Annotated in this window: 44 protein-coding genes and 1 pseudogene (1 of these 45 cut by a window edge); all 45 read left to right on the top strand. The window is 43.1% G+C overall.

The window, feature by feature from the left end; genetic code table 11:
• Positions 1-877 (top strand): annotated as a pseudogene (locus tag ABE504_RS26370) (hypothetical protein); the annotation flags it as partial.
• Positions 878-1,184: 307 nt separating this feature from the next.
• On the top strand, positions 1,185-4,400 hold the full coding sequence (locus tag ABE504_RS26365; RefSeq protein WP_430094654.1) for an S-layer homology domain-containing protein: 3,216 nt from the start codon (positions 1,185-1,187) through the stop codon (positions 4,398-4,400).
• A 91-nt stretch (positions 4,401-4,491) separates the two neighbouring features.
• A complete protein-coding gene (locus ABE504_RS26360; protein WP_430094652.1) occupies positions 4,492-5,040 on the top strand; it encodes a hypothetical protein in 549 nt (182 codons plus the stop codon).
• A 273-nt stretch (positions 5,041-5,313) separates the two neighbouring features.
• Positions 5,314-5,583 (top strand): alpha/beta-type small acid-soluble spore protein, encoded by a 270-nt coding sequence (locus ABE504_RS26355; RefSeq protein WP_126142961.1) that lies wholly within the window; start codon positions 5,314-5,316, stop codon positions 5,581-5,583.
• A 346-nt stretch (positions 5,584-5,929) separates the two neighbouring features.
• Positions 5,930-7,141, top strand: coding sequence for a methionine adenosyltransferase (gene metK / locus ABE504_RS26350; protein ID WP_126142962.1), 1,212 nt, complete (start codon positions 5,930-5,932; stop codon positions 7,139-7,141).
• Between the two features lie 188 nt (positions 7,142-7,329).
• Positions 7,330-7,692, top strand: a complete 363-nt coding sequence (locus tag ABE504_RS26345; protein ID WP_430094649.1) for a hypothetical protein — start codon at positions 7,330-7,332, stop codon at positions 7,690-7,692.
• 226 nt (positions 7,693-7,918) lie between these two features.
• Positions 7,919-10,522 (top strand): stalk domain-containing protein, encoded by a 2,604-nt coding sequence (locus ABE504_RS26340; protein WP_430094647.1) that lies wholly within the window; start codon positions 7,919-7,921, stop codon positions 10,520-10,522.
• Positions 10,523-10,619: 97 nt separating this feature from the next.
• Positions 10,620-11,801 (top strand): sensor histidine kinase, encoded by a 1,182-nt coding sequence (locus ABE504_RS26335; RefSeq protein WP_430094645.1) that lies wholly within the window; start codon positions 10,620-10,622, stop codon positions 11,799-11,801.
• On the top strand, positions 11,785-12,510 hold the full coding sequence (locus ABE504_RS26330; protein WP_126142966.1) for a response regulator: 726 nt from the start codon (positions 11,785-11,787) through the stop codon (positions 12,508-12,510). The genes ABE504_RS26335 and ABE504_RS26330 overlap by 17 nt, the downstream gene beginning before the upstream one ends.
• A gap of 86 nt (positions 12,511-12,596) precedes the next feature.
• Positions 12,597-12,989 (top strand): hypothetical protein, encoded by a 393-nt coding sequence (locus tag ABE504_RS26325; RefSeq protein ID WP_430094643.1) that lies wholly within the window; start codon positions 12,597-12,599, stop codon positions 12,987-12,989.
• A 54-nt stretch (positions 12,990-13,043) separates the two neighbouring features.
• The gene (locus ABE504_RS26320) at positions 13,044-14,903 is read left to right on the top strand and encodes a DEAD/DEAH box helicase (protein WP_430094642.1); all 1,860 of its coding nucleotides are present in this window, start codon (positions 13,044-13,046) and stop codon (positions 14,901-14,903) included.
• 239 nt (positions 14,904-15,142) lie between these two features.
• A complete protein-coding gene (locus tag ABE504_RS26315) occupies positions 15,143-15,646 on the top strand; it encodes a ComF family protein (protein ID WP_430094640.1) in 504 nt (167 codons plus the stop codon).
• Between the two features lie 111 nt (positions 15,647-15,757).
• Positions 15,758-16,180 (top strand): TIGR03826 family flagellar region protein, encoded by a 423-nt coding sequence (locus tag ABE504_RS26310; protein WP_430094638.1) that lies wholly within the window; start codon positions 15,758-15,760, stop codon positions 16,178-16,180.
• Between the two features lie 113 nt (positions 16,181-16,293).
• On the top strand, positions 16,294-16,566 hold the full coding sequence (gene flgM, locus ABE504_RS26305; RefSeq protein WP_430094636.1) for a flagellar biosynthesis anti-sigma factor FlgM: 273 nt from the start codon (positions 16,294-16,296) through the stop codon (positions 16,564-16,566).
• Positions 16,567-16,607: 41 nt separating this feature from the next.
• Entirely contained in the window at positions 16,608-17,105 is a 498-nt protein-coding gene (locus tag ABE504_RS26300; protein WP_430094634.1) for a flagellar protein FlgN, read from the top strand.
• A gap of 31 nt (positions 17,106-17,136) precedes the next feature.
• Positions 17,137-18,588 carry a flagellar hook-associated protein FlgK gene (flgK, locus tag ABE504_RS26295; protein ID WP_430094632.1) on the top strand — a complete coding sequence of 484 codons (1,452 nt, stop codon included), beginning with the start codon at positions 17,137-17,139 and terminating at the stop codon, positions 18,586-18,588.
• Between the two features lie 33 nt (positions 18,589-18,621).
• Positions 18,622-19,521, top strand: a complete 900-nt coding sequence (gene flgL / locus ABE504_RS26290; protein WP_430094630.1) for a flagellar hook-associated protein FlgL — start codon at positions 18,622-18,624, stop codon at positions 19,519-19,521.
• A gap of 21 nt (positions 19,522-19,542) precedes the next feature.
• Positions 19,543-20,112, top strand: coding sequence for a DUF6470 family protein (locus tag ABE504_RS26285; protein ID WP_430094628.1), 570 nt, complete (start codon positions 19,543-19,545; stop codon positions 20,110-20,112).
• A 74-nt stretch (positions 20,113-20,186) separates the two neighbouring features.
• Positions 20,187-20,642 carry a flagellar assembly protein FliW gene (gene fliW / locus ABE504_RS26280; protein WP_430094626.1) on the top strand — a complete coding sequence of 152 codons (456 nt, stop codon included), beginning with the start codon at positions 20,187-20,189 and terminating at the stop codon, positions 20,640-20,642.
• A 4-nt stretch (positions 20,643-20,646) separates the two neighbouring features.
• Positions 20,647-20,877 (top strand): carbon storage regulator CsrA, encoded by a 231-nt coding sequence (csrA, locus tag ABE504_RS26275; RefSeq protein ID WP_430094624.1) that lies wholly within the window; start codon positions 20,647-20,649, stop codon positions 20,875-20,877.
• Between the two features lie 169 nt (positions 20,878-21,046).
• Positions 21,047-22,657, top strand: coding sequence for a flagellin (locus tag ABE504_RS26270; protein WP_430094622.1), 1,611 nt, complete (start codon positions 21,047-21,049; stop codon positions 22,655-22,657).
• Between the two features lie 137 nt (positions 22,658-22,794).
• On the top strand, positions 22,795-23,208 hold the full coding sequence (locus ABE504_RS26265) for a hypothetical protein (RefSeq protein WP_430094620.1): 414 nt from the start codon (positions 22,795-22,797) through the stop codon (positions 23,206-23,208).
• Positions 23,195-25,063, top strand: a complete 1,869-nt coding sequence (locus ABE504_RS26260) for a motility associated factor glycosyltransferase family protein (RefSeq protein WP_430094618.1) — start codon at positions 23,195-23,197, stop codon at positions 25,061-25,063. The genes ABE504_RS26265 and ABE504_RS26260 overlap by 14 nt, the downstream gene beginning before the upstream one ends.
• Positions 25,064-25,082: 19 nt before the next feature.
• A complete protein-coding gene (locus ABE504_RS26255; RefSeq protein WP_430094616.1) occupies positions 25,083-26,075 on the top strand; it encodes a UDP-N-acetylglucosamine 4,6-dehydratase family protein in 993 nt (330 codons plus the stop codon).
• 185 nt (positions 26,076-26,260) lie between these two features.
• Positions 26,261-27,259 (top strand): NAD-dependent 4,6-dehydratase LegB, encoded by a 999-nt coding sequence (locus tag ABE504_RS26250; protein ID WP_430094614.1) that lies wholly within the window; start codon positions 26,261-26,263, stop codon positions 27,257-27,259.
• Positions 27,256-28,410 carry a LegC family aminotransferase gene (locus tag ABE504_RS26245; RefSeq protein WP_430094612.1) on the top strand — a complete coding sequence of 385 codons (1,155 nt, stop codon included), beginning with the start codon at positions 27,256-27,258 and terminating at the stop codon, positions 28,408-28,410. The genes ABE504_RS26250 and ABE504_RS26245 overlap by 4 nt, the downstream gene beginning before the upstream one ends.
• Positions 28,411-28,422: 12 nt before the next feature.
• Positions 28,423-29,046, top strand: coding sequence for an acetyltransferase (locus ABE504_RS26240; RefSeq protein WP_430094610.1), 624 nt, complete (start codon positions 28,423-28,425; stop codon positions 29,044-29,046).
• A 7-nt stretch (positions 29,047-29,053) separates the two neighbouring features.
• On the top strand, positions 29,054-29,941 hold the full coding sequence (locus ABE504_RS26235) for a hypothetical protein (RefSeq protein WP_430094608.1): 888 nt from the start codon (positions 29,054-29,056) through the stop codon (positions 29,939-29,941).
• Positions 29,925-30,977, top strand: a complete 1,053-nt coding sequence (locus ABE504_RS26230; RefSeq protein ID WP_430094606.1) for an N-acetylneuraminate synthase family protein — start codon at positions 29,925-29,927, stop codon at positions 30,975-30,977. Before ABE504_RS26235 ends, ABE504_RS26230 begins: the two co-directional genes overlap by 17 nt.
• Before the next feature lie 31 nt (positions 30,978-31,008).
• Positions 31,009-31,818 (top strand): cytidylyltransferase domain-containing protein, encoded by an 810-nt coding sequence (locus tag ABE504_RS26225; RefSeq protein ID WP_430094604.1) that lies wholly within the window; start codon positions 31,009-31,011, stop codon positions 31,816-31,818.
• 40 nt (positions 31,819-31,858) lie between these two features.
• A complete protein-coding gene (locus ABE504_RS26220; protein WP_430094602.1) occupies positions 31,859-32,908 on the top strand; it encodes a nucleotidyltransferase family protein in 1,050 nt (349 codons plus the stop codon).
• A gap of 31 nt (positions 32,909-32,939) precedes the next feature.
• Positions 32,940-34,421 (top strand): hypothetical protein, encoded by a 1,482-nt coding sequence (locus ABE504_RS26215; RefSeq protein WP_430094600.1) that lies wholly within the window; start codon positions 32,940-32,942, stop codon positions 34,419-34,421.
• Complete coding sequence (locus ABE504_RS26210) at positions 34,411-35,073, top strand: acyltransferase (protein WP_430094598.1); 663 nt, start codon at positions 34,411-34,413, stop codon at positions 35,071-35,073. The genes ABE504_RS26215 and ABE504_RS26210 overlap by 11 nt, the downstream gene beginning before the upstream one ends.
• Positions 35,074-35,179: 106 nt before the next feature.
• The gene (locus tag ABE504_RS26205; RefSeq protein ID WP_430094596.1) at positions 35,180-35,824 is read left to right on the top strand and encodes a class I SAM-dependent methyltransferase; all 645 of its coding nucleotides are present in this window, start codon (positions 35,180-35,182) and stop codon (positions 35,822-35,824) included.
• A gap of 3 nt (positions 35,825-35,827) precedes the next feature.
• On the top strand, positions 35,828-36,760 hold the full coding sequence (locus tag ABE504_RS26200; protein ID WP_430094594.1) for an NAD-dependent epimerase/dehydratase family protein: 933 nt from the start codon (positions 35,828-35,830) through the stop codon (positions 36,758-36,760).
• Positions 36,757-37,929, top strand: a complete 1,173-nt coding sequence (locus tag ABE504_RS26195) for a glycosyltransferase family 4 protein (RefSeq protein WP_430094592.1) — start codon at positions 36,757-36,759, stop codon at positions 37,927-37,929. The genes ABE504_RS26200 and ABE504_RS26195 overlap by 4 nt, the downstream gene beginning before the upstream one ends.
• Positions 37,930-37,965: 36 nt before the next feature.
• Entirely contained in the window at positions 37,966-39,003 is a 1,038-nt protein-coding gene (gene gmd / locus ABE504_RS26190; protein ID WP_430094590.1) for a GDP-mannose 4,6-dehydratase, read from the top strand.
• A 19-nt stretch (positions 39,004-39,022) separates the two neighbouring features.
• Positions 39,023-39,961 carry a GDP-L-fucose synthase family protein gene (locus tag ABE504_RS26185; RefSeq protein ID WP_430094588.1) on the top strand — a complete coding sequence of 313 codons (939 nt, stop codon included), beginning with the start codon at positions 39,023-39,025 and terminating at the stop codon, positions 39,959-39,961.
• Positions 39,962-39,972: 11 nt separating this feature from the next.
• Entirely contained in the window at positions 39,973-41,058 is a 1,086-nt protein-coding gene (locus ABE504_RS26180; RefSeq protein WP_430094586.1) for a glycosyltransferase, read from the top strand.
• A gap of 16 nt (positions 41,059-41,074) precedes the next feature.
• Positions 41,075-42,178 (top strand): glycosyltransferase, encoded by a 1,104-nt coding sequence (locus tag ABE504_RS26175; protein ID WP_430094584.1) that lies wholly within the window; start codon positions 41,075-41,077, stop codon positions 42,176-42,178.
• A 49-nt stretch (positions 42,179-42,227) separates the two neighbouring features.
• Positions 42,228-43,520: a sugar phosphate nucleotidyltransferase gene (locus tag ABE504_RS26170; RefSeq protein ID WP_430094582.1), complete on the top strand. Its 1,293-nt coding sequence runs from the start codon at positions 42,228-42,230 to the stop codon at positions 43,518-43,520.
• Positions 43,521-43,536: 16 nt separating this feature from the next.
• On the top strand, positions 43,537-43,773 hold the full coding sequence (locus ABE504_RS26165) for an acyl carrier protein (protein WP_430094580.1): 237 nt from the start codon (positions 43,537-43,539) through the stop codon (positions 43,771-43,773).
• Positions 43,774-44,517: an SDR family oxidoreductase gene (locus tag ABE504_RS26160; RefSeq protein WP_430094578.1), complete on the top strand. Its 744-nt coding sequence runs from the start codon at positions 43,774-43,776 to the stop codon at positions 44,515-44,517.
• 145 nt (positions 44,518-44,662) lie between these two features.
• A complete protein-coding gene (locus tag ABE504_RS26155; RefSeq protein WP_430094576.1) occupies positions 44,663-46,048 on the top strand; it encodes an AMP-binding protein in 1,386 nt (461 codons plus the stop codon).
• On the top strand, positions 46,045-47,118 hold the 5' portion of the coding sequence (locus ABE504_RS26150; RefSeq protein ID WP_430094575.1) for an acyl-protein synthetase. 15 nt of this gene lie beyond the right edge of the window; 1,074 of the gene's 1,089 nt are visible here — the first part of the coding sequence; its start codon is at positions 46,045-46,047; its stop codon lies beyond the right edge, outside the window. Before ABE504_RS26155 ends, ABE504_RS26150 begins: the two co-directional genes overlap by 4 nt.

Genomic DNA, 47,118 nt, shown 5'->3' with positions numbered 1-47,118 from the left:
AATTACGGTAAACACAGCTGGTGCGGCTGCAGGAACTAGCTTGGATATGAAATTTGAACTGCGTAAGAGCGAAGCTACCCACACAGGTGCAGTAGCAGGTACCGTAGTAGATCAAAGCGTAGCGAGCCTTGCGAGAAAAGTAACCATCATTACCGAAGATGAAGCAAAAAACTTGACTTACAGCCTGAACACTGTAGGCAACCTCTTCAATACGCGTGACGATGCAACTTACGCTGCAACTGACGCAACAGAAAGCGACGCGGCAACAAGCAAACTTGCGAAAGAACTGATCGTAAGCGCGAAAGATGCTGCAGGCAATGCGGTGGCTGTTCCAAAAACAATTACATCCGTAACATCTGATGTTTATACCGTAGCGCAAGTTAAAGAAGACGGTGCAGATCCAGAAGCAACAGGCTATGTCATTGGTAACAAAGTAGGTACAGCGAACGTGACTGTGTACTTCGTAGCAGCAAATGGTGAAACGAAGAGTGTAAGCGGGCAAGTAAATGTTACAAATGAGGCGAACCGCGTAGAAACAATTGCAGCCGGTTCTACAACAAAAACATTTACAACGGCGCAAGCAAACAACGAAAACATCTTCTACCTGATGAACAAAGTAACGGTAACGAACCAATACGGAAACACATTCAAAAGTGAAGGATCTACAAAAGATTCCTCGACGAAAGATGTTTTGGCAGCGTATGATAACTACCTGCAAGTGCGTTACACAATTACAAATGTGACAGATGGCTTGACAGTAACATTAAAAGCTGACAACACCGTGTCCGTATCCGGAACAGGTTCCTTTGTAGCAACAGCCATTGCACCAAATGGCAAATCTGTATCCACAACAGTTGTGGTGACAGCAACTCCATAATTACTTCTCACCTAGAGGCCCGCAAGGGCCTCTTTTTTATATGAAAAAAACTTTTTTAAGACGGTCGCAACTTTTCTTGAAAATATGCGTTTAATACTTTGAAAACAAAAAACACAGGTTTTTTTCCTTTATTGGCTTGTAAATAAGAAAAAAAACTTTACGATGTAATTCGACCAATGTATAATGTGAATTGGTGTAAGTCTAGAATCTATTTCAGTTTACTAGAGTTTCTTTGCAGTCGAACTAGCTGACTGTTATGAACTTAGTTATATAATGCTCTAACTCTGGAAAGGGGGTGAACCAAACAATGAGGAAATCGAGCTCAAATATTGTTCAATTCAACCTAAATCAGAAGAAAGATATTCAAGGAGGAGAAAAAAAGGTTATGAAGAAAAGTTTATCCGTAGTTTTGACTACAGCAATGGCATTATCCATGTTTTCTTCCGTAGCATTCGGTAAAACATCCGCTGACTTCACAGATCTGAAAGATCTTGATGCAGCTACAAAAGCAAAATTTGACGCAATGATCTCCGCTGGCATTTTTGACGGCGTAAGCGACACAACATTCGGTTTGAAAGACGAAATGAACCGTGCACAATTTGCAAAAGTTGCAGCGCTTCTTCTTGATCTGAAAGCTGACGCTACAACTTCCAGCTTCTCCGACGTAAAAGCAGATGACGCAGCTAACGGCTACGCACTTCCTTACATCGAAGCTCTGAAAACTGCTGGTGTAACTGACGGTTACGGCGAAGGCACTTACAACCCAGCTGGTAAAGTAACTAAAGAACAACTTGCTACGTTCTTGGTTCGCGTTCTGGGCAAAGATGCTGATGGCAAAGCGAAAACTGGTAACGACAGCACAGTTTCTGACTGGGCTCAAGGTTACGTAGCACTTGCGCTTGAACTAAAACTTCTTGCTAATGGCGAAGACGGTAAATTCGGTGGCCAAGCAAATGCAACTCGCGACCTTCTGTTAACTGGTGCTTATGAAGCAAAACAACAATACGTAGCTCCTGGCAAAGTATCCGTTACTGAAGCAAAAGCAACAGGCGCTAAATCAGTAAAAGTTACTTTCAGCAAACCAGTTGACAAAACTAAAGCGGTTGTTGCTTTGACAAAAGGGACTGCTGCTGTAACAACAACTGCAGCTTGGGCTGAAGATGCTAAGTCTGTAGTGCTTACACTGACTGATTCCAAAGTTGCTGAAGGTGAATACACAGCGACAGTTTCTGGATTGGATGCTGATACTGTAGACAAAACATCTGCAAAATTTACTGGTGAAAACGAAAAACTTACTAAAATCGAGTTCGTTACTGCTGGTGACACAATTGCGAAATCTGACAAGGCTCGTGTACAAGTTCAACCAACTAACCAATACGGTGAAGCCGCTACCTTCTCTGCAGGTAACTACACAGTGTATGCTACAACTCCAAGTACTGCGACACTTTCCAAAACAGAAGATGGCAAATTGTTTGTTATCTTGGACACAAATTACGATGGCGTAGTTCCTAACAATAGCCAAGTATCCATTAATATCTATGACAACGATCAGCACATTTCTGCAACAAAAGTATTCAAAGTTGGTGACGTTCCTTACGTAACTAAAGTAGAGCTTGGTGATGTATCTTACAGAAACGGCAAATCCGCTCTTTCTCTAAATGGTGAAAAAGCAGTAATTGCCTTGACACAATATGACCAATACGGCGGCGTTATTACGAAAGAAACAGGCTCTGCAATTGTTCCTACTGTTTTCGTAACTCCATACAGTGACGCTTTAGGCAGTACGCCTGCAGTAGTTGTTGATGAGAACAATGACAATGTTGATGATGTTGTTGTAACATTGGCAGCAAATGTTGAGAAGTCCGAAGAGTACACAGTTACTGTATTCGGTGGCGGTTCTCAATCCTCTGTCAAAATTAAAGCAGAAGCTTCTAAAGTAGCTACAAAAGTTGAGCTAGTTCAACCATCCACAACAATCGCTTACGGCGACAACGATAAGTATGTTGAATTGGTGGCTTACGATGAAGCTGGCAATAAATTGTCTGCTGACGATATCGTAGACAATGCGAAAGCGGGAAGATTCAAAATTACTGCTTCCAGTAACTTGATTCTTGGTGCAGGTAAAGATGTTCCTAATGCCATGTTAGTTCATTCAACTGATGCTTCCCAAGATTACAAAATCGTTCAAGCTGGGCCGAATAAAGGTAAAATTCATATTTCGAAAGTTATAGCTAAAGGTCAAGGAAATCTCTTTGTTGCGGTCTATGGCATTGGCGTGAACAGCAATGCTCAATTGAACATTCCGCTTGCAGATGTTCGTTATCCAGATAGCATTAGAGTAGCTACAGAAGCTAAAACTAAAGCAGTAGCGGGAGCTACGACTAAACCTAAATTCCAAGTGTTTGACCAATACGGAGAAAAAATGACTGCGTTCTCTACGGTTCAAGACACTGATGGCGACTATACAAACGATGCTAATATCAATATCGTACAAAATAGTCAAACAGTAACATACGATGTGTACACTAATATTACTAAAACAGATGGATCAGCATTTACAGTGACCGTTGACGGAGTTACTGTTCATGACAAAGATGTCCTTCAACTTGGTGCATTCAGCGACAAAGAAGTTGTAATTAATACAGCAGGTACAACTGCGAGTCAAAATATCGATTTGAAATTCGAGCTTCGTAAAACCAAAGCATCGGCAACAGGTGATGTGAAAACTGCTACTCTAGCAGCTGGTGAACTGATTGATCAAAGCGTTGCATCTATTGCAAGAAAAGTAACGATTGTAACTGCTGACGAAGCTAAGAACCTGACTTATAGCTTGAATGCAATTGGTGATCTGTTCAATACTCGTGACGATGCAACTTATGTTGATACGGATGCACAAGAAAGCAATGTTAATACAAGTGAACTGTCGAAAGAGTTGGTTGTATCCGCTAAAACTGCAGGTGGTATTGATGTGGCATTGCCAAAAACGATCACTTCTGTAACTTCAGATATTTATAACGTTGCACAAGTTGATATCACTGGCGCAGAACCATCTGCTACTGCTTATGTAATTGGCGACAAAGTAGGTACAGCAAATGTAACTGTTTACTTCAAAGCAGCTGATGGAACAGCGAAATATGTTGCTGGTCAAGTGAATGTGAAGAATGAAGCTAATCGCGTAGAGTCGATTGTTGCCGCTAATACAACAACTACACTTACTACTTCAGCTGCTGATCAAGAAAATGTTTATGAATTGATGGGTAAAGTTACTGTTAAGAACCAATACGGTAACGATTTTGTCAGCGACGGTTCTAAAACTGCTGGTAATGATGTCATCAAAAATTACGACAAGTACCTGCAAATCCGTTACACATTATCTGAAATTAATGGTGTGACTGCATCGCTTGATCCTGCTACCAATAAAGTTAGTGTTAGTGGTACTGGTTCCTTTGTAATAACTGCAACTGCTCCAAATGGTAAGACTGCTATGACGACAGTGGTAGTAAAAGCTAATCCAACTCCATAATAATTATATTGAAAGATAAGACCCTCCGGGGTCTTTTCTTTTTTTACAAACTAGCTTAGTATAGGCTTAAAAAGAGAAGAAGGTGACATTAATGAATAAGCAAAAAACAAAACTTGTACTTATAAGCACAATCGTCCTTTTATTTGCGGCGCAGACCTCCCAAGCCGAAGCCCCAACTGCGGGCTCTTCGAGTGATCCCGTGATCACGAAGAGCTATTTTGATCAGAACACCTTAAGCGAAGCAAAGGTGAAGGAGATTGTTGCCTCCGCGATCGCGGCCAATTCTGGCAATGGCCAGAATGGCAGTGGGAGCAACGGAGGCTCAGTTGCAACGCCAGCGGCGAATATGAAGGTTGTCCAGTTGAAAATTGGACAAACTCTGTACGCCGGCGCCGGCGCGGAATTTATCGTGCGAACGGGCAAGGTCCTCGCCGTGAGCAAAGACGGAAATGGCATCCCGGATGTGACGGGAGGCAAGGATTTGCCAGCGGGAACGGAAGTTGCGCTGAATCATCTTTTGATTTTCCCGACGGAAGGCCGCGGGATCCAGGTTTCGACGAAAAATGATGCCGAAGTTTATGTCATGGTACGTGGCGGATATCTTGTGCTCAATGCAGACGGCAGCACAGCCGAAAAGTAATTCTACGAGGGTAAGCCAAAGGCTTGCCCTTTTTTGTTTTCGAGATGGCTCTGACATCGGTAAATTGGATCGTCCCAAAAGTAGGGGAGGCCAATTCTTTTATTTATTTTCGACCGCGAACTCGTTCATTTCGAACTCTCCAATATTTTACCCTTACAGCCAACTTCTTATTCGGTTTGAGGCGCGGAATCCAGCCATACTAAAGCCATACCCCAATAAGCTTAGGCGCTAGAGGGGACCAATCTCTAACAAAACCTAAGGAGGCGTTTCATTATGGCGAGAAACAGTAAAGTGGTTCCGGAATCCAAAAAGGCTTTGGATGTGCTGAAGTATGAAATCGCTGCTGAACTTGGCTTGCCTGTAGGAAAGCAAATGTCCTTAAATGCCGATACGGAGTTTGCGACAGAACTGGGCGCGATTCCTTCCTCCTCTGTGAAAGAGGACTACTGGGGGCACATTTCCTCTAGAGACACGGGAGCGGTGGGCGGACGCATCACGGCGCGGCTCATTCAGAGAGCGGAAGAAACGCTGTTTAGTCTGTAGTGAACTTATTTTGTTTTTTCATTTTATAAAAGTCCAATGAACAAAAAATGATCGAAAGCTTAAAGTTTCCTTAAAGTATGCAATTAGGTATTTAAATTGACTTTCCTATATAAATGTAGTAAGATAACGAATTGAAGGTCTAACTTTCGTGTAACCTTTCTCAGGACGGGAAAGGTTCATTTTTTTTACGGAATTCGTTGTTCTTTCCAGCGCTTGCGCGCAAAAAGAGGGATTCCGTTTGGCGTGAAAAGCTGCCGCTAAAGCCGGGCCCATTTTTCATATAGAGGCATCGATTAAAAGCTTTTCAAACATACTAAGAAATATAGAATGTAGGAGGATGAAGAGAATGGCGCATGTAAGCGGTCGTCGTTTATTTACATCCGAATCCGTAACAGAAGGTCATCCGGATAAGATTTGTGACCAAATTTCTGACTCGGTATTGGATGCGTTTTTGGCTAACGATCCAAATGCTCGTGTAGCATGTGAGGTTTCGGTAGCAACTGGTTTGGTTTTGGTAATTGGTGAGATCACGTCGAAGTCTGAGTATGTGGATATCCAGGCTATCGCAAGACAAACAATTAAAGACATCGGGTACACTCGCGCAAAATTTGGTTTTGACTCCCAAACCTGTGCAGTGCTCGTTTCCCTAAATGAACAATCTCCTGACATTGCACAAGGCGTTGACAGAGCGCTTGAAGCAAGAGAAGGTTCCATGTCGGATGCTGAAATTGAAGCAATCGGCGCGGGTGACCAAGGGTTGATGTTTGGTTTTGCTGTTAATGAAACACCTGAACTTATGCCGCTTCCTATTTCGATTTCCCACCAACTGGCTCGTCGCTTGACTGAAGTTCGCAAGAACGGTACGCTCCCATACTTGCGTCCAGATGGTAAAACACAAGTGACTGTTGAATACGTAGATGACAAACCGGTTCGCGTTGATGCGATCGTTGTGTCCACACAGCACGATGAGAATGTGACTTTGGAGCAAATCCAAAAAGACATTAAAGAGCATGTTATCGCGCCTATCGTTCCTGCAAACCTGTTGGACGAGAAAACAAACTACTTCATTAACCCAACTGGCCGTTTCGTTATCGGTGGACCACAAGGGGATGCTGGTTTGACTGGCCGTAAAATCATCGTTGACACTTACGGTGGCTACGCACGTCACGGTGGCGGCGCGTTCTCCGGTAAGGATCCGACAAAGGTTGACCGTTCCGGCGCATATGCTGCGCGTTACGTTGCCAAAAACATCGTAGCAGCTGGCCTTGCTGACAAATGTGAAGTTCAATTGGCTTACGCAATCGGCGTAGCACGTCCCGTGTCTATCGCCGTTGATACATTTGGCACAGGTAAAATCAGCGAAGAGAAGCTGGTAGAGCTGGTTCAAAGTAACTTTGACCTTCGCCCAGCGGGCATCATCAAAGAGCTTGACCTTCGTCGTCCGATTTACCGTCAAACAGCTGCTTACGGTCACTTCGGCCGTAACGATCTGAACGTTCCTTGGGAGCGCACAGACAAAGCAGAAACACTTAAAGCACAAGCACAAGCTTTGGTATAAAAGCTGGCAGGTAGGAAACCGCCCGATTTGGGCGGTTTTTTGTCGTATTTTATGACAAATTGTGACGAGAACGGTGCATTAAATTTGCATAAAAAATGGGAAAATGCGATATTTTTGTCGTATAATATATTTGTGCCGCAGGCTGTGTTAAGATAGAATTATCACTTTGAGAACGGGAGTGAATTATTATGGATCATGAGTTGAAGGAAGTATTGTCGGCCATTTTTCAGAAGCTTGAAAGCATTGACAAAAGATTGGATGCAATGGACGCAAGGTTCGACGGTATTGATGCGAGACTGGATGCAATGGACGCAAGATTCGATGGCATTGACAAGAGGCTGGACGGCATCGACGCTCGGCTTGACGCTATGGATGCACGCTTCGACAGAATTGAACTCGAGCAGTCCCAAATGAAACAAGCGATCATGGAAACGAATGAAGCGGTGAAGCGCATTGAGAAGAATCAAGAGCAGCAACAGCATTTGATTGAACTTTTATCATATCGTTCCATTGAGCAAGAAGCAAAGTTGAAGCGAGTTAGCAGTTTATAAGCCTCGATTATAAATATAATCCAATGTATCTCAAGCAGAGAGCAAACCCGCGGGCGGAGGCGAGGCATGCTCTTTTTATTTTGGCATAAAACTGGGCGCTCTTTGAAATATAAATACAACGCGACAAATTTCGTAACTTTTTCCATAGTTTCAGAGTCTATATAAATATCATAAAAGGATAGATACTAGACCTAGTAAGGAAAAGGAAGAGGAGTGGAGATCCAGCATGAGGTTACAGAAGCAAGTAGGCGTCGCAGCATTGGCATGCCTTCTATCGTGGCAGTTGATTGCCGGTACGACGGTATCTGCCGCGGGCACGAAATTGACGCTGAGTTCACAAGAAATCATTACATCCGGCGCGATAATGAAAAATTATATTTGGACGACCACCCGCAGCAGCAAAGAGGTTTCCGTAAATGCGAATGTGATTGAGGTGGATTTGACGAACCCGAATGTGAAAATCGATGCGATGGCCGGGACGAACAATCAATTCACGAAAAATCAGAGCGTGTTGGGCATGGTGAGGGATACCGGGGCTGTTGCCGGTGTAAATGGTGACTTCTTCAATACGCAGGCGGAGGGCGTGCCAGAAGGGGCTCAAATTACGAATGGCCAAGTCATGGCGACGCCGGCGAAGATTTCGGGGCTGTATTCTTTTGCCATCACGAAAGATAATAAGCCGATCATCGACATTTTGGATTTTCAGGGGAAAGTAACTGCGAAAGATGGCACGTCGTTTGAGCTTGGTGGAGTGAACAAGACTTTCTACTGGGACGATAACAACGTTCCGCTCATCGCTGATGGGTTATTCTTGTACACAAGCGCCTGGGCGATGACACAAAGGGCGGTTGATGGGACGCATGTGCCGACGGAAGCGCTCATTGAGAACGATATTGTCAAGGAAATTGCTGTGGACACGAATGTGAAAAAGGTCGCTCCCGTGAACGGTTATATTTTACGCGGGTCAGGGCTCGCTCGGGATTTTATCGTGAATCATCTCAAAGTCGGCGATAAAATTACGACAAAATACGATATGATTCCGCATGACCTATCCAAAACGTATGATTGGAAAAACTTTAAAATGCTGATCGGCGGCTCGACGCTGCTGGTAGATGACGGGAAGCCAAGTTATTTTACACGAGACATTAATGACTTCAGCGGCTACAGCCCGCGATCTCGGACGGCGGTTGGGTATTCGAAGGATTTGAAGAAAGCATACATTATTACATCTGATCGCAGCAGCGGCAGTGCGGGAATGACACTTCCGGAGCTCCAGCAGTTCATGGTCGATGCCGGCGTATGGCGGGGAATGGTCCTGGATGGCGGCGGCTCAACGCAAATGGTTTCAAGATCGCTGGGAGATATGGACCCGAAGCTTGTAAATCAGACGGAGAACGGCAACCAGCGTGCTGTAGCAAATGGTTTAGGCGTATACTCGACAGCGCCGAAAGGGAATTTGAAAGGACTTATCCTCAAAGGCCAGTCTTTACTTTTTATGAATGAATCCAGCACTTATCAATTTAAGGCTTATGATGATTATTACAATCCGATTTCCGTTTCAAGCGTGACACCGCAATGGGGAAGTACAGGAAATATCGGCGTTTTTAAAGATAATGTCTTTACGCCAACCATGGTAGGGAAAACGCAGATCACAGCAAAATCCGGCAGTGGTTCGGCATCGATGGATGTCGAGGTTGTAGGGCGGGATCAGATTACGTCGATGGCGTTTAGTTCGGGGTCTTTTTCGGTGACAGAGGGCGGAGACTTTAAACTGCCGATTACGGTGAAAACACGAAGCGGAGCCACACGAGAACTGCCTGCGTCGTCTGCGACATGGGAGTTAAGCGGAGTGAAGGGAACGATTAAAGACGGTGTGCTGCATGTCGATAGCGCCGCGGGGGCGAAGGCAGCCCAAGTTATTGCGAAATACGACGGGTACAGCACGATGGTTACACTGCCGGTTGGTCAGGAGAAGGCTTGGTACGACCTGGATAACTACGCGGTTATGACAACATCCGACAAGTACCCTGCTGAAGTGGGCGTCTCAGTGAATATTGTGACATCCTCCGGAAGCAAAAATCTTGAACTCAGCTATGACTTCACCAAGGGAACCGGAACGAAAGCTGCTTATGCAAAGTTCAATGATAAATATGGCGCGCCGATTGAAGGCGAACCCCAATTCATAACGGCAAAAGTGTTCGGTGATGGCAGTTTTAACTGGGTGAGAGCGGAGATTATCGATGCTAATGGCAAAAGTAATCTCGTAAGCTTTACGGAGAATATGAACTGGACGGGCTGGCGGAAGGTCACCGCGGACATCTCGAACTTGAAATATCCGCTTACGATCAAGAGTGTCTATGTCGCCAATCCATTGAACGGTCAGGATGAAAGAGCGCCCAAGGGGAAAATTAATATTGATGATATTTCCTTTATTTATAAAGGTCAGCTTCCAGCGCTGCCAAATAATAAAGTTCAATTAACGGTGAACAAGAAGCAAGCGACATTGAATGCCAAGCCCATGACATTGGAGCAAGCACCGACGATCGTGAAGGATAATACGCTGGTCCCGATTCGTTTTGTAACAGAAGCTTTGGGCGGTACGGTAAAATGGGACGATAAAGAGCGCAAAGTAACCGTGGTTCGCGGAGATAAGCTGATCGATCTGTGGATTGATAATGCGGATCTGATTGTGAACGGTCAGCGGGTTACCGCGGAAGTGGCCCCGGCCATTATGAACAACGTGACAATGGTCCCACTGCGCCTGGTTTCTGAGAAATTAGGGTTTAAAGTAGGTTGGGATCCCCAAAATTATGGGATAACGATTGAATAAATAGTACTAGAAGTACACGGCAAAGTCGAAAAATTATGCTACAATATGGGGTAGACTACTACTTATTAACTGGATTCACTAAAGGAGATTGTGTCATTTGCAACCGGACGCTATCGATCGTGTCATAAAAAACGCCATTAACGTCATGGAGAGCAGCAAGTATCAGTTGTTTGAGATCGCTGAAGCCTCACGTTTGGAAAAAGAATCGCTTGCGCGTGAGCTGGAAGAAATTAAACAAGAAACGAGCCTCACCATTGAACTCGTCGACAAACTGGAGAAAGAGTATAAGCGATCTCGCATCCGCCTTACGGAAGTCAGCCGTGACTTTAATAAGTACCGCGAGGAAGATATTAAAGTTGCCTACGAAGCGGCGATTGCTTATCAACTACAGCTTACTGTTGCGCGGGAGAAGGAGAACAACCTTAAGACGCGCCGCCATGATCTGCAAGTCCGCATGAAAAATGTGGACAAGCAGGTTGAGCGCGCGGAAACGATTGTTTCGCAGATGAATGTGGCGTTGGAGTATTTATCCGGTGATTTAAATCAAGTGACTCGCATTATTGAATCCGCCAAAAATAGACAACTGATGGGTCTGAAAATTATTTTGGCCCAGGAAGAAGAGCGCAAACGAATTGCCCGTGAAATCCATGATGGTATGGCACAGACACTCGCAAACGTCGTGCTTCGCACTGAAATTGTACAGCGTATGTTGGTGAAAGAAGACTTTGCATCCGTTAAGGACGAATTGGCGGATCTTAAAGGGCAGGTCAGAGGGGGGCTTGAGGAGGTCCGAAAGATCATCTTCAATCTCCGCCCGATGGCGCTCGATGATTTGGGAATTGTGCCTACGCTGCGCAAGTATGTGCAGGATTTTGAGGACAAATATCGGATTGCGACGCAATTCAATCTGGTTGGAAAAGAGACGCGCATTCCGTCCGGTCTTGAAATTGCGATTTTCCGACTCGTGCAAGAAGCTTTATCCAATGTCTACAAGCATGCAAAAGCAACTTTCCTTTCTGTTGAACTTACGCTGGAACCTGACCAAGTTCAAATCTATGTTGCAGACAATGGGGTTGGTTTCGATGTGCCGCAGACAGAGCAAAGAATAGCAAAAGGGAACAACTTCGGTTTACTGGGCATGCGTGAACGTGTTGAATTGTTGGAAGGAACGATGGTTTTAGAGTCGGAGAAAGGTTCAGGCACAAAAATCACGATGCTCATCCCAATCGGCGGCGTGGAAGAGAACAAGGAGGAAAATGAGAATGGACAACACGGCTAGTCATAAACGCAATGTACAAATTGTGATTGCAGACGATCACCAGCTTTTTCGCGAAGGTGTTAAGCGCATCATCAATATGGAAGACGACATGGAAGTTATCGGTGAATGCGGCGACGGTATCCAGGTGATTGAACTGTGCAATCAAATTGCACCCGACATTGTGCTGATGGACATTAATATGCCGCTGGAGAACGGCGTAGTGGCTACGGAGCGTCTTAAACTGATTTTCCCGGAGATTAAGGTGATCATCCTGTCGATCCATGACGATGAGAGCTATGTGTTCGAGACGCTGCGCAAAGGGGCTTCCGGCTACTTGCTGAAAGACATGGAAGCGGAGTCGTTGATCAACGCGATCCGTTCGGTGGTCTCAGGCCATGCGTACATTCACCCCAAGGTAACGGGTAAGCTTATTAATCAACTGCGCCGGATGACGTATTTGGACGATGCTGGGGTTGTGGGCAATGGCCAAGGCGTCAAGGACAACGGTCTGAAATACATACATAACACGAACAGTCCTCTGACCAAACGTGAGGCGGAAGTGCTCCGGTTGATGGCTGAAGGCAAAAGCAATAAGCTGATCGGCGAATTCCTCTACATTAGTGAGAAAACGGTGAAAAATCACGTGTCCTCCATTTTGCAGAAGATGGAAGTGGACGACCGCACACAAGCGGTTATTATTGCGATCAAAAATGGATGGGTAACACTTTAGCTTCGCCTGCCTGGCTTGTACCTATCTAACAGAAGGAACCCCCCTTTGCGCTGCCGCATACACTGCAGGTAAGGGAGGGACCTGCGATGTGGATAGGATTGCTCGGCATTATCGGCTGTTATGGCATTAGCATTGCCTTGATTCATCTGTTGTTTGGTGTTCGGAACAAACGGGATCAGAAACCGACGAACGTTGTACTCGTGACGAAAAACAATCAGAATCAGATTGAGTGGGTGATCCGTTCAATGTTTTTCTTCTCGCGTATAAAGGGGAAGCAAGTGAAGGCGACAATCATTGATGAAGGGTCTTCCGATGAAACGCGGGAGATTATTGAACGCTTGTCGCAGACGCATGCTTTGGAGTTTCGGATTCAAACGGATTTTGATGCGATCGATCGTTTTCTGCGAGAACACGATGATGATCCTGTCGTGCTCATTCATCTCAGCGACCGGGAGGACCTTGTGAGGGTACCTGTCTAAGCGATGTTGGGGCAGTAAACGCTTTCGCCAATCTCAAGGAAAGTGCGGTGGGGCATGAAGGTAGGACTGTATGCTGTTCGTACGGGGACGCATTGGAGCTGGCATTACACAGTACATGAACAAACCGCTTGTCAATATTGGTTCGAACACTACGCAGCCGACGCCGGCCTCGTCGTGTTCGAACCTTTTGTTTCTTTGGGGCAAGGTGAGCGGGTGTTGGCGGCCTTGCGGGGCGGTGTTGGGGCGCCGCCGGGCGAAGCGGCGGCGGGCTGGTTGGTCGGGCAGCTGCAGGTGGCTGCGGCTGCCTGTGGGTTGCCAGCGGGCGCGTTTGAGGCCCGCTGGGTGAGTTATGCGAGCTGGCGGCGAGAAGCCAGCTCGGTGGGGTTGGACGCCGGCACGTACCGGCGTCTGGTGGAAGCCTGCAGCGGCCGGGCGCTGCTGCAGGAGGAGTTGCACCAGTGCCTGGCGGCGCAGGGCCTGGTGCTTGAGGTGGGACGCGAGGAGCCCACGTGGCTCGCGTACCTGGAACTGGCCCAGCTCCACGGGGACGTGGAGCTGACGCCCGGCTTCGGCGCCCGCGTGTCGCGGGACTGGCGCCGGGGGCTTCGACGATCGCTCCGTTACCGCTGCAAGCGGTGCGGGAGCGGCAGCGATCGGCTGTTTTGGTCTTGGTGCGCGAGCTGTGGGGAGGACTGCCCCTATTGTGAGGCGTGCCTCACGATGGGGCGTGTCCGTTCCTGCTCGCTGCTCGTCAGGGGCGTGGCGGCAGGCGGAGCAGCCGCCTTGGAGGCCGCAGATGGCGATTTCAGCGCCTATCTCGCGCCTTGGGGGTTGAGCGAGGCACAGACGGCTGCCTCGCGGGAGGGGCTGCGCTACCTGGCGTCGAGCCGGGAGCGCTTGGATGGTGGGCGCGGGCCCGCGGCGCGCCGGTTTTTGATCTGGGCGGTCACCGGGGCCGGAAAGACCGAGATGATTTTTCCTTTTATCCAATACATCGCGAAGCAGGGGGGCCGTGTGCTGATTGCGACGCCGCGTAAGGACGTGGTGTTGGAGCTTCAGCCGAGGATCTCCCGGGCTTTTGAAGCTTACCGGGTTGTGACACTGTACGGCGGGAGCGAGGAACGCTGGGAGCAGGGCCCGATCACGATCGCGACGACGCATCAGCTGATGCGGTTTTATCAAGCTTTTGACCTCGTAATCATTGATGAAATTGACGCGTTTCCCTACCACAATAATCCCATGTTGGGCTTTGCGGCAGAACAAGTCTGCAGGCCTGATGGAATCACGATTTTACTCTCCGCAACCCCTCCGCCGGCCGTTCGAAAGGCTGTTAACCGCGGGCGCATGGCCCATGTGCGAGTTCCAGTTCGTTTTCATAGACATCCTCTGCCTCTCCCTCGGTTCATTCAAACGCCATCCCTTAGAAGAATGGTTCAAGCTCAGCGCATTTCCAAATCATTGCTAGTTCTGGTGCAGCAATCTGTAGAACGGGGAGCCCAAGTGTTCATTTTTGTCCCAAACATTCAGTTGGTCGAACCTGTTGTTGGTCTGCTGAGGCGTGAAGTGTCGGTTCGCGTGGAAGGTACTTCGTCGCAAGACGATTTGCGTGCCGATAAGGTACAGACATTTCGAAAAAGAGACATTCGTGTGCTTGTCACGACAACGATTTTGGAGCGCGGGGTGACGGTGCCGAAGTCGGATGTGTTTATTTTAGAGGCAGACTCAGGGTTGTTCGACGACGCTGCACTTGTGCAAATGGCCGGCCGTGCGGGGAGATCGAAGGAAGATCCGGCGGGGAAGGTCGTTTTTGCGGCGGCGGAAGTCACTCGGTCACAGAAGGAGGCGCTGCGTCAAATTCGAACGATGAACCGGATTGCGCGCAAGCGGGGGTTTTTGAAGGAGGATGCGAAGTGAAGCTTTGGTGGCATGGGGTGCGGGAGACGCTTGTATCTTTGCTTGGCGCGAGCAGGAGAGACTGTTTGTTGTGCCAGATGAGCAGTTCGCTCAAGGGAGAGGAGTTGGGGCTTTGTTCATCATGCTATGCTCGAATTCCATGGATACATAGCGTGCTTTGCGCGTTTTGCGGGAGGGGAGAATTTTGTCCGGATTGTCGACGGGAGCGCCATACGACTTTTGCGATGAGCCGGAGCAGTGTGAGGTACGATGAGACGATGAAGGAGCTGCTGGCTAGGTACAAGTATCGAGGGGATGAACGGTTGCAAGCGGTGCTTGGCGCCATGCTGGTGCATGCTTTTCGTTTGGCGCAGGAGAAGTTGGGGGCTTTGACAGCGGAGGCCCATGAGGTGATCACGTTTGTGCCGGTGAGCGAGCTGAGGATGCAGGAGCGGGGGTTCAATCAAGCAGAGCAAATGGCCCGGGAATTAGGGCGCCGAGTAGGAGTTCCGGTCGTTCCGCTGCTCAGTCGGTTGAAGCATACGGACAAGCAAAGTTTTAAGGGGCGGCATGCGCGAATCGGAGATTTGGCAAATGTATTTGAGGTTAGTGTGCAGGAGGCAGGAGGTCTTGTCGGAGTGGCTGTAACGCGAATTTATATCGTTGATGACGTGTATACGACGGGGAGTACGATGAGTCAGTGCGCTCGGGCGTTGGGAAAGGAGTTCTCAGCTGAAATTTGTGGGCTGACCTGGGCGCGTTGACGTAAAAATTTCTCGCTATTTCTCCGATAATAGACATAGGCAAACGTTGTCGAATTAGGGTAAACTGGAATTAATTCATCGGAAATGGGAATCATAAAAGGGGGCCATCTTATGGGCATGAATGTCGCGAATTGTCCGCGCTGCGGAAAAATATTCGTGAAGGGTTTTGCAGAGGTTTGTCCGAACTGCTTGAAGGATTTGGAGCAGCAATACGATAAATGCTTAAAATACTTGCGCGATCATCGCGGTACGAATATTACGGATTTGAGCGAAGCGACGGGCGTATCGGTCAAGCAGATTACGAAGTTTATTCGTGAAGGCCGTATTTCGATTATGAACGCGCCGAATATGGCGTATCCTTGCGAAGTATGCGGAACGCTGATTCGGGAGAATACGCTGTGCGAGCCTTGCCGGATGAAGCTGGTGAAAGATGTCCGGAACAACGCCGAGGATGAGCGCCGGAAAACGGAACAGGAAGTGAAGGACGCGCACGTTGCGTTCAAAATTCAGGAGCGTCTTCGTGATCGTCACTAGGCGCGGTGAAATAGGTCTGCGGAGATATAAAGTTTCATAAGAGAGATGCCGATAATAGTTCTAAAGATTATCGGCTTTTTATTTTGGTAGGTCAGAATTAGGAGTGAATCGGTATGAAAATTAATGATAATGGGCGCATCGGGGCTGTGAACCCTTATAAGAAGACTGGGGATTCCGCTTTTGTTCCATCCGCAGGCAAGAAAGGGAAAGCGAAAGATCAAGTTGAAATTTCGGCAGAGGCCAAGGAATTGCTGGGCGCTCAAGGAGCGGTGCGTACGGAAGCGCATTCGCAGCGTTTGGAACAGCTTAAGTCATCCGTCGCATCGGGTACGTATTACGTGGATAGCGGGAAGATCGCAGAGAAGCTTCTACCTTATTTGAAATAGCGTTTGACCGTTAACCAACCAGATAAAGCAGGTGAAAGATCATGTCCATTCAGCCATTGCTGGATACGATGGAGAAACTTCAAGAGGCGCACGAGGCTTTGCTGGAGCTCACGGTGCTCAAGACACCGGTTCTGGTGAGCAATGACATTGATCAGCTCAATGCAATTGTGAACCGTGAGAACAAGTGGATTCGGGCCATTGCCGAAGCCAATCAGGAGCGGATACAAGTGATTGGTTCCTACTTGATCTCGCGCGGCTACAATCCGAATCCGAAGATTACGGTCGGCGATTTGATTAAGGTGATTTTTAAAGCGGAAGAGAAGCAAGCGCTGATGCAGGCACAGCAGAAGCTGCTGGCTACGATCGAGCAGTTGAAAGAAAAGAATGCGATCAACCAGCAATTAATCGAGCAGTCGCTTTCTTTTATCGATTACTCGTTGGATTTAATTATAGGCCCGCCTGAGGACGATGTGGTGTATCGGAATCCGAATCAGATGGGCGGCGGCAAGCGTATGGGGATGTTTGACCGGAGAGGTTAACGGAAACTAGCAGGCATGGGAGAGGGTAAGGATGAGATCGACATTTGGCGGTATTGAAATATCCAAACGGGGAATTCTGACACAGCAGGCGGCATTAACGACAGCGGGTCATAACGTAGCGAATGCCAATACGCCGGGCTACTCGCGCCAAGTGGTAAAAATGGTTGCTGCCGAGCCGATTGAGGCGCTGAGCTTGCAGCGTTCAACCATTCCGGGACAAATGGGTCAGGGCGTTCAGTTCACTGAGGTGAACCGAATTCGCGAAGCATTCTTGGATAAGCAGTTTGCCAATGAGAATAAGAGCTTGGGCGAATGGACTGTTAAACAAGATACGCTCGAGAAGCTGGAAGCGATCATTAATGAGCCTTCGGATACAGGGCTTCGCCAGGTTTTAGATAACTTCTGGAATTCGTGGCAGGAGCTTAGCAAGCAGCCGGATAACCTTGAGACGAGAGCGGTCGTCAAAGAAAGCGCTTTGGCGGTGACGGACGCGTTCAATCATGCAGCGAAGCAGCTTAACGATCTTTCTTCTGACTTAAACGATAACATTTCGGTTAAAGTGACTCAGGTCAACACGACCTTAAAGCAAATCGCGGGCCTGAACAATGAGATTTTCCGTGTCGAGGGCTTGGGGAATGATGCCAACGATTTGCGTGATCAGCGTGATCTCTTGGTGGATCAGTTGTCAAAGGTTATTAACGTGACGGTCCAAGAAGAGTCTGGCGGTTACCATGTTAAAATGGGAAATCAGGACTTAGTTGAAGGCAGCACACCAACTGAGTTTGACGAGAGTGTTGCTACAGGCGCTTATCCAAGCGATCTGAATAGCGGCGAATTGTATGGGTTGATGTACTCGAATTCCCGCTATGTAGACGAATACCGCAATCAATTGAACTCGATGGTCACGACGATCGTGACTGCTGTGAATGATGTGCATAAAAATGGCTACACACTCGCGGACACGAATCCACCGTCGAAGGGTGGAAACTTCTTCGATCCGGTGACGGATTTTGCTACAGCGGCCGCGACGTTTAAAGTAAGTTCCAATATCACGGACAATGTGGAGAATATCGCGGCCTCTTCCCGAACGTATACGGATGAGAATGGCGTAGAGCGCGTCGTAAAGGGGAACAACGAGAATGCATTGGCCCTGGCGAACATTAAGAATATGAAATACAATTTTGACGGTTCCGGCGTGACGAAAATTATTCTGAACGGCGGTACGTTCGATGAGTTCCTTCGTGCGGTCGTGTCTGAAATTGGTGTTCAAACCCAAGAAGCGCAGCGGCAAGTGTCTAATCAAAAAATCCTGGTTGATCAAGTGGACGCCAGAAGACAATCCGTTAGCGGCGTTTCTTTGGATGAAGAGATGGCGGATATGATCAAGTATCAGCATGCTTACAATGCGGCGGCTCGGTCGTTGACAACTTTTGACGAGATGCTGGATAAAGTCATTAATTCGATGGGCACCGTCGGCAGATAGATTCGGAATTCGAACAGATTGAGGTGAAGTATAATGTCGTTACGCGTTACACAAGGCATGCTGAATACACAATTGCTTCGTAACTTGAACGGAAATATGACACGCATGGAGGGGCTGCAGGACCAGCTTTCCACCGGTCGCAGAATTAATAAGCCTTCGGATGATCCGGTGGGGATTAGTTTTTCGATGCGTTATCGCAGTGAATTGGATACGAATGACCAGTACCAGAGAAACGTGGATGCAACCGTATCGTTCCTTGATTATACGGATACGATGTTGGATCAGACTGGCAGCGTGTTGCAGCGTGCACGGGAGTTGGCGGTATCGGCTGCAAATGGTACGAATTCCGAGGATTCGCTGAACGCGATGAAGATTGAGATTGATCAGCTCTACGGGCAACTCGTGAATATTGGGAATAGCCAGTTCAACGGAAAGTATGTCTTTAATGGGCAGATTACGGATAAACAACCTTTCCCTGATGCGGACAATGCCATGAATGCCGTCACAGACAATGGTGAGATTAAGTTTGAAATCGGCGCAGGTGTTCAGATTGCGATGAATAAAACTGCTGGGCAAATTTTCGGAGCATCTGGAGCGGAGAACAATGCATTTCAGATTCTGAAAGATTTGTCGTCGGCCTTGGCTGCTGGAGATTCTACGGGTATTCAAAAGTCGATCGGGCTCATGGACGAGCGGATGAGTGTTATATTGGGCGCCAGATCGGACGTCGGGGCGAAAACAAACCGCGTACAGCTCGCGGAGGACCGCTTGAGCGATATAGGTATTAACTTGCAAAGCTTGCAGTCCAAAACGGAAGACGCTGATATGTCGCTTGTCATTACGAATCTGAAAATGGAAGAGAACGTGTACCAGGCTTCTCTGTCCGCAGGTTCAAAAGTCATCGTTCCGACGTTGGTGGATTTTCTACGGTAATAGCATAAGGAGGCGGCTGTGATGCCGAGTATTCCCCGAATACAAATTAGCCAGCAGCCGGCTCTCATCGGGATTGACGCTGACTTAGGTACCCAAGATATAAAGCAGCCTCGTCCAACTTATGAGATGCAGGTGGATCGGCCTAAGCAGGATATTCGTCAGCCGCGGGGCGATCTCGATATTGACCAGAGCAAAGCCTGGGATGCCCTGGGGCAAGGACCGATTTTACAAGCGATGAGCCGCATTTACTCGCAGTGTCATGAGATTGCGATGCAAGGCATTGCGCGTCGTGTCGAAGATGGAAATCGTCTGGCGGCGATTCATCTTGGCGGCAATCCGATTGCTGATATTGCGAAGGAACTGAGCATCAGTCGTCCACAGTTTGATTACTACGGCGAAGCGAGTTACGACAACGTGGATATCACGTACAATGCGCATAAAGCCGAAATTAACGTTGTCGACGGCAAAGTAAATGTGAATGCGAGGGTTAATCCTCCGGAGATTGAGTATAATCGTGGTAAACTCGATATCTACATGCGGCAATACCCTAAAGTTGAAATTACGCCGCCGCAAATTGATTTCAAGTCATAATGGGGTATAATCAGGCTATAGATGCGTTCTATGGCTTTTTTTGTTGAATCACGGGTCGAAAGGAGCAGTAAGGGATGAAGGTTGCTACATTATTTTTTGGTGAAGTCGATGTTCGAGAGGAAGATGTGATTACGTTCGGGCAAGGATTGCCTGGTTTTGAGACTTTAACGAAGTTTACATGGATTCAATCGGAAGAAAGTGCACCTTTTTCCTATATGCAATCTACAGAAGAAGCGGGTGTTTCTCTGCTGGTGACAGATCCTTTCCTCTTTGTAAATGATTACGATCTCACGCTGCCTGATACGTTGCAAGATGAATTGCAAATTGAGCGAGCTGAAGATGTTGCTGTTCTGGCGGTCGTCACCGTAAATAAAGACTACACCAAGTTTAGTCTGAATCTGCTCGCGCCGATGGTGTGGAATGTCTCGAGAAACTTGGCCAAGCAAATTATTCTGCACGATTCGGACTATCCGACGAAATACGAGATTGCGTTAGGCGGTATGATCGAGACCACGCAAGCGGAGGGGTGAGAAGATGCTGGTATTGGCAAGGAAAAAAGGCGAATCCATTATGATCGGCGATCAGATTGAAGTTGTAATTTTAGGAGGCGACGGCGACAACGTTCGAGTCGGGATCCGTGCTCCTAAGCATGTGGAAGTGTACCGCAAAGAGCTGTATCAGCAAATTCAGGAATCCAATAAGGAAGCGCTCACGAATCCGATTAGTCCGCTAAACCTAAGCAAATTAATGCATAAGCCGAAATAAGGAAAAGTGTCGACAGCGAGTCGACACTTTTTTTATTTTCGCTATAAACTTTCGTTCTTCGCGTGACGATATAGTTATCAATGGGACTTTGCGCAGGGCGGCCGACCTGCGTAAGTCTACAAAACAATCCACATGGACGTGGATTAAACGAACTTCAGGAGGAAGAACAATGAGAATTAATCACAATATCGCAGCAGCGAACACTCACCGTCAATTGACTGGTAACACTGCAGCAGCAAGTAAATCCCTTGAGAAACTGTCTTCCGGTCTTCGCATCAACCGTGCGGGCGACGACGCAGCAGGCTTGGCAATCTCCGAAAAAATGAGAGCGCAAATCCGCGGCTTGGATATGGCAGCGAAGAATGCTCAAGACGGTATCTCCTTGATCCAAACAGCTGAGGGTGCGTTGAACGAAACTCACTCCATCCTCCAACGTATGCGCGAATTGGCTGACCAATCCGCAAACGGAACAAACACAACTGACGACCGTGCAGCGCTGCAAGAAGAGGTTAAACAGCTGAAAGACGAAATCGATCGTATCGGTAACACAACTGAGTTCAATACTCAGAAGTTGCTGAATGGTAACTTGAAGTCTGCTGGTGGCGCGAATGTTGCTCAAAATACAACTACTGGCGACATCGTTGGAAAACTGTCTGGTGCAGTTCTAACTGCAACTACTGGAATTTCAAGCGGTACTTTGAGCAGCGTTTCATTCTCTGAAGAAACAATCAAGATTGATGGCAACGAAATCAAAGTTAGCTGGCAGAACCTTACTAGCGCTGAAAAAGGGATTCTTAGCGGCGTAACAAGCAGCTCCACTTCCCAAAACGCTGCAAAAGACCTGATCGTCTCGAAAATCAATGAGGCAATCGATGCGTCCGGCAAAAATGTAGCACATGTGAGCGGATATATCGATGGTTCCGGTAAACTGGTTCTGAAAAGCGGTACTACAGGTAGCGATTCTAAGCTTCAAGTAGTGAGCGGTAGTGGCGTCCTTGGTGCTGCGGGCTTGGGCACAACTGAAGTAACGGGTAGCAGCAAATATAATGGAACAACAGTTGATGCTAACTCGACTGCTTGGTTGTCCATCAACGGCGTTAAAGGATTGGAAGTTACTTTCACTTCCGCAATTACTGGCGGAAGCACAACGATGAGTGGTGCAGCACAAGTCATTCAAGATGCTATTAATGCTGCAATTTCAGGTCAAAATGGTTCCAAGACGTCCAATGACCCAGGATACATCCAAGATGTTGTTGTTAACGTTACGAAAGATGGCAGATTCCAGATCCAAAGTGAGACTGGTTCTGTTGAGCTGTCTGACAAAGAAGGCAATACTTTCATTAAAGATCTAGGGTTGAGTGCAGCTCAAACTGAAGGTATGAGCGGCGGCGGCGTAACGTTCCAAATTGGTGCGAACCGTGGTCAAACCATCAGCTTCGGTATTGGCGACATGAGATCTGCAGCTCTGGGTATTTCTGATGTTGATGTTTCTACAGCTACTTCGGCTTCCCAAGCTTTGGATAAACTTGATTCTGCTATTAAAAACGTCTCTTCCCAACGTTCCAAAATGGGGGCTGTCCAAAATCGTTTAGAGCACACAATCAACAACCTGCAAACTGCTTCTGAGAACTTGACTTCTGCTGAGTCCCGTATCCGTGACGTAGACATGGCGAAAGAAATGATGGATTTCACGAAATCCAACATCCTTTCCCAAGCTGCACAAGCAATGCTGGCTCAAGCGAACCAACAACCACAAGGCGTTCTGCAATTGCTTCGTTAATATTATATTGTTTTACCAAGACTGGGGAATTCCTCCTCAGTCTTTTCTTATTATTGCCTCTTTATATTTCTTCGACAAAAACCGATAATATTGTATAAGACTACATAATCCAGGATATATATTGAAGAGGTGCGCTCATGCATAATAACCCTATTAAATCCCAATTGGATGAAGTAATAATTAGCTTGGAGCAATATTTAAATCGTTCATTGCCTGTAATAAAAGATTTGGCCGATCGCTTTTATAAATCCGTTGATCTACAGCCGTGGGGTGAATTGCCACAGCTTACTGAAGCGTTTTTGTGGATCTTTCAGGTGTTTGAAACATTGGCGCAAGCAGGTGGTTCCTCCTATGCCGATTGGAAAAATGTTGAACAAGTGATGAGCGAAATTTCCCGCGAATTGCAGGCCTTGAATGATGCGATAAGCGATAACGATCCTGTGGCAGTTGGGGATATCGTAAATTACGAAGTGCTGCCTAAATTAGAAGAACTTCATAGTGTTATTTCTGCAATTATAAAACACGAGGTTGCTCAAAATGAAGCTTACTGACAATTTCGTGTTATTGAAAGCCAAGTATCCTTTTCTTATAAACAGAATTGACCTTAATGGGTGCAATGACACTGTACAAGTCATAGAAACGAAGTCGGGGCATCCAACCCTAGCAGTTAATCATTCTGTTCATATTGATTATCTACACAGTAAGTATAATCCGGTGCATGAGGCTGAGAAATTTATCGAGCAGTATGTCAATGTCGAACATAATCACGTACTTTTTTATGGTGTGGGGCTCGGGTATCATATTGAAAGGTTTGTAAAACATTTTCCGGCGATACCGTTTTCTATTTATGAACCGGATATCGAAGTGTTTCGCGCCTTCATCTCGCATCAAAACCTAAATAAATGGAAGATGCTCAGACATATTTATGTGGAGAGCAATGTGCAGCAATGCAGAGCAAATGCACAAGATTTTGTGAATCAAACGGATGGACAAGTTACGATTATTACTTTGCCGAGTTACGAGCGTATCTATGCGGCAGCGTATAAAGTGTTTTCTGAAAGCATGCAGCATTGTCTTCAAGAAGCTCGGAAGATGTTTCAAGTGAGACATGCTTTTGAAAAAAAATGGATTATCAATAGTCTTGATAACTTTAAGTATACACTTCAAGCAGGCAATATATTTGATAAAAAGCCGTCTTTTGAAGGAAAACCTATTCTTATTGTCTCGGCAGGTCCCTCGTTGAATGAAGAGATAGAGAATTTGCGCTATATTAAAGAACACAAATCGGCCTATATCTTTGCTGTTGGTTCGGCTATTTCGTCCCTGCTTCACAACGGGATTATCCCAGACGGCGCTTGCACTTATGACCCGCATTTTCACAATGTCAACGTTATCAAGAAAGTTATCGAAGAGAAGATAGATAGTATTCCACTTATCTACGGTTCCACAGTTGGAGCAGGCACGCTCAAGGACTATCCTGGACCGATATTATCGGTTTTTACCGATAAAGATCCTGTTGCGGATATGCTTCTCAGAAGGCCTGGTGGTGTAGCCTTTGAGAAACTGGAAGATGCTCCATCTATTGCTGTTATAGCCTTGCAGTTGTGTTATCACTTGGGCTGTAACCCGATTGTTATGGTCGGTCAAAACTTGGGATACCGCAATAATAGCTATTATGCAGGTGGGATCCAGTATGGAGCGCGGGGTTCTCAACTGTTACAACTGGATATTGATGATGCGTTTCAGGTTGAAGATGTCTTTGGAGATCTTATTCAAACGAACTGGTCTTTTAACACCATGCGCTTAAGTATGGAGGTTTATCTGAAGAATTACACAGATAGAATGATTATTAATACGACGCAGGGTGGCGCCAAGATTCAAGGGACACAGTTTATGAATCTTAAAGACGTGATGGAGCAGTATTTACATCTGCAAGACGTTGTAGATACGCATTGGTATGTAAGTCAGGGGCCGACTTACGATTTTGAGTTTATACGAGAACAATCTGAGCTGTTGGATAGGAAGTATAATGATTTCTCGAAGCAAATGGAGACGATTATCTCAATATTCAATGAGATGAACCGTTGTGTTAAACAGAAGAATGCTAAAAAAGCATTTAAACTTTCGCAAAAGTTTGATTCTGAATTTGGAATCTTCCAGAAGAATGAGTATTATAAAACGATTCTAAAGCCTATGAATATGCTTCAGCTTGAGTGGCTTAGCAAACAGTTTGATGCGATTGTGTATGAACCAGACATGTTGGTTAAAACAACGAAGATTATTGAAAAAATGGGTAAAGTTGTTTATGACATCCAGAGGGATTTGGTGATGATTGACCCGCTATACTTAAATATGCAAAGATCTGTGCAAGCTGCCCTGAATCAAGAAAGTGCGATGATTAATTAGAAGTGGGGCTATATTCCAAATGTATACGAATAAAAAGGTATTAATTACGGGCGGTACGGGGACCATTGGACGGCATTTATTGAAAACAATTCTGACGTACAATCCGGCGGTTGTTCGCATCTATAGTAGAGATGAGCATAAACAATATGAGATGCAGCAGGAGTTTAGAGAATTTACCAATATCCGTTATTTAATCGGGGATGTTCGCGATGAGGTTAGGCTGTTACGGGCAATGGAAGATATTGATTATGTATTTCATTTGGCTGCAATGAAGCATGTGCCAGCCTGCGAATACAACCCGTTTGAAGCTGTGAAAACGAATGTATTGGGCACACAAAATGTCATTCAAGCAGCTATTGCTGCAAAGGTGAAAAAGGTGCTGTTTACAAGCACCGATAAAGCAATTTCTCCGACAAACACTTATGGAGCAACCAAACTTACTTCCGAGAGATTGATTTCCGCCGCGGAGTATCAGAAGGGGCCAAAACAAACTGTGTTTTCATCGGTTCGGTTTGGCAATGTGATGAGTTCTCGCGGCTCGGTCATTCCGCTTTTTAAGAAGCAAATATTAGAAGACCGTTGTGTTACGGTAACAGACTTGAAAATGAAAAGATACATGATGACTCCTAATCAGGCTATCTCACTTATGCTTAAAGCGAACGAGTTGGCTAAAGGGGGAGAGGTGTTCGTGTTGAAGATGCCTGTTATTAACCTGTCGGACTTAGCGGAGGTCATGATCGAGAAAGTATCCGAAAAGTACCGTATTACTGAATCGGTCGGAATTAAGGAAGTGGGCTTGCGGCCTGGTGAGAAGATGTATGAGGAGTTGATGTCTGACGATGAGGTAAGTGGCTCTTTCGAAACATCCGACATGTACATCATCCCTTCGCATTTTACCGATCATAAATATCCCGAAGTTGTTAGAACACTAGTTAAGCCATCCATAGAAATAGATGCTGCCATTGGAAAAGAAGTTTTAGGAGAATGGTTGTTGGCTGAAAAGCTAATATAAATGATTAATGGAAGATAGTTTGGGGAAAATAATTCATGAAGAGTCACCTTGTGTAAGGTGACTTCGTTATAAGTGAGGAATGAGCAGAGCTTACGATTCATCGAAGAAAATATTAGAGGCGACATATTGTGAATTTTATACCGAATTTCAGTTCGATTTAATAAAATTGGAGATTGAATTAGATAATGACAAAAATTCTAGTAACCGGCGCGGATGGTTTTATAGGTTCACATCTAACTGAAGAATTGGTTAGAAGGGGCCACGATGTTAAAGCTTTTGTATACTATAATTCTTTTAATTCTTGGGGGTGGTTAGATTCTTCCACAAAGGAAATTAAAGAGCAGTTAGATGTATTTACAGGGGACATAAGAGATCCCCATGGCGTAAAGGAAGCGATGAAAGGCTGCAGTACAGTTCTTCATCTTGCCTCACTCATTGCTATTCCTTATTCGTATCATTCACCCGATACATATGTGGATACAAATGTTAAAGGAACTTTGAACGTTCTACAGGCAGCGAAGGAGTTAAATGTTTCTAAAGTCGTCCATACCTCAACAAGCGAAGTGTATGGAACGGCGCAATATGTTCCCATTGATGAAAATCATCCGTTACAAGGGCAGTCACCTTATTCAGCAACGAAAATAGCAGCTGATCAAATGGCATTGGCCTATTATCGTTCCTTCGATATACCAATTGCCATCATTCGTCCTTTCAATACGTACGGCCCACGTCAGTCGGCACGTGCAGTGATTCCAACTGTTATCACACAGCTTGCTTTAGGAAAGAGAATTATCAAATTAGGTTCTGTATCTCCCACGAGGGACTTTAATTTTGTTAAGGATACAGTAAACGGTTTTATTTCCACACTGGAACATGATGCATCGATAGGGGAGGTTATAAATATCGGCAGTAATTTTGAAGTGTCAATCGGAGAAACTGCTGAATTGATTGCAGAGATAATGGGTATCGAGGTACAGATCGAGACAGATTCGATTCGACTGAGACCTGAAAAAAGCGAAGTCGAACGTTTGTGGGCGAGTAATGAAAAAGCAAAACGCCTACTTGAATGGGCACCTCAGTACGGCGGCAAGGAAGGTTTCAAAAAGGGATTGAAAGAAACAATTGACTGGTTTACGAATACTCAGAATTTATCCCAGTATAAGGCAGATGCTTATAACATATGAACAATATTTGGAGTGAAATTGCATCCCAAATTAAAGAGCTATACATTCCAAGGGACATAGTGCCACTGCATACACCTACGTTTATCGGTAATGAAGAACAATATGTTGTAGATTGTATACGCACAGGATGGGTCTCATCTGTCGGGAAGTACGTTGATGTATTCGAAAAGAAGTTGGCAGAGTTTACAGGTGTTAAACGTGCCGTTGCTGTTGTGAATGGAACGGCGGCGTTGCACATGGCTTTAAAGGTTGCTGGGGTTCAGGAAAATGATGAGATTCTCATCCCATCATTGACTTTTGTAGCAACCGCTAATGCGGTTAGATACTGCCAAGCAGTTCCTCATTTTATTGATGTTTCAGATAAAACGCTAGGTATTGATGCTGAAAAATTAGAAGCATACTTACAAGAAATCACGATGACTCGAGATAATGTGTGTGTAAACAAGCATACGGGAAGAGTTATTAGGGCAGTCATACCTATGCATACCTTTGGACATCCAGTTGAAATAGAGAAGTTGATAAATACTTGCGAGAAGTATCGGCTCCTCATGATTGAAGATGCTGCAGAGTCTCTGGGATCATACTACCAAGGGACTCATACTGGCAATTTTGGTAAGGTTGCTGCTATCAGTTTCAATGGCAATAAAATTATTACAACGGGTGGTGGCGGTGCCATTCTGACAAATGATGAGGAATTGGCGAATTACGCTAAGCACTTAACAACTACTGCAAAATTACCTCATCGTTGGCAATATAACCACGATGAAGTTGGCTATAATTATCGCTTACCTAATCTAAACGCTGCTTTAGGGTGTGCCCAACTAGAGAATTTGCCGGTATTGTTGGAAAGAAAAAGAGAATTGACTAATTATTATGAACAAATTTTCTGCGATTTCCAAGGGGTAACTTTATTTAAAGAACCCTCGTATGCCAAAAGTAATTATTGGCTACAAACACTCGTTATTGATGATAAAAAGTTCGAAATCAATGAAACACTCGAAGTATTAAATAATTATGGGATTATGGCACGCCCAATTTGGACTCCGTTGCACTACTTAGTACCGTTCAGACATTTTCCGAAGAGTGATTTAACTGCTACGGAAAAGCTTGAAAAGAAAGTTATTAATATACCAAGTAGTCCAATTATATAAAAGGTGAGCAGTATGGAAATAAAAAATGTAATATTAATAGGCTATGGTGGTCATGCGAAAGTTATTCATGAAATTCTTAAGAAGCGATCTGACATCCACATTTTAGGTTATATTGATAATCAGGATAAAGGTGTGCCACTGAAGTGGCTTGGTGATGACGAAAAGATAAAAGGGGTTGAAACGGACAGTTTATTTTTAGTATTAGGAATTGGTTATTCACCAAATAGTCGAAAAAGAGAGAAGCTGTATAGATATTATAAGGAAAAAGGCTATTCCTTTTTAAGTGTTATCCATGATCAGGCAACTATTAGCGAGGAAGCTGTCCTTGGCGAAGGTGTTCAAATTATGGCAGGGGCTATTATTCAACCTGGAGTGTCCATTTTAGAAAATGTGTTGGTAAATACAGGGGCAATTATAGACCACGAATCAAGAGTGCACGCGCATGTGCATATTGCGCCACGCGCCACGCTCTGTGGGAATGTGGTTATAAATGAGAGTGTGTATGTTGGCGCAGGTGCAGTGATTATTCAAAATATTATGGTAGGTCAAGATTCAGTTATTGCAGCAGGGGCGACTGTTGTGAGGAATGTGGAAAGTCATAGTTTAATGAAGGGCGTACCCGCTCGAAAAGAGTGATAATCTGATGTCAACATGTGTAGTTACATTTGTATATCCCCAAGCAACTAAATATTTCCGTCAATTTAGGGAATGCTTAGAGAAACAGGGTGATCCAGACTTTGATTTAGTTATTTTCAATGATGGTTGTATTGAAAAGGACCTCGAATTACTCGTAGGTAAGCAATTGCGAACAAAAATATACCAGAACAGTGGAAAATCCATTGCACATATAAGGGTTAGTGGGTTAAGAATACTTGTATCTGATATTTATGAAAATATCATCTTTGCGGATATCGATGATATTTGTTCTTCCAATAGAGTTGAATATGTAAAGCGATATTTGAATTTATATCCAATTGTCATGAATGACTTGATATTAATAAATGAAGATAGCACTGTTATAAAAGCAAGTTTGATTTCCGAAACCTTCGCAAATAGACAACGTATTTCTCATTCAGCCATTAAATCCTATAACATGATTGGAATGTCGAATTCAGCAATCAAAAGAAATATGGTTAACATTAAGTTTCTGGAATCTATTTTAGAAGATACGATCGCCTTTGACTGGTCTTTTTATACAGAGATGTTACATAGAACAAATGCAGTTTTTATAAATGAAGCAAAAACATATTATCGTCAACATGGGCAGAACACAGCTTTATTTTCTGATTTTCGTAAAGAGGAAATCTTTAAGAACATTGCAGTCAAAATACAGCACTATCGAAATGTATGCCATCTTTCAACATATTATCGACAAGAAGTTGAATACTTATCACAACTCAATGAGTATCTGAATGATGATTCTCATTTCAATAGCTTTTACAAAAAATTTCAATTAAATAAAGGGCAATCATTCCCATGGTGGAGTGTGATTCCCGAAAGCGAGGTATGGAAAAATGAAATTCAATTTTAAAGAAGTGAAAAATTTCGGAATGCCTTACATTATTGCGGAAATTGGCGCGAATCATAATGGAAGTATGGATTTGGCCAAGCAATTAATTGATCAAGCCGTGGATGCAGGTGCTCATTGCGTAAAATTTCAATCGTGGACAAAAGACAGTATTTTCTCGAAAAAGGTATACGAAGATAATTATTTTTTAGCCGATGATTATCGTGATCGGATTGATTTTACACTCGAAGAAATCGTTGATGAGTTCAGCTTTAATCAAGATGAATTTAGATTTTTAAAGAAATATGCAGATGAGAAAAAGGTTGATTTTTCATGTACTCCTTTTTCAAAAGAAGAAGTAGATTTTCTTGTAGATGAACTAGACATTCCTTTCATAAAAATTGCTTCCATGGACTTGAACAATCTTCCGTTTCTTCGTTATATTGCGCAAAAGAATAAACCAATTGTTCTTTCGACTGGATTGTCTACCATGGCTGAAATTGAAACATCAATTAGATTATTTGAGGAAATGGGTAAAAAGGACATCATTATTTTGCATTGTGTTTCAAATTACCCTCCCAAAGATCACGATGTGAATTTACGAAATATTACAATGCTGCAAAATTATTTTCAAGCATATGCAGTAGGTTTTTCAGATCATACGGTCGGCATTGAGATTCCATTGGCTTCAGTTGCATTGGGTGCATGCATGATTGAAAAACATTTTACAATAGATAAAGAAATGTTCGGGTGGGATCATAAAGCATCAGCAGATTATAATGAACTGAAGCAGATCGTTGACGGTTCACGCAGGATTACAGCAGCTTTAGGATCATACCGTAGAGAGTTGAATGAAGAAGATTATCGCCGCATGCCAGCATATCGGAGAAGTATTGTGGCAGCCAACACTATTCCTGAAGGAAAAGTAATAGAAATAGATGATTTAGATTTTAAACGTCCAGGTACAGGGATTGAACCGAAGCACACCAATTTTATTATCGGGAAACAGGCCAAACGAACCATTCAGTATGATGAGTTGATCAAAATGGAGGATTTTTAATATTTATTAAGTATTTTCGGGGGATAAACAAATGAACAAAATAATTGGGTGTATTATCGTTCGCTCGATGTCGAGTAGATTGCCTTTAAAAGCGTTAAGATATGTTGATGATAAGCATTCTTCATTAGATGCTTTAATAAAAAGAATGAGGCTATCCAAACAATTAAGTGAGATCTATGTTTGCACGACAACAAGCCCATATGATGACGTTTTGGAAGATATTTCATATAGCAACGGCATTAAGTGTTACCGCGGTGCAGAGGAAGATGTCATTGAAAGGCTGCTTTCTGTTGGTGAAATTGAACAAGCAAATTATTTGGTGAGAATTACTGGAGACAATGTATTCACAGATCCATATATTCTAGATCATCAGATAGAGGAACACTTACTAAATGAGTGGGATTACTCTCGTACTGAAAATGTCCCTTTGGGAGTCACGGCTGAAGTCATGAGCTATACTGCACTTATGCATTGCGCACAAAATATTGACCGGAAATTAAGTGAATACCTAATGCTGTATATGTATAATCCAGATATTTATAAAGTCGGAGTTATTGACTACAACACTTCTGAAGATCTATCGAAATACATATTAACTATGGATACATCGATCGATTTAAAAAGAACTCGAGAGATTTTTTTGAAATTAAATGATAGAGCAATAGCTGCACAACTCATGGAGATTTTAGAAATAGTTAAAGTGAATGATGTACAAGACGTGATCTATGAGCCCACATATGAAGTAAAATTGCCGATGGGAGAAGTCGTTAAATATGTAGAGTTTCGGGGACTTATGGAAGAGAAAAAGGGGAAATCAATGGTGGTTCCATTTTACAAATGATAAAGTTAAATAAAACAGGATTGCAGGAGTTGTAGAAGCTATGAATAAATGGAAGGAATTGCTTATACATCAATCATACACAATTCTAGATGCAATGAAAGTGCTTGATAGAATCGGATTGCAGATTGTTATCGTTGTTGATGCCGATCAAAGATTGCAGGGGATCATCACAGATGGAGATATTCGCCGAGCAATATTGAAAGGAGTGGATCTTTCCGAATCAGTAATGGAAGTAATGAACCGAAATCCTATCGTACTAAAGCATGGTGCGGATCCTCGCACTATCAACAGAAGACTGAAGGAAAAGAATCTTCGGCATGTGCCCGTTTTAGATGAAAACAACAGGATTATAGATTTGAAGCTGTCTGAAGGTTCTTTAAATAGAAAAATATACGATAATTTAATTGTTCTCATGGCAGGGGGACTAGGAACAAGACTACGCCCTCTTACAGACGAAATACCCAAGCCTCTTCTTAAAGTTGGAGAAAAACCGATTTTAGAAACAATCATTCAGAATTTTTATGAATATGGTTTCCGCAATTTTGCTATTTCCGTGAATTACAAAAAAGAGCTGATTAAACACCATTTCGGCGATGGTTCTGATTTTGGCGTTTCCATTACATATTTAGAAGAAGATAAGCGACTTGGAACAGCAGGAGCGTTATCTTTGATTACAGAGAAATCAACTATGCCTATGATTGTTATGAATGGCGATTTGTTGACGAAGGTAAACTTTGAGCAACTTCTTTATTTCCACGGAGAAAATAACTCACAAGCAACGATATGTGTTCGAGAGTATGAATATCAAGTACCGTATGGAGTCATAAAGACAAGAAATCAACAGCTTATTGCAATTGAGGAAAAGCCTATAGAGCGATATTTTGTCAATGCAGGCATTTATGTATTAAACCCTACCGTTCTAGAGATGATTCCGCCTAATACTTTCTTTGATATGCCCGAGCTATTTGAGCGACTAATAAAAGAAAATGAGGATGCGCTAGTATATCCAGTCAGAGAGTATTGGATGGATATTGGGAGATTAGCTGATTATGAACAGGCTAATGCAGAGTACAGAAGCTTATTCTTGTGAATTTTCATTATAAGAATGATAGGTGATGCAAATGTTATTTATTGAACAAGCAAGGATGTTTAAAGAATTTCTGGTGAATGTTTCTCCTCCAAACCGAGATGTATCGATTATAAAACCCAAAGTTGGATTTGTCGTAACTCCCTGGCTCTTTACAGCTGTACCATGGTATTCTATTACATTAGCATTATTAAGTGAAAGGATGGGTGCAGAGCCAGTTATCATCTTTGATGATTTAGGGTTTGGGAAAGATGATGAAGAGCAGATTGGAATCATAGAAGAGAATCTATCATTAGTTTCGAATTATATGAGAATTATTAAATTAAGTGAAAATACAAGCGATACATTCATATCTATCGAAGAGTCAGAAGAAATAAGTAGATTATCTTATCTTAACGCAGTCTGGAAATCTAGAACTGACGACTTTGGTTCAGTGGGAGATAAGATAAGTGAAGATTTAAAGAAAAGATTAATTGAAAATTCCGCTTTAATTAAATCTTTTTTTAAGAAAAATTCATTTGATCGTATGATTGTTCCCGGTGGTATTTATGGGAATAGCGGTTTATACCTATTCTTTGGAAAAAAATATGGCATACGAGTATCCACATATGATTCTGGTCCAGGATCTATGCTTGCAGGTTATGAAGATGTGGCTGCATATCAAACGGACACAAAGATAATAGCTGGGAATTTAAATGATTTATTCAGCGAAGAAGACATTTCTAGAATGAAGGGGTATGCACAGCAAGAATTAAATCTCAGGCTTACGGGTAGAAGCGCAATAAACTATCAACTGAAGACTATCAATTCGAATCCAACAAAAGATAATTTTGATATATTGATTCCTCTAAATGTTGTGTGGGATGCAGCGGCACTAGGAAAACATAGATTATTTAAAAACACCTATTCGTGGGTAACAGAGACTCTTCAGTTCTTAATAGAGAACACCACGGCAACTGTTGTTATAAGGCAACATCCCGCTGAAAATATGTTTAGGGAAAAATATAATCTAGTAGAAAGTTTGAAGAAGAAATACATTGAGAGCAATAGAGTTGTAATTTATTCTTGTGAGGAGTTTGTGAATACTTATGAATTGATAAAAAATTCAAGTATTGTATTGCCTCATACATCAACTGTAGGTATAGAAGCAAGTATTTTAAAGAGAGAAGTAATTATTGAGAGTGATTGTTACTATTCAGAGGCAAGTTTTGTTTATAAGGCAAACTCAAAAGATGAATATTTTAAGACAATAGTACAAGCACTGCAAAAAGATGCCGATAATAAACTTGATGATGATGTACTGCTCTATTACTTTCTTTCGCAAGTTTGTGGAGTTCTTCGAACAAATTTCACCCCCCAGCCTGGAGATTTTTCATTGTGGGTAGAAAAGGATATTAATGAACTGCTACTAGATAGAAATATACAGAAGTTGACTAAATCATTCATTTCTGATCAACAACTTACTCTATTAAATGCTTACGATAAATTAAAGGAGGGGATTAACCTTGGACAATAACTTCGACAAATTCCCAGATGTATCGTTCGGAAATATGGTACAGTTAATAGGAATGAAGGGTATTGAAATTGAAAACGGTAGCTGCATTGGGGACAACGCGTGGCTAAATGTTTGTGTTAGAGATGAAAAGGTTCGCTTAAAGATTGGAAGATGTGTACTTATTGGTCGTCAATCTTTGATTTCCACTGGGGGTTATTTAGAAATAGGCGACTATTGTCTGCTTGCTCCGAGAGTCTATATTTCAGATGCAGATCATGTATTTGAAGATATCTATACACCTATAATTCAGCAAGGAGTTACGTTAAACAGAAGTGTGATCGTCGAAGATAATTGTTGGATAGGCATAAATGTGGTTATAACTGGTGATATCGTTGTAGGTAGAGGGAGTATTATAGCCGCGAATTCTGTTGTAAATAAAAGCGTTCCACCTTTTTCGCTAGTTGCCGGCAATCCATTTAAAATAATAAAAATGTATAATCCCAAAAACCAGACTTGGGAAAGAGTTAGAAGTGAGGCGGAAATTCAGAACGTGTTTAAAGATAGAGAGGAAGTAGGGCTGCCTACTAGAGAAGAATACAAAAAAATATTGAACGAGAACAGTAGAATTAGAAGACTTGATCCTATACTAGCGGGAAATGGGATTAATATTTAACGATTGGAGAGGGGCAACTAGATAAGTAACTCAGTATTTTCATATAAAGAAAATTACTTCGGGCTTGTTTTATTAACTGGCTAACTGTGCTTCGTCAAAGGAACTGATGGAAGAACTATTATCGTTTCATGGGGAGCTGACCAGCGATGAATATGTTGAATATGTTGATGCTTTTTATAGAGAAGGTTTAAAAGGGTTTGGCTATAACTGGGTAAATTTTGACGTCATTAACGTGTTATATGCTGCTGCAAAATTAATTAAGCCAACGAATTATCTCGAGATTGGTGTTCGTCGAGGTAGATCTTTATGTACCGTCGTAAGAGGCAACCCTGATGTGAATTTATTTGCATTTGATATGTGGGTAGAAAATTATGCAGGTATGGAAAATCCAGGACCAGAGTATGTAAATCATGAACTGCAAAAACTTGGACACAGAGGCCATGTTCAATTCATTAATGGGAATAGCCAAGAAACAATCCCACAGTTTTTCAAAGAAAACCCGGAGTTGAAATTCGATTTAATTACAGTTGACGGCGATCACTCTGAAGAGGGTGCATTTGAAGATTTACAGAACGTAATACCAAGATTAAATATCGGTGGTGTTATCGTGTTTGATGATATTGCACACCCTAGTCATCGATATTTACATGATGTTTGGCATAGAGTGCTAGAAAAATTCCCTCATTTATCTAGTTTTGAATTTGTCGAATCGGGGTATGGAATAGCATTTGCTATTAAGAGAGGGGAATAGAATTTGAAAGTCTTAGTAACAGGTGCTGGTGGATTTATTGGACAGCATTTGTGTATATGGTTCAGTCAACTTGGATATGAAGTTATTGCCCTGGGTAGAATAAGCCAAGAGAAGGAACGACTATTAAATCAATATGCTATTTCAAAAATAGTGAATATTGATATAAGTTTCAATGATGAATTAGTTGATTTTTTTAGGAAAAATCAGCCGGATGTTTGCATTCATAGTGCAGGGGGGGCTTCTGTAAATAACAGCTTTCAATATCCTTACAAAGATTACCACGATACAGTTGAGTCCTGTATCAGTATTCTTGAGGCAATCCGTCAAGGTTCCTTGAAAACATTTTTTGTGTATTTGTCTAGTGCAGCAGTATATGGAAATCCAGTTTCTCTTCCGATCAATGAGTCTAGTCCAATTTCCCCAATTTCTCCGTATGGATATAATAAAATGATCTGTGAGAGAATCATTGAAGAGTACACAAAGATTTATGGAATTCAGTCTTTGATTTTTAGAATTTTTTCTGTTTATGGAAATGGATTGAAAAAACAAATTTTATATGATCTCTGTAAAAAGTTTTCAAACAGAGAGATGAATTCAGTGGAACTTTTTGGGGACGGGACTGAAACAAGGGACTTCATACATATACAGGATGCTGTTAAATGTATCGACTTGTTTGTACATAGAAGAGAAATGGGGATTTTTAATTTAGCTACTGGACTCCACACGGAAATCTCTAGATTGGCGGTTATGGTGAAAAAAGAATTGGAAAGCGATAAAAGCATTATATTTAAAGGTGATTCACGTGCAGGTGACCCATCTTTTTGGCAAGCTGATACAAAGCAATTGAGAGGCAAAGGATTTATTCCCGAGATTAGCATTGAAAAAGGTGTTTCATCCTATTGTAAATGGTTTACTCAGATTATGGAGGGTGTATGAACCTAAAAGTTGCAGTTCCAATTATAGGTGGAGAAAAGTGGGGAGGGGGCGTTACCTACTTAGAATATTTAGCAAGATCTAATTCTTTACTGCCAAAAGATAAGAAGTTAGAGCTGTATTTAATTGTACGTCCACAACAATTAAGTGATTTTACACTCCATAAAAGCTTTCTGAATTACTTTAAAGGAATTGTTTTCGTGGGAAGTAAATCAAATGAGGTTGTTTCTTTATTGGGGGACGCTGTAACTTATTGCGAATCATATGATGAGCTGGCTACAATTACAGATGTATATTTCCCCGTTAATAGTAATGTATTGCCGCATCGTTGCTCTATTTCGTGGATACCGGATTTCCAACATAAATATCTGTCTGGTTTTTTCACCAAAGAGGAGGTAGAGTATAGAGATAGCAAATTTAAAGAAGTCGCTGACCAAGCCAGAATGATTGTCTTTAGCAGTGAAAGTGCAAAGAAAGATTTTTTGAAGTTCTATTCTAACTCAGAAGCAATCACTGAAGTGTTAAAGTTTTATCTGTTGCCTAATGATGAGTGGTATAGCCACAATCCTGACGATGTATTACAGAAGTATGGTCTAACATCTAACTTTGTTTTGTGTAGTAATCAGTTTTGGGCTCATAAAAATCATCAAGTACTATTTCAAGCTATTAAAGCTCTAAAAAATAAAGGAATTGAAGTGAATTTGGTCTGCACAGGGGCCACCCGTGATTATAGAAATGATGAATATTTTTCTGATTTAATAAAACAGATTGACGAAGATAAACTCACTGAAAATATAAAAATTCTGGGTTTCATCCCCAGAGAAGATCAAATTCAGCTAATAAGAAGAAGTAAGTTTGTGATTCAACCCTCTTTGTTTGAAGGGTGGAGTACAATTGTCGAAGATTGTAGAGTACTAGGAAAAACTATTTTAATGTCGGATATTGATGTACATGTCGAACAAGCACCCCGGTACGGTTTTTACTTTAATAAAGACGATGCTGTTAATCTTGCTTCTCAAATCCACTTTTTGTTGGACTTAGAAGAGGATGCTGAACAGATGAAAAATAAAGAAAACAAAGCTAAAACTGAAGCTTTCGAGAATGTTAAAAAATATGCAGAAAAGTTATATTCACTTATTTATATTGCTGTAGTGGATTTTAATAAAAAATGAGTGCTAACTATCCAAGTAAATAAAGGAATTGATAACATGAAAGTTGCTTTAATTACCGGCATCAATGGTCAGGACGGTGCCTATCTTACTAAGCTTCTGTTAGATAAAGATTATGAAGTGCATGGTCTTATTCGGCGTTCTTCCATCGAGAAGAACGATCGTATTGAAGGGCTTTTGAGTGATGAAAGATTGGTTCTACATTACGGGGATATGACGGATTCCTCTAATTTAATTCGACTAATAGGAGAAATCAAGCCTGATGAAATCTACAATTTAGCTGCGCAAAGCCATGTTCAGGTTTCTTTTGAAACACCAGAGTATACGGCAAATGCTGACGCGATCGGAACTTTACGTATGCTTGAAGCAATTCGCATACTAGGCCTGGAAAAGAAAACAAAATTCTACCAGGCATCTACAAGTGAACTGTATGGCCAGGTGCAGGAAACACCCCAGCGAGAAACAACCCCCTTCTATCCACGCAGTCCATATGCAGCAGCCAAGCTATATGCGTATTGGATAACTGTTAATTATCGTGAAGCCTATAATATCTATGCTTGTAACGGCATTTTATTCAATCATGAATCTCCATTGCGCGGCGAAACTTTTGTAACACGTAAAATTACTTTGGCCGTCTCTCGTATTAAACAAGGCGTTCAAGATGTGCTGTATCTAGGAAATTTGGATGCAAGAAGGGATTGGGGATATGCGGGCGATTATGTGGAAGCGATGTGGCTGATGCTTCAGCAAAAGTCCCCTGAAGACTTTGTAATCGCGACCGGGAAAACCTATACAGTACGAGAGTTTATTGAATTAGCGTTCCGTGAGGTAGATATCGTTTTGGAATGGCAGGGCACAGGCGTAGACGAAAAAGGAATTGACGCACAAACGGGCAAAATTGTAGTGGCTGTTGATCCAAAATATTTCCGTCCTACAGAGGTAGAACTTCTACTAGGTGATCCATCTAAAGCGAACAAGCAGCTAGATTGGAACCCAAAAGTCGATCTTGAGGGTCTTGTCAAAATGATGATGCATGCGGATATGGAGTTTGTGAGTTCTAAAAAGAACCGTATATAAAAAAACATAGGTGATCAAGTTGAATAAACTTTCAAAGATATTTGTTGCGGGGCATCGAGGGTTAGTGGGATCAGCGATTGTTCGCAATTTAGAAAATCAGGGGTTTGAAAATATTGTGGCTCGTACGAGTAAGGAGCTGGACTTACGGGATCAACAGCAAGTCGACGCCTTTTTTAAATGCGAGATGCCGGAGTATGTTTTTTTATCCGCGGCAAAGGTTGGAGGGATTTTAGCGAATGCTAATTTCCCGGCACAGTTTTTGTATGATAATTTGATGATTCAGTCAAATGTTATCGAGGCGGCTAGGAAATATAACGTAGAAAAGCTTCTGTTTTTAGGAAGCACTTGCATCTATCCGAAACATGCCCCTCAGCCATTAAAGGAAGCTTACTTAATGACAGGTGAGCTCGAGCCGACCAACGAACCCTATGCGATTGCTAAGATTGCAGGCATCAAAATGTGTAACGCATATAATCGACAATATGGGACAAACTTCCTTAGCGTTATGCCCACGAATTTGTACGGACCCAATGACAATTTTGATTTGGAAACGTCTCATGTGCTACCGGCATTAATGAGAAAGATTCATGATGCCAAGGTAAATCAAGTTCCGGAGGTAACTGTCTGGGGAACGGGTACACCTTTGCGAGAGTTTTTACATGTAGATGATTTGGCTGATGCGTGTGTAACGATTATGCAGAGATTTGCTCACAAAGACATAGGTGAGTTCGTTAATATTGGTACAGGGCGGGATATAACTATTCATGACCTTGCAAAAGTGTTGTGCGAAGTAATTGGCTATGAAGGCCGAATTGTATTCGATTCCTCTAAACCCGATGGAACGCCGAGAAAAGTGACAGACGTCTCAATGATCAATCAGCTAGGGTGGAGTTCAAAAACAAGCCTAAAGACAGGTATCGAAGACACTTATAAGTGGTTTAAGCAGAACATCGTGTGAGGAGAACTAATATGATTAAAATCTCCATTATTACGGCTACTTATAATAGCGAAAAATATGTGGAAAGAACGATTAGGAGTGTCATCGAACAAACCTATTCTGAGATTGAATTTATAATTATTGATGGCTATTCTAAAGATAGAACAGTCGATATTGTAAATAATTATAAAGAAAATGTTGATATCTTTGTGTCAGAGCCGGATGAGGGAATTTATGATGCCTTTAACAAAGGTATTGTGCATGCAACAGGCGATATCATTTATTTTTTAAACTCAGATGATTATTTAGTTAGCTCCACAATTATTGAGGACGTAATGAACTCATTTGATGACGATATTTCGTTAGTTTATGGGAATGTTCAGATGATCTATGAGGATAAACAAGCCCCCCGGTTATACGGGAGAGAGTTCACTTTGGATGATTTTTCAAAGGGATATGCGCCGCCTCATCAAGCAGTTTTTGCGAGAAAATGGTTGTTCGATACCTATGGACTTTTTAATAAAAATCATAGAGTTGTAGGGGATTTTGAAAGATCTGCATATTTTTTTAAATATGAATTGGAACGCACAAAATATATAAATAAAGTTATTGCGGCATTCCATGTGGGTGGCATTTCATCGAACTATACGACGCGAGTTATTGGCATGTTGGAGAAGGAAAAAGTTATTAAAGATTTGTTTCAAGTGGAGAGAACGTTAGCTGAGGTAGAAATTAGAAATAATGCTTTGTACAGACATTGGCTAGAGAAATTGTTGCTGGAAAAAAAGGGGATCACGAATTGCTTACATAACGCATGCAAACGTGTTGCTATTTTTGGTTCGCTACAAACTGCAGACTACCTTATTCAAGACTTGTTTTTAGAAGGATTTGAAGTGCCTTTTATTATAGATAATTTTCATGAAAGCTCAATTTATAAATTCGATATTCCGATTATTAAAGAGATTGAACTGCAGCAGCGGCTTCAGCAAATTGATTGTATTATTGTTTCTCTTGAAAGTTCCACAGGTAGTGAAATTACATCCAGCTTAAAAGAAAAGTTCGGTCATCAAGTGAAAGTGCTCTGGTGGAAGCAACTAGTGGAAGAGAGTATTCATTGAGAGAAAGTGAATTGTGATGAAAAAAAAACCGATATTTTCAATCATTATGGCGACATACAATAGCGAGAAGTATATAGAAGTCGCAATTCAAAGTGTCGTCAACCAATCCTTTGATAAATATGAATTGATTATTGTTGATGGTGGTTCAAGCGATAAAACGTTAGAGATTGTAGCTAAATACGCTAATCATATTAATAAAACGGTTAGTGAACGGGATCACGGCATATACGATGCTTTCAATAAAGGTGTTCGTATGGCGGAAGGCGAGTTCATTTATTTTTTGAATTCGGATGACTATTTTTACGATAACCAAGTTCTGGCTGTAGTTGCCGAGAAAATAGCCTCTTCTGATTTTGATTTTGTATATGGATTAGTGGAAGGAATTGATGAAAATTTAAATTTCAGATATACGACAGGAAAACCGATGACGATAGAAGACTTTAAGGCGGGGCAAACCTATCCACACCAAGGTTTTTTTGCACGTAGGTCGTTATTTGAAGAATACGGTTCCTTTGATGAAAAGTATGTTATTGTAGCTGATTTAGATTTTATGATTAAGTGCTTTCTGGATGAAAAGAAAACATCTTTATACATCGACAAGATTATTACTTGTTTTCGTCTCGGTGGCACGTCCAATGACTACTCTTCCCGGCAGCAAACGATTCTTGAGGCGGAAATCGTTTTAGATAAGCACTTTAAGACCGGAATTTCGGGTAAGAAGAAGCAGGATATTAATCCGCTTTACCGGAAATGGTTTGAAAGCCAGTTATTGTTCGATAAAGGTATTAGCACGTTTCTCGAAGAAACTGGTGTGAAGGCTATCGCAATTTTTGGAGCGATGAAGACTGGACTTTACATTTTATCCGATTGTAAAAAATACTCCACTGTACACGTTGAATGCTTCCTTGATAACAATGATGCTATGCAAGGTCAGGAACTACAATCCGTTCACGTCTATAGTCCCAAGTGGCTTAAGGAAAATGCAACAAAAATTGATGCTATTATTATTTCCATTGAAGGCAATCATGAAGAGGCCATTACTCAGCAAATCGAACAGCTGTGTGTAGAGCCAATGAAAGTGTATAGCTGGAAAGAGTTAGTCCATTTGGTCAGCGAGTAACTTTTGGCAAACAAACGATTGTTATTCTATACCAAGAAAAGAGGGCCATATGAAAGTCATTTTGCTATCAGGGGGATCCGGCTCTAGATTATGGCCTCTGTCCAATGATTCACGTGCGAAGCAGTTTCTAAAGGTTTTGGAAGATGAGCAGGCAGAGAAAGAATCGATGGTGCAACGTGTTTTTCGTCAATTAATGAAAGTTGCCAGAAGAGAAGATATCATAGTAGCAACGAGCTCCTCCCAAGTCGAAATGCTTCATACTCAATTAGGGCTGGACATCCCCATTATTATTGAGCCGGAGAGAAGGGATACTCTCCCTGCAATCGCCTTAGCATGCAGCTACCTTCATTCTGTCATAAAGATGAATGAGGATGAAGTAGTTAGTATCGTATCGGTTGATACGTTCGCTCAAGATCATTTTTATGAACGGGTTCTTGAACTGGAGTCGCTGGTGAAGGAATCAGATGCGGAAATGGCTTTATTAGGGATTAAACCGACATATCCATCTTCTAAATATGGCTATTTGATTCCCAAGGCACATCATCGTTATTTGGAAGTTGATCATTTTACAGAGAAACCATCAGAAACGGCCGCGGAAGATTTAATAAAATTGGGTTCATACTGGAATAGTGGTGTTTTTGCTTTTCCACTAAAGCTTATGATAGATTGGCTACGCAATAACAATCTCCCGACTACCTATAAGGAACTTCTTCAAAATTTCGCCTCCTTACCTAAAAATAGTTTCGACTATGAAGTAGTCGAACATCTTCGTCGCATTGTTGCATTAACCTACGATGGTTACTGGAAAGATCTTGGGACATGGAATACTCTAACAGAAGAGATGTCAAGGCATGTGATTGGCAATGGCGGATTGAGCAGTGATTGCCACAATACGCACATTATCAATGAATTAGATTTACCTGTAAAGGTTTTGGGGATTTCTAATGCAGTTGTTGCTGTTAGTGCAGATGGCATTCTTGTTACGGACAAGCCTGCTAGCTCAAGAATGAAGGAAATGCTAACGGAGGGGCTCTTTGCAAGGCCAATGTATGAGGAGCGGCAATGGGGCTGGTATCGTGTTCTTGACTATACAAAGCAGAACGATACGGAAATTGTGACGAGGCGCATACATGTAGAAGCAGGGAAGAGCCTGAGCTACAACGACCCTCATTTCCGTAGCGCAACATGGACCATTATTTCAGGAGAAGGGCAGTTTACTCAAGATCGTATATCGAGTAGAGTGGGGCAAGGGGATATGCTGCAAATCCCAGTTAACTCTAATCCTTCTGTACATGCGGAAACCGATCTTGATTTTATCGAAATACGAATGGGTCAAAATTAGTCTTGGAGGAACTCACATGAACGAACAAAAGCTGAAAGCCATTTTCGCAGAAGCATTAGGCGTCTCCGAAAGCATTGTTGTAGACGATCTAGCGTATAACAGTATTGAACAATGGGATTCAATTGCTCACATGTCGCTGATCGCGGCGATCGATGAAGGCTTCGATATTATGATGGATACGGACGATGTCATTGATCTAAGTTCATTTGCAAAGGCCAAAGAGATTTTAGGCAAGTATGGGGTGGAGTTTTAAATGCTGCTTGAGGGCAAGGTAGCTTTAATTACAGGGGCTTCCAAAGGGATTGGGCGGGCGACAGCACTTGTTTTGGCGAAGCATGGGGCTGCTGTAATTATTAATGGGCGTAACGAAGACGAGTTGCAGTCATTAGCCGCTACTATAAGCGAGGTATCCGAGCATACGCCGCTTGTCCTATGCTACGATGTGACGGAGGCAGCGGAGGTCAAGCAGGCTTTTCAACGCATCCATAAACAATACGGAAAGCTTGATATCCTTGTCAATAACGCTGGAATTCTCAATGATGGCTTGCTTGGTTTCGTTCAACAGGAAAAACTAAATGAGATGTTTGACGTTAATGTGATGGCCACCATTTCGCATATGCAGTACGCGACACGCTTGATGATGCGCAAAAGAAGCGGGTCCATTATTAATGTCAGCTCTATTCTCGGTCGACATGGAGATGTTGGACAGGTTGGCTATGCGGCAAGTAAGGCAGCTGTGATTGGGGCTACAAAATCTGCAGCTAAAGAATTTGCTTCATCTAGTATACGAGTGAATGCCGTGGCGCCTGGTTTTATTGAAACGGATATGACCTCGAAGCTATCACAGGAAAAGTATAACGACCGCTTATCGAGCATCCATATGGGACGAGCGGGGAAGCCAGAAGAGGTGGCGAATACCATTCTTTTCTTAGCTTCGGATTTGTCCACGTATGTGACAGGACAAGTGCTTGGTGTCGACGGCGGCATGGTTGTCTAACGTCAGGATCGTGACTCATGAGGTTGTTTCAAAGGGTGCAGTCATGGCACTTTTTGAAACAACCTCATTATTTTTCTAATTAGATGCTTCCCAGCAGCCGATAATAGTAAGAGGAACCTGCGATAGGAAAAAGGAAGTGTGCACGGTGTCTACGTTTTGGAATGTTGGTAAGTATAGCGAGCGAACAGCGGTCATTTCGACTGCTGATAAAGATATTACCTACGGTGAACTGCAGCAGCGTGTGGACGACTTTCGTGCACAGCTGCCAATGGTGGCTCGCAAACAGCTAGTTCTGCTGCTTTGTGCAAACGACACAGCGACGCTGACAGCCTACGTGGCGTGTCTGCAGGCAGGTCATGCGGTTATGCTGCTGGATGGGCTGTTAGAAACAACGCTGCTTGAGCATATTGTTCGTACATATGAGCCCAATTGGATTGTATCTCCATCTCAGGCGAATGCATTTGATGGTTATTATAAATCCTCGTCCACTGTGTGGACGAAGGAGGAATCCTCCCGTACAGCAGCAGAGATCTACCCTGATCTGGCTGTACTGCTGAGCACTTCAGGAACAACAGGCAGCGCCAAATTCGTTCGTCTCTCCTATGAGAATTTGCAAGCGAATGCGCAGTCGATCGCGACTTATTTGCACCTGGATGAATCGGAACGCGCGATTACGACGTTGCCATTTCAATATTCATACGGCTTATCTGTCATTAACAGTCACCTGCTAGTTGGCGGTACGCTGCTGATGACGAACGATTCGATACTCTCTAGAGAGTTCTGGAGTTTTTTTAAAGATCAAAAAGCAACATCGCTATCTGGTGTGCCTTATACCTATCAAATGCTCCATCGTCTACGGTTTGGGCAAATGGAGCTGCCTTCTTTGCGGTATTTTACACAAGCGGGTGGCCGGTTAGCTCCTAATCTGGTTCAATCTTTTCAGAACATGGCCATTGAGAAAGGAAGACGCTTCTACGTGATGTACGGTCAGACCGAGGCAACTGCGCGGATGAGCTATGTTCCTCCAGATAGACTTGCGGAAAAAGCAGATTCTGTTGGTATTGCCATTCCCAATGGAGCGTTTCGAATTGATGAGGAAACCTCGGAGCTTATTTACGAGGGCCCCAATGTGATGCTGGGTTACGCCGAGGCGAGCGAGGATTTGGCCAAAGGTAACGAGTTAAGCGGATCGCTGCATACTGGGGATCTAGCCAAGATGGATGATGAGGGATATGTGTATATAAAAGGTCGAATGAAGCGATTCATTAAGCTTTTTGGTCTGCGAATGAATTTGGACGAAATCGAAAAGCAGATAGAAGTGAAGTTTTCGCTGCCGATTGCCTGTACAGGGGGCGATGACCAACTGCTCATTTTTACGGAGGATGAATCGAAGATCACCGTACTTACCGAGTATGTACGCCAATTATATAAGCTGCACGCATCGTCATTTTCTGTAAAAGCTTTACCCAATCTGCCGCGGCTAGAAAATGGAAAAATGAACTATCTGAAGCTAAAGGACATGATGCCATGAACGAAGCCGTTTTTCAAACTCCCTATGTAATGAATCGCACCGCAAAGCAAGGTTTTTTAGTCAATGAGTTAAAGCGGTTAACGGACTTTCATCAGCGGCACTGCGAGCCTTATCAGCATATTTTGGGAAAAGTTCCCTTCAAGCGAGATATCCGTCATGTAGAGGATTTGCCGTACTTACCTGTTCAGCTTTTTAAAATGCTTGATCTATGTTCCGTGCCTAAAGCAGAAGTGATCAAAACCCTAACATCCAGCGGGACCACCTCGCAGCAAGTATCGAAAATTTTTATTGATCGTGCCACCTCGGAGCTTCAGTCGAAAGCGCTTGTCGCCATTGTGAGAGATTTCATTGGGAAGCAGCGGCTGCCGATGATCATTATTGATACCAAGAATGTGATAAAAGATCGTAAGGCTTTCAGTGCGAGGGGAGCGGGCATCGTTGGATTTTCGAACTTTGGACGCAACCACTTCTATTTGTTGGATGACAATATGGAGATTGATTGGCTGGGTTTGAATGCCTTTTTAGAAAAGCATGCGGGTGAACGTATCTTGTTATTCGGGTTTACGTTCATGATCTGGCAATACTTATTTAAAGTTTGTCGTAATCAACGTATCCAACTTCCGCTCAGTAATAGCATTTTAATTCACGGTGGCGGTTGGAAGAAGTTAAACGATGAAGCAGTCAGCAATGACGTGTTCAAGCAATCCCTATTTGAGCAATTTCAGATTCCACGTGTTCATAACTACTATGGCATGGTTGAGCAAGTGGGCTCGATTTTCATGGAGTGTGAGCATGGATATTTTCATACACCAGGCTTTGCGGATGTCATCATCCGGGATTTTGAAACTTTGAAGCCGGTTACGAATGAAACCAAGGGGATCGTGCAAGTCATCAGCATTTTGCCTCAAAGCTATCCGGGTCATAGTTTGATAACTGAGGATGTCGGCACGATACATGGAGAAGACAATTGTCCGTGTGGTCGAATGGGGAAATATTTCACGATCGAAGGCCGGATTCCTAAAGCAGAAATTAGAGGATGCAGTGACACCCATGCCTATGATCGGCAGATT

It is taken from the genome of Paenibacillus oryzisoli, from assembly GCF_050467285.1.
Taxonomy (GTDB): domain Bacteria; phylum Bacillota; class Bacilli; order Paenibacillales; family NBRC-103111; genus Paenibacillus_E; species Paenibacillus_E oryzisoli_A.
This window is presented reverse-complemented; position numbering and strand designations above follow the sequence as displayed.

What these genes read in the sequence shown, in the direction of transcription:
- ABE504_RS26365 (WP_430094654.1), top strand. Translation starts at nt 1,185, where the DNA reads ATGAGGAAATCGAGCTCAAATATTGTTCAATTCAACCTAAATCAGAAG.
- ABE504_RS26360 (WP_430094652.1), top strand. Translation starts at nt 4,492, where the DNA reads ATGAATAAGCAAAAAACAAAACTTGTACTTATAAGCACAATCGTCCTT.
- ABE504_RS26355 (WP_126142961.1), top strand. Translation starts at nt 5,314, where the DNA reads ATGGCGAGAAACAGTAAAGTGGTTCCGGAATCCAAAAAGGCTTTGGAT.
- metK (WP_126142962.1), top strand. Translation starts at nt 5,930, where the DNA reads ATGGCGCATGTAAGCGGTCGTCGTTTATTTACATCCGAATCCGTAACA.
- ABE504_RS26345 (WP_430094649.1), top strand. Translation starts at nt 7,330, where the DNA reads ATGGATCATGAGTTGAAGGAAGTATTGTCGGCCATTTTTCAGAAGCTT.
- ABE504_RS26340 (WP_430094647.1), top strand. Translation starts at nt 7,919, where the DNA reads ATGAGGTTACAGAAGCAAGTAGGCGTCGCAGCATTGGCATGCCTTCTA.
- ABE504_RS26330 (WP_126142966.1), top strand. Translation starts at nt 11,785, where the DNA reads ATGGACAACACGGCTAGTCATAAACGCAATGTACAAATTGTGATTGCA.
- ABE504_RS26325 (WP_430094643.1), top strand. Translation starts at nt 12,597, where the DNA reads ATGTGGATAGGATTGCTCGGCATTATCGGCTGTTATGGCATTAGCATT.
- ABE504_RS26320 (WP_430094642.1), top strand. Translation starts at nt 13,044, where the DNA reads ATGAAGGTAGGACTGTATGCTGTTCGTACGGGGACGCATTGGAGCTGG.
- ABE504_RS26310 (WP_430094638.1), top strand. Translation starts at nt 15,758, where the DNA reads ATGGGCATGAATGTCGCGAATTGTCCGCGCTGCGGAAAAATATTCGTG.
- flgM (WP_430094636.1), top strand. Translation starts at nt 16,294, where the DNA reads ATGAAAATTAATGATAATGGGCGCATCGGGGCTGTGAACCCTTATAAG.
- ABE504_RS26300 (WP_430094634.1), top strand. Translation starts at nt 16,608, where the DNA reads ATGTCCATTCAGCCATTGCTGGATACGATGGAGAAACTTCAAGAGGCG.
- flgK (WP_430094632.1), top strand. Translation starts at nt 17,137, where the DNA reads ATGAGATCGACATTTGGCGGTATTGAAATATCCAAACGGGGAATTCTG.
- flgL (WP_430094630.1), top strand. Translation starts at nt 18,622, where the DNA reads ATGTCGTTACGCGTTACACAAGGCATGCTGAATACACAATTGCTTCGT.
- ABE504_RS26285 (WP_430094628.1), top strand. Translation starts at nt 19,543, where the DNA reads ATGCCGAGTATTCCCCGAATACAAATTAGCCAGCAGCCGGCTCTCATC.
- fliW (WP_430094626.1), top strand. Translation starts at nt 20,187, where the DNA reads ATGAAGGTTGCTACATTATTTTTTGGTGAAGTCGATGTTCGAGAGGAA.
- csrA (WP_430094624.1), top strand. Translation starts at nt 20,647, where the DNA reads ATGCTGGTATTGGCAAGGAAAAAAGGCGAATCCATTATGATCGGCGAT.
- ABE504_RS26270 (WP_430094622.1), top strand. Translation starts at nt 21,047, where the DNA reads ATGAGAATTAATCACAATATCGCAGCAGCGAACACTCACCGTCAATTG.
- ABE504_RS26265 (WP_430094620.1), top strand. Translation starts at nt 22,795, where the DNA reads ATGCATAATAACCCTATTAAATCCCAATTGGATGAAGTAATAATTAGC.
- ABE504_RS26260 (WP_430094618.1), top strand. Translation starts at nt 23,195, where the DNA reads ATGAAGCTTACTGACAATTTCGTGTTATTGAAAGCCAAGTATCCTTTT.
- ABE504_RS26255 (WP_430094616.1), top strand. Translation starts at nt 25,083, where the DNA reads ATGTATACGAATAAAAAGGTATTAATTACGGGCGGTACGGGGACCATT.
- ABE504_RS26250 (WP_430094614.1), top strand. Translation starts at nt 26,261, where the DNA reads ATGACAAAAATTCTAGTAACCGGCGCGGATGGTTTTATAGGTTCACAT.
- ABE504_RS26245 (WP_430094612.1), top strand. Translation starts at nt 27,256, where the DNA reads ATGAACAATATTTGGAGTGAAATTGCATCCCAAATTAAAGAGCTATAC.
- ABE504_RS26240 (WP_430094610.1), top strand. Translation starts at nt 28,423, where the DNA reads ATGGAAATAAAAAATGTAATATTAATAGGCTATGGTGGTCATGCGAAA.
- ABE504_RS26235 (WP_430094608.1), top strand. Translation starts at nt 29,054, where the DNA reads ATGTCAACATGTGTAGTTACATTTGTATATCCCCAAGCAACTAAATAT.
- ABE504_RS26230 (WP_430094606.1), top strand. Translation starts at nt 29,925, where the DNA reads ATGAAATTCAATTTTAAAGAAGTGAAAAATTTCGGAATGCCTTACATT.
- ABE504_RS26225 (WP_430094604.1), top strand. Translation starts at nt 31,009, where the DNA reads ATGAACAAAATAATTGGGTGTATTATCGTTCGCTCGATGTCGAGTAGA.
- ABE504_RS26220 (WP_430094602.1), top strand. Translation starts at nt 31,859, where the DNA reads ATGAATAAATGGAAGGAATTGCTTATACATCAATCATACACAATTCTA.
- ABE504_RS26215 (WP_430094600.1), top strand. Translation starts at nt 32,940, where the DNA reads ATGTTATTTATTGAACAAGCAAGGATGTTTAAAGAATTTCTGGTGAAT.
- ABE504_RS26205 (WP_430094596.1), top strand. Translation starts at nt 35,180, where the DNA reads ATGGAAGAACTATTATCGTTTCATGGGGAGCTGACCAGCGATGAATAT.
- ABE504_RS26195 (WP_430094592.1), top strand. Translation starts at nt 36,757, where the DNA reads ATGAACCTAAAAGTTGCAGTTCCAATTATAGGTGGAGAAAAGTGGGGA.
- gmd (WP_430094590.1), top strand. Translation starts at nt 37,966, where the DNA reads ATGAAAGTTGCTTTAATTACCGGCATCAATGGTCAGGACGGTGCCTAT.
- ABE504_RS26180 (WP_430094586.1), top strand. Translation starts at nt 39,973, where the DNA reads ATGATTAAAATCTCCATTATTACGGCTACTTATAATAGCGAAAAATAT.
- ABE504_RS26175 (WP_430094584.1), top strand. Translation starts at nt 41,075, where the DNA reads ATGAAAAAAAAACCGATATTTTCAATCATTATGGCGACATACAATAGC.
- ABE504_RS26170 (WP_430094582.1), top strand. Translation starts at nt 42,228, where the DNA reads ATGAAAGTCATTTTGCTATCAGGGGGATCCGGCTCTAGATTATGGCCT.
- ABE504_RS26165 (WP_430094580.1), top strand. Translation starts at nt 43,537, where the DNA reads ATGAACGAACAAAAGCTGAAAGCCATTTTCGCAGAAGCATTAGGCGTC.
- ABE504_RS26160 (WP_430094578.1), top strand. Translation starts at nt 43,774, where the DNA reads ATGCTGCTTGAGGGCAAGGTAGCTTTAATTACAGGGGCTTCCAAAGGG.